This is a genomic window from Paractinoplanes maris (genome assembly GCF_023544465.1).
GTDB lineage: Bacteria > Actinomycetota > Actinomycetes > Mycobacteriales > Micromonosporaceae > Actinoplanes > Actinoplanes maris.
Genome location: NZ_JALPVL010000017.1, coordinates 222,560 through 279,808 on the forward strand (window position 1 = coordinate 222,560; position 57,249 = coordinate 279,808).

Annotated in this window: 49 protein-coding genes (1 of these 49 running past the window's edge); 17 read left to right on the forward strand and 32 right to left on the reverse strand. The window is 71.8% G+C overall.

Annotated elements, in window-relative coordinates; genetic code table 11:
- On the reverse strand, positions 1 to 979 hold the 5' portion of the coding sequence (locus NAG42_RS40490) for an ABC transporter ATP-binding protein (protein WP_284046567.1). Its footprint begins 812 nt before the window's first position; the window shows 979 of its 1,791 coding nt (coding positions 1-979); it begins with the start codon at positions 977 to 979; its stop codon lies off the left edge, out of view.
- A 123-nt stretch (positions 980 to 1,102) separates the two neighbouring features.
- On the opposite strand from NAG42_RS40490, the gene NAG42_RS40495 reads away from it, so the two are divergent.
- Complete coding sequence (locus NAG42_RS40495; RefSeq protein WP_250037820.1) at positions 1,103 to 1,519, forward strand: MarR family winged helix-turn-helix transcriptional regulator; 417 nt, start codon at positions 1,103 to 1,105, stop codon at positions 1,517 to 1,519.
- 173 nt (positions 1,520 to 1,692) lie between these two features.
- On the opposite strand, the gene NAG42_RS45235 is transcribed toward NAG42_RS40495, so the two are convergent.
- The gene (locus tag NAG42_RS45235) at positions 1,693 to 2,526 is read right to left on the reverse strand and encodes a tetratricopeptide repeat protein (RefSeq protein WP_250037821.1); all 834 of its coding nucleotides are present in this window, start codon (positions 2,524 to 2,526) and stop codon (positions 1,693 to 1,695) included.
- Between the two features lie 235 nt (positions 2,527 to 2,761).
- Here NAG42_RS45235 and NAG42_RS40505 point away from each other — a divergent pair, with 235 nt between their 5' ends.
- Positions 2,762 to 2,962 (forward strand): hypothetical protein, encoded by a 201-nt coding sequence (locus NAG42_RS40505; RefSeq protein WP_250037822.1) that lies wholly within the window; start codon positions 2,762 to 2,764, stop codon positions 2,960 to 2,962.
- Positions 2,963 to 2,980: 18 nt separating this feature from the next.
- On the opposite strand, the gene NAG42_RS40510 is transcribed toward NAG42_RS40505, so the two are convergent.
- Positions 2,981 to 3,493, reverse strand: a complete 513-nt coding sequence (locus NAG42_RS40510) for a MarR family winged helix-turn-helix transcriptional regulator (RefSeq protein ID WP_250037823.1) — start codon at positions 3,491 to 3,493, stop codon at positions 2,981 to 2,983.
- Positions 3,494 to 3,566: 73 nt separating this feature from the next.
- Between NAG42_RS40510 and NAG42_RS40515 the strand changes: the two genes are divergently transcribed.
- Positions 3,567 to 5,570, forward strand: coding sequence for an MMPL family transporter (locus NAG42_RS40515; protein ID WP_250037824.1), 2,004 nt, complete (start codon positions 3,567 to 3,569; stop codon positions 5,568 to 5,570).
- 1 nt (position 5,571) lies between these two features.
- Here NAG42_RS40515 and NAG42_RS40520 read toward each other — a convergent pair whose 3' ends face one another.
- Entirely contained in the window at positions 5,572 to 6,735 is a 1,164-nt protein-coding gene (locus NAG42_RS40520; RefSeq protein WP_250037825.1) for an LLM class flavin-dependent oxidoreductase, read from the reverse strand.
- Positions 6,736 to 6,783: 48 nt separating this feature from the next.
- On the opposite strand from NAG42_RS40520, the gene NAG42_RS40525 reads away from it, so the two are divergent.
- Entirely contained in the window at positions 6,784 to 8,004 is a 1,221-nt protein-coding gene (locus NAG42_RS40525; RefSeq protein ID WP_250037826.1) for a sulfite oxidase, read from the forward strand.
- Between the two features lie 37 nt (positions 8,005 to 8,041).
- Here the strand turns inward: NAG42_RS40525 and NAG42_RS40530 are convergent, their stop codons facing one another.
- The 9 genes from NAG42_RS40530 to NAG42_RS40570 form a co-directional block, all read right to left on the reverse strand.
- Positions 8,042 to 8,602 (reverse strand): hypothetical protein, encoded by a 561-nt coding sequence (locus tag NAG42_RS40530; RefSeq protein ID WP_250037827.1) that lies wholly within the window; start codon positions 8,600 to 8,602, stop codon positions 8,042 to 8,044.
- 107 nt (positions 8,603 to 8,709) lie between these two features.
- A complete protein-coding gene (locus NAG42_RS40535; protein ID WP_250037828.1) occupies positions 8,710 to 9,552 on the reverse strand; it encodes a TauD/TfdA dioxygenase family protein in 843 nt (280 codons plus the stop codon).
- Positions 9,549 to 10,331 carry an ABC transporter ATP-binding protein gene (locus tag NAG42_RS40540; RefSeq protein WP_250037829.1) on the reverse strand — a complete coding sequence of 261 codons (783 nt, stop codon included), beginning with the start codon at positions 10,329 to 10,331 and terminating at the stop codon, positions 9,549 to 9,551. Before NAG42_RS40540 ends, NAG42_RS40535 begins: the two co-directional genes overlap by 4 nt.
- Complete coding sequence (locus NAG42_RS40545) at positions 10,318 to 11,364, reverse strand: taurine ABC transporter substrate-binding protein (RefSeq protein WP_250037830.1); 1,047 nt, start codon at positions 11,362 to 11,364, stop codon at positions 10,318 to 10,320. The genes NAG42_RS40540 and NAG42_RS40545 overlap by 14 nt, the downstream gene beginning before the upstream one ends.
- 55 nt (positions 11,365 to 11,419) lie before the next feature.
- Complete coding sequence (locus tag NAG42_RS40550; RefSeq protein ID WP_250037831.1) at positions 11,420 to 12,184, reverse strand: ABC transporter permease; 765 nt, start codon at positions 12,182 to 12,184, stop codon at positions 11,420 to 11,422.
- Between the two features lie 218 nt (positions 12,185 to 12,402).
- Entirely contained in the window at positions 12,403 to 13,101 is a 699-nt protein-coding gene (locus NAG42_RS40555; protein ID WP_250037832.1) for an anti-sigma factor family protein, read from the reverse strand.
- Complete coding sequence (locus tag NAG42_RS40560) at positions 13,098 to 13,643, reverse strand: sigma-70 family RNA polymerase sigma factor (protein ID WP_250037833.1); 546 nt, start codon at positions 13,641 to 13,643, stop codon at positions 13,098 to 13,100. Before NAG42_RS40560 ends, NAG42_RS40555 begins: the two co-directional genes overlap by 4 nt.
- Before the next feature lie 72 nt (positions 13,644 to 13,715).
- Positions 13,716 to 15,362 (reverse strand): beta-propeller fold lactonase family protein, encoded by a 1,647-nt coding sequence (locus NAG42_RS40565; RefSeq protein WP_250037834.1) that lies wholly within the window; start codon positions 15,360 to 15,362, stop codon positions 13,716 to 13,718.
- A 53-nt stretch (positions 15,363 to 15,415) separates the two neighbouring features.
- On the reverse strand, positions 15,416 to 15,637 hold the full coding sequence (locus tag NAG42_RS40570; protein WP_250037835.1) for a hypothetical protein: 222 nt from the start codon (positions 15,635 to 15,637) through the stop codon (positions 15,416 to 15,418).
- A 75-nt stretch (positions 15,638 to 15,712) separates the two neighbouring features.
- On the opposite strand from NAG42_RS40570, the gene NAG42_RS40575 reads away from it, so the two are divergent.
- Entirely contained in the window at positions 15,713 to 16,918 is a 1,206-nt protein-coding gene (locus NAG42_RS40575) for an RNA polymerase sigma factor (protein ID WP_250037836.1), read from the forward strand.
- On the opposite strand, the gene NAG42_RS40580 is transcribed toward NAG42_RS40575, so the two are convergent.
- A complete protein-coding gene (locus tag NAG42_RS40580; protein WP_250037837.1) occupies positions 16,905 to 17,258 on the reverse strand; it encodes a YciI family protein in 354 nt (117 codons plus the stop codon). The two genes, NAG42_RS40575 and NAG42_RS40580, sit on opposite strands and share 14 nt — an antisense overlap.
- 146 nt (positions 17,259 to 17,404) lie before the next feature.
- Here NAG42_RS40580 and NAG42_RS40585 point away from each other — a divergent pair, with 146 nt between their 5' ends.
- Entirely contained in the window at positions 17,405 to 17,959 is a 555-nt protein-coding gene (locus NAG42_RS40585) for an isochorismatase family protein (RefSeq protein WP_250037838.1), read from the forward strand.
- Between the two features lie 3 nt (positions 17,960 to 17,962).
- Here the strand turns inward: NAG42_RS40585 and NAG42_RS40590 are convergent, their stop codons facing one another.
- Positions 17,963 to 19,603, reverse strand: a complete 1,641-nt coding sequence (locus NAG42_RS40590; protein ID WP_250037839.1) for a sulfatase-like hydrolase/transferase — start codon at positions 19,601 to 19,603, stop codon at positions 17,963 to 17,965.
- Between the two features lie 204 nt (positions 19,604 to 19,807).
- Here NAG42_RS40590 and NAG42_RS40595 point away from each other — a divergent pair, with 204 nt between their 5' ends.
- The gene (locus tag NAG42_RS40595; protein ID WP_250037840.1) at positions 19,808 to 22,201 is read left to right on the forward strand and encodes a phosphoketolase family protein; all 2,394 of its coding nucleotides are present in this window, start codon (positions 19,808 to 19,810) and stop codon (positions 22,199 to 22,201) included.
- Between the two features lie 2,814 nt (positions 22,202 to 25,015).
- On the opposite strand, the gene NAG42_RS40600 is transcribed toward NAG42_RS40595, so the two are convergent.
- Complete coding sequence (locus tag NAG42_RS40600) at positions 25,016 to 27,256, reverse strand: putative bifunctional diguanylate cyclase/phosphodiesterase (RefSeq protein ID WP_250037841.1); 2,241 nt, start codon at positions 27,254 to 27,256, stop codon at positions 25,016 to 25,018.
- A gap of 134 nt (positions 27,257 to 27,390) precedes the next feature.
- On the opposite strand from NAG42_RS40600, the gene NAG42_RS40605 reads away from it, so the two are divergent.
- Positions 27,391 to 28,758: a transaminase gene (locus tag NAG42_RS40605; RefSeq protein ID WP_250037842.1), complete on the forward strand. Its 1,368-nt coding sequence runs from the start codon at positions 27,391 to 27,393 to the stop codon at positions 28,756 to 28,758.
- Here the strand turns inward: NAG42_RS40605 and NAG42_RS40610 are convergent.
- Complete coding sequence (locus NAG42_RS40610; RefSeq protein ID WP_250037843.1) at positions 28,748 to 29,503, reverse strand: PASTA domain-containing protein; 756 nt, start codon at positions 29,501 to 29,503, stop codon at positions 28,748 to 28,750. The genes NAG42_RS40605 and NAG42_RS40610 overlap by 11 nt on opposite strands.
- Before the next feature lie 96 nt (positions 29,504 to 29,599).
- Here NAG42_RS40610 and NAG42_RS40615 point away from each other — a divergent pair, with 96 nt between their 5' ends.
- Complete coding sequence (locus tag NAG42_RS40615; RefSeq protein ID WP_250037844.1) at positions 29,600 to 31,117, forward strand: methyl-accepting chemotaxis protein; 1,518 nt, start codon at positions 29,600 to 29,602, stop codon at positions 31,115 to 31,117.
- Between the two features lie 27 nt (positions 31,118 to 31,144).
- On the opposite strand, the gene NAG42_RS40620 is transcribed toward NAG42_RS40615, so the two are convergent.
- Together NAG42_RS40620 and NAG42_RS40625 are read right to left on the reverse strand one after the other, a co-directional pair.
- On the reverse strand, positions 31,145 to 32,725 hold the full coding sequence (locus NAG42_RS40620) for a methyl-accepting chemotaxis protein (RefSeq protein WP_250037845.1): 1,581 nt from the start codon (positions 32,723 to 32,725) through the stop codon (positions 31,145 to 31,147).
- Positions 32,726 to 32,806: 81 nt separating this feature from the next.
- Positions 32,807 to 33,169 (reverse strand): DUF4267 domain-containing protein, encoded by a 363-nt coding sequence (locus tag NAG42_RS40625; protein WP_250037846.1) that lies wholly within the window; start codon positions 33,167 to 33,169, stop codon positions 32,807 to 32,809.
- Between the two features lie 87 nt (positions 33,170 to 33,256).
- Between NAG42_RS40625 and NAG42_RS40630 the strand changes: the two genes are divergently transcribed.
- Together NAG42_RS40630 and NAG42_RS40635 are read left to right on the forward strand one after the other, a co-directional pair.
- Positions 33,257 to 33,832 (forward strand): TetR/AcrR family transcriptional regulator, encoded by a 576-nt coding sequence (locus NAG42_RS40630; RefSeq protein ID WP_250037847.1) that lies wholly within the window; start codon positions 33,257 to 33,259, stop codon positions 33,830 to 33,832.
- Positions 33,833 to 33,841: 9 nt separating this feature from the next.
- Complete coding sequence (locus tag NAG42_RS40635; protein ID WP_250037848.1) at positions 33,842 to 34,987, forward strand: cytochrome P450; 1,146 nt, start codon at positions 33,842 to 33,844, stop codon at positions 34,985 to 34,987.
- Here the strand turns inward: NAG42_RS40635 and NAG42_RS40640 are convergent.
- The 7 genes from NAG42_RS40640 to NAG42_RS40670 form a co-directional block, all read right to left on the reverse strand.
- Positions 34,974 to 36,161, reverse strand: coding sequence for a cytochrome P450 (locus NAG42_RS40640; RefSeq protein ID WP_250037849.1), 1,188 nt, complete (start codon positions 36,159 to 36,161; stop codon positions 34,974 to 34,976). The two genes, NAG42_RS40635 and NAG42_RS40640, sit on opposite strands and share 14 nt — an antisense overlap.
- A 325-nt stretch (positions 36,162 to 36,486) precedes the next feature.
- On the reverse strand, positions 36,487 to 37,281 hold the full coding sequence (locus NAG42_RS40645) for a S1 family peptidase (RefSeq protein ID WP_250037850.1): 795 nt from the start codon (positions 37,279 to 37,281) through the stop codon (positions 36,487 to 36,489).
- Positions 37,282 to 37,459: 178 nt separating this feature from the next.
- Positions 37,460 to 38,233 (reverse strand): phosphotransferase, encoded by a 774-nt coding sequence (locus NAG42_RS40650; protein ID WP_250037851.1) that lies wholly within the window; start codon positions 38,231 to 38,233, stop codon positions 37,460 to 37,462.
- A gap of 9 nt (positions 38,234 to 38,242) precedes the next feature.
- A complete protein-coding gene (locus NAG42_RS40655; RefSeq protein ID WP_250037852.1) occupies positions 38,243 to 39,409 on the reverse strand; it encodes an alpha/beta hydrolase-fold protein in 1,167 nt (388 codons plus the stop codon).
- 115 nt (positions 39,410 to 39,524) lie between these two features.
- Positions 39,525 to 40,916 (reverse strand): NAD(P)(+) transhydrogenase (Re/Si-specific) subunit beta, encoded by a 1,392-nt coding sequence (locus NAG42_RS40660; RefSeq protein WP_250037853.1) that lies wholly within the window; start codon positions 40,914 to 40,916, stop codon positions 39,525 to 39,527.
- Entirely contained in the window at positions 40,913 to 41,197 is a 285-nt protein-coding gene (locus NAG42_RS40665; protein WP_250037854.1) for an NAD(P) transhydrogenase subunit alpha part 2, read from the reverse strand. The genes NAG42_RS40660 and NAG42_RS40665 overlap by 4 nt, the downstream gene beginning before the upstream one ends.
- On the reverse strand, positions 41,194 to 42,312 hold the full coding sequence (locus NAG42_RS40670) for an NAD(P) transhydrogenase subunit alpha (protein WP_250037855.1): 1,119 nt from the start codon (positions 42,310 to 42,312) through the stop codon (positions 41,194 to 41,196). Before NAG42_RS40670 ends, NAG42_RS40665 begins: the two co-directional genes overlap by 4 nt.
- A gap of 65 nt (positions 42,313 to 42,377) precedes the next feature.
- Between NAG42_RS40670 and NAG42_RS40675 the strand changes: the two genes are divergently transcribed.
- On the forward strand, positions 42,378 to 43,091 hold the full coding sequence (locus NAG42_RS40675) for an acetoacetate decarboxylase family protein (RefSeq protein ID WP_250037856.1): 714 nt from the start codon (positions 42,378 to 42,380) through the stop codon (positions 43,089 to 43,091).
- Here the strand turns inward: NAG42_RS40675 and NAG42_RS40680 are convergent.
- Together NAG42_RS40680 and NAG42_RS40685 are read right to left on the reverse strand one after the other, a co-directional pair.
- Positions 43,078 to 43,695, reverse strand: coding sequence for a GNAT family N-acetyltransferase (locus NAG42_RS40680; RefSeq protein ID WP_250037857.1), 618 nt, complete (start codon positions 43,693 to 43,695; stop codon positions 43,078 to 43,080). The genes NAG42_RS40675 and NAG42_RS40680 overlap by 14 nt on opposite strands.
- A 60-nt stretch (positions 43,696 to 43,755) precedes the next feature.
- A complete protein-coding gene (locus NAG42_RS40685; protein WP_250037858.1) occupies positions 43,756 to 45,036 on the reverse strand; it encodes a sensor histidine kinase in 1,281 nt (426 codons plus the stop codon).
- A 76-nt stretch (positions 45,037 to 45,112) separates the two neighbouring features.
- On the opposite strand from NAG42_RS40685, the gene NAG42_RS40690 reads away from it, so the two are divergent.
- From NAG42_RS40690 to NAG42_RS40700, 3 genes are all read left to right on the forward strand, one after another.
- Complete coding sequence (locus NAG42_RS40690) at positions 45,113 to 45,517, forward strand: VOC family protein (protein WP_250037859.1); 405 nt, start codon at positions 45,113 to 45,115, stop codon at positions 45,515 to 45,517.
- A gap of 38 nt (positions 45,518 to 45,555) precedes the next feature.
- Positions 45,556 to 46,482 (forward strand): hypothetical protein, encoded by a 927-nt coding sequence (locus NAG42_RS40695; RefSeq protein WP_250037860.1) that lies wholly within the window; start codon positions 45,556 to 45,558, stop codon positions 46,480 to 46,482.
- Between the two features lie 264 nt (positions 46,483 to 46,746).
- Positions 46,747 to 47,130, forward strand: coding sequence for a nuclear transport factor 2 family protein (locus tag NAG42_RS40700; RefSeq protein ID WP_250037861.1), 384 nt, complete (start codon positions 46,747 to 46,749; stop codon positions 47,128 to 47,130).
- Here NAG42_RS40700 and NAG42_RS40705 read toward each other — a convergent pair.
- Together NAG42_RS40705 and NAG42_RS45240 are read right to left on the reverse strand one after the other, a co-directional pair.
- Positions 47,124 to 48,374: a glycosyltransferase gene (locus NAG42_RS40705; protein ID WP_250037862.1), complete on the reverse strand. Its 1,251-nt coding sequence runs from the start codon at positions 48,372 to 48,374 to the stop codon at positions 47,124 to 47,126. The two genes, NAG42_RS40700 and NAG42_RS40705, sit on opposite strands and share 7 nt — an antisense overlap.
- Before the next feature lie 12 nt (positions 48,375 to 48,386).
- Positions 48,387 to 50,603, reverse strand: coding sequence for a glycoside hydrolase domain-containing protein (locus tag NAG42_RS45240; protein WP_308201251.1), 2,217 nt, complete (start codon positions 50,601 to 50,603; stop codon positions 48,387 to 48,389).
- Between the two features lie 181 nt (positions 50,604 to 50,784).
- On the opposite strand from NAG42_RS45240, the gene NAG42_RS40715 reads away from it, so the two are divergent.
- Positions 50,785 to 53,241, forward strand: coding sequence for an Hsp70 family protein (locus NAG42_RS40715; RefSeq protein WP_250037863.1), 2,457 nt, complete (start codon positions 50,785 to 50,787; stop codon positions 53,239 to 53,241).
- On the opposite strand, the gene NAG42_RS40720 is transcribed toward NAG42_RS40715, so the two are convergent.
- The gene (locus NAG42_RS40720; protein WP_250037864.1) at positions 53,223 to 54,641 is read right to left on the reverse strand and encodes a dynamin family protein; all 1,419 of its coding nucleotides are present in this window, start codon (positions 54,639 to 54,641) and stop codon (positions 53,223 to 53,225) included. The two genes, NAG42_RS40715 and NAG42_RS40720, sit on opposite strands and share 19 nt — an antisense overlap.
- Entirely contained in the window at positions 54,638 to 56,380 is a 1,743-nt protein-coding gene (locus tag NAG42_RS40725; protein ID WP_250037865.1) for a dynamin family protein, read from the reverse strand. The genes NAG42_RS40720 and NAG42_RS40725 overlap by 4 nt, the downstream gene beginning before the upstream one ends.
- Positions 56,381 to 56,490: 110 nt before the next feature.
- Between NAG42_RS40725 and NAG42_RS40730 the strand changes: the two genes are divergently transcribed.
- A complete protein-coding gene (locus NAG42_RS40730) occupies positions 56,491 to 56,985 on the forward strand; it encodes a DinB family protein (RefSeq protein WP_250037866.1) in 495 nt (164 codons plus the stop codon).
- The last annotated feature ends 264 nt before the right edge of the window (positions 56,986 to 57,249 follow it).

Consider the following 57,249-nt stretch of genomic DNA (forward strand, 5'->3'; position numbering starts at 1 on the left):
TGACCGTGACGCCGACGTTCAGCAGCCCCATGAGCGGGCGGAACAGGCCGGTCTGCAGGGCCGTGAAGGCGACGAGCGTTCCGATGCTCATGCCGCCGGAGGTGACCGGCAGGCCCGCCGCCAGGTAGATGACCGCCGGGATGGCGGCGAAGACGATGCTCATCGAGGCCATCCGCCAGCGGCCGGCCAGCTCGGAGCGCAGCTCGAGGTCGATGAGCCGGCTCGACGAGTCGGTGAACCGGCCGACCTGGGCCGGGCCGGTGCCCATGGTCTTGCTCAGCTGGACGCCACCGATGGACAGGCCCTCCTCGATGATCACGTTGAGGTCGGCGAGCTCGCGCTGGCGCTGGGCGGTGATGGCTCGGCGCATGCTCGCGACCCGGCGGGTGAGCCAGATCGAGGGCGGCAGCACGAGCAGCGACACGAGCGAGAGCTGCCAGGAGAGGGCGGCCATGGCGACCGCGGTGGCGATGACCGTGGTCAGGTTCGAGGCGATCGACGTGGCGGTGGACGTGACGACCGATTCCATGCCGCCGATGTCGTTGGTGATGCGCGACTGCACCTCGCCGGTGCGCGTCCGGGTGAAGAAAGCGATCGATTGGCGCTGCAGGTGACGGAAGACGTCCGTCCGCAGCCGGTGCATGACGCGCTGGCCGATCTTGGTGGAGATCCAGGTCTGGACGACGCCGAGCGCGGCGGTGACGGCGGCCACGGCGACCATGCCGATGACGAGCCAGACGAGCAGTCGCACGTCCTGGTCGGGCAGCGCGGAGTCGATGACCTCGCGCAGCAGGAACGGGCTGGCCATGCCGACGATCGACGCGGCCACGATGGTGAGGATCACGACGGCCAGGGGGCCGCGGTGGTCGGTGAACAGGGAGCCGATGCGGCGCAGCGAGACGCTTTTAGCCTGCGCGATCTCGGCCGGGGTGAGCTTCTTCTTGCCGCCGCGGGTGCGGCCTTCAGTCGGGCTTTCCAAGAGCGGACCTTCTTCCGTACGGGATGTTCGCCCGATGCGCGTTCGTGAGCGCAACGAGCGAACCGACATGCTGAGGTTACCTCATCATGAGGGAACAACAGAAGTCCCTGGTACGGTATTCCGGTGGACGACGAGGGTCTGCTCGAGGCGTTCTTCGCGGTGTCCCGGCAGCTGCGGCACCGCACGCGGGAGGCGCTGGAGCCCTGGGCGCTGACGCCGTCACTGGGCCGCGCGATCAGCGTGCTGTCCCATCACGGCGACCTGCGGCCGAGTGCCCTGGCCGAGCATCTGCGGATCGCCCCGCGCTCGGCCACCGAGGTCGTCGACGACCTGCAGGACGCGGGTCTGGCCGAGCGCCATCCGGATCCGGCCGATCGCCGGGCCGTCCTGGTCACGCTGACCGACGAGGGCGTGCGGATCAGCCGCGACATCCGGGCCGCCCGGCAGGCCGCGGGTGAGCAGTTCTTCGCCAAGCTCTCGGCCGGCGACCGCGCCGAGCTCGGCCGCCTCCTGCGCCGGCTCCGCGAGGACGCCGACTGACCACCCGCCGCCGGGCGGGCTTTCCAGCATGTACCGCCGGGCGGGCTTTCCAGCATGTACCGCCGGGCGGGCTTTCCAGCATGTACCGCCGGGCGGGCTTTCCAGCATGTACCGCCGGGCGGGCTTTCCAGCATGTGCCGCCGGGCGGGCGGCGGTTCGGCGAGCGGCCCGGGCTACACGCGGCGGGCGTAGGCGGTCAGGCAGGCGGCCGAGCCGGTGGCGCAGAAGACGGCCACCAGCAGCGGCATCGGGACCTCGACGCCGACGATGCGGATGAGGACGGCCAGCATCAGCAGTGCGGCCAGGCAGACGCCGAGGGCGACGGCGGCGAGGTGCCCGAACGCCGAGCGGGCCGGGTTCGGCCGGCGCACGCCGCCGGCCGGGACGCGCAGGGACTCGGCGAACGCGTCGGCCACACGCACGAGCGAGTCGGCGTCCTGGATGTGGTGCTCGGCCGAGGACAGCCGGCGCAGCTCGGTCAGCGCGCGCGGGTGCCGGGGGTCCAGTCGCAGCGCGCGGGCATACACCTCGCGGGCGCTCAGCGGGCGACCGGCGGCGAACAACGCCATCCCGTACGCCACCTGCACGTCGGCGTCGTAGTGGGCGATCTCGGCCGCGGCGGCCAGCACCGACTCGGCCTCGGCGGTGCGACCGGCCGCCAGCAGCGCCCGTCCGTGCCGCTCGGCCGGGCGGGGGTTGCCGGGGTCCTCGTCGCTCGCGGCGGCCGCGGCGGTGATCGCCAGGTCGTGCCGGCCCAGCGCGGTGTAGGCGGCGCTGACCCAGTACAGCTCCTCGACACCGCGCGGGTTGAGCGTCAGCGCGGTCCGGGCGGCGTAGAGGGCGTCGGCGTAGGTACCGAGCGCCATGCGGGCACGAGCGAGCAGCAGCCAGGCCACGGCGTTCCCGGGCTCGGCGCCGACGACGGGGGTCAGCAGGGTCGCCGCTTGCCCGGCACGCCCGCTGGTCAGCAGGTCACCGGCACGGTCGAGAAGGTTTTCGGTACGCACGACCCTGTGATCGGAATCCACAGGCGCGGTTCGCGGTACGGGCCGGGTGCGTCTCGGTTGTGGAGAACGTGACGCAGCTCATCCACCGGGGCCTTCATGCCGGACGGTGGCGATGCCGATCGAGGACGGTTGCCAACGAGGAGCAGCGCCACCGCCCGGCGAGACCGGGTGGACGCGACGAAGCCCTCCCGGCACGGAGCCGATCCCCCGGCTCCGGAACGAAAGGAAACAAGCGATGAGCCCCCTGACCATCACCGAGACCCGCTGGGCCGCCCACACCAGCCTCGTGCACCTGTACGCCGACGTGCAGCGTCTGCGCTCCGACTTCGTCGCCGGCGCCGACAAGGAGGTGCTCGCGGTCGACCGCGCCGCCGTCCACGACAGCCGCCGGATCCTCAACAGCCACCGCGCCGCCCTGGTCGACGTCACCGTCTGACCGGCGCACCCGCTCTCATCAGCCCGGGCGGGCCTCGTCCACCGGGTCCACGGCTGTGGATCGGCTCGGTGTTCCGGTGCGCAGTTCCTGATGGCGTTCCGTGATCGCTTCGAGCATTCCGCTCATGAAACGCCGCACGGTCTGCAACTCGTCCTCGCTGAACTCGTCCATGACGGCGTGGCTGCGGACACCCAGGGGCCGGAAGAAGGCGACGGCGAGCTCCATGCCCGGCTCCGCGTAGCGCAGGTGCACAACCCGGCGGTCGGCGCTCTCCCGCGTCCGCATCAGGTGCCCGGCCCGCTCCAAGCGGTCGATGACCGCCGTGGTCGCGCCCGACGAGAGCCCCAGCGTCTCGCCCAGCCGTCCCGGTGTGAGCGGCGTCCCGCGCCGCTCCGCGTGCATCACCGCGATCAGCGCCTGCAGGTCGGTGAAGTGCAGCCCCTGCTGGCCGGCGAAGTCATGGGCCACCCGCTGGGCCTCGATGCTGTAAAGGCGCAGCAGGTCCACGACGTCCCGGCGAACATCATCCACGGCGTCAGTGTTGCAGACTTCGCCACCACGAGTAAGAATCTCGATAATCGAGATACTCAACCGTGGAGGGTTCATGCGACGCGCCTGGCTCACTCTCGTGATAGCGGTGCTGCTCGGCGGGGGCGTGCTCGCCTTCGCGGGCCCGCTCGAGACGACGAACGATCCCACCGCCTCGCTGCCCAGCGCGGCCGAGTCGACCCGGGTGGCCGAGCTCGAGCGCCGGCTGCCCTCCGGGCAGGTCAACCCGGCTCTGATCGTCTTCGCCAAGGGCGACGGCACCCCGCTCACGGCGGCCGAGCTCACCACGATCGAGACGTTCGGCACACCGATCGTCGCCCCGGGCAAGGACGCCGCGATCGTCTCCAAGCCCTACCCGGCCGGATATTCGGCTGAGCAGATCGTCGACGCCGTCGGCCAGCTGCGCGCGCAGGTGCGGGCCGAGGTGCCCCCGGGCATCACCGCGCAGGTCACCGGTGGCGCCGGCTTCACCGCCGACCTGGCCGACAGCTTCTCCGGCGCCAACACGCGGCTGCTCATCGTCACCGTCGTCGTGGTGGCCCTGCTGCTGCTGGTGACCTATCGCAGCCCGATCCTGTGGCTGGTCCCGCTGGCCGTCGTCGGCCTGGCCGACCGCCTGAGCGGTTCGGTCGTCGCGATCCTGTCCCGGCACACCGACCTGGCCATCGACGCGTCCACCAACGGCATCATCACGGTGCTCGTCTTCGGCGCCGGCACCAACTACGCACTGCTGATCATCTCGCGCTATCGGGAGGAACTGCACACGTACGAGGATCGGTTCGAGGCCATGCGGCAGGCGCTCAAGGGCGCCGGTCCGGCCGTGCTGGCCAGCTCAGGCACGGTCGTCCTCAGCCTCCTGACGCTGCTGCTGGCCAGCCTGGGCAAGAACCTCGCCCTCGGCGTGGCCGGAGCGGCCGGCATCGCCATCGCCGCGGTGTTCGCCCTGGTCGTTCTGCCACCCGCCCTCCTCGTCTGTGGCCGGAAGCTGTTCTGGCCGTTCATCCCGCACGTCGGCGAGGCCGGGGTGGGCGCCGAGAAGGGGCTGTGGGCCCGCATCGGCCGCGGCGTCTCGCGCCGGCCGGCGATCGTGGCCGTGGCCGCCGTGGTGGTGCTGGCCGCGCTGGGCAGTGGCCTGGTCGGCACCAAGCTGGGTTTCTCGCAGGCCGACCAGTTCCGCGTCGAGGCCGAGGCGGTCGACGGCCTCGAGACGGTCAGCCGCTACTTCCCGGCCGGGGCCACCGACCCGGCCACGATCATGACCACCCCCGACCGTTCCGAGGAGGTGCTCGCCCTGGTCAGCAAGACGCCCGGGGTCGCCTCGGCCCGGATCGGCGAGCGTACGGGCGATCTGGCGAGCATCAGCGCGGTGCTCACGGCCGCGCCCGACACGCCGGAGGCGTACGACACGGTGCGCGCCCTGCGCTCGAACGTGCACAGCGAGGACGCGCTCGTGGGCGGCAGCGTGGCCGCGAGCCTCGACGACCGGGACGCGGCCCGGCGCGACCTCACCGTCATCGTGCCGGCCGTGCTGATAGTGGTGCTGCTCGTTCTCATCGGGTTGTTGCGGGCCCTGGTGGCGCCGGTCCTGCTGCTGGTCACGGTGATCGCCAGTTTCGGGGCCGCGCTCGGTGCCGGCTCCTGGCTGTTCCGGCACGTCCTGGACTATCCGGCGCTCGACACCGGCGTACCGCTGCTGGCGTTCCTGTTCCTGGTGGCACTCGGTGTGGACTACAACATCTTCCTGGTCACCCGCGCGAAGGAGGAGACGCCCCGGCGCGGCACCCGGGACGGCATGGTGCACGCCCTCGCCGTCACCGGTGGCGTCATCACGAGCGCGGGCATCCTGCTGGCGGCCGTGTTCGGCGTGCTCGGTGTGCTGCCGGTCATCACGCTGACCCAGATCGGCGTCATCGTCGGCATCGGCGTGCTGCTGGACACGCTGCTCGTCCGCACGGTGCTGGTGCCCGCGCTGGCCACCATGTGCGGCGACCGCTTCTGGTGGCCGGGCCGGCCGGCGGCACTCCCCCGCCAGGAGACACCGGCCCCGGCCACCACCTGAGTCAGCTCGGGGAAGCGGGGACCGGTTCGGGCTCGATCGGGACGCCGGCGAACGGGATCGCCGACGTCCCGCCCGTGCCGGCTCCCGCGGGGTGCTGCCACACGCCGCGGCGCGACAGCTCGGGCAGGACGCCCTCGCCGAACCAGTACGCCTCCTCGAGGTGGGGATAGCCGCTGAGGATGAACTCGTCGATGCCCAGTGCCGCGTACTCCTGGATCCGGTCGGCGATCTCCTGATGGCTGCCGACCAGCGCGGTGCCGGCCCCGCCGCGCACCAGGCCGACGCCGGCCCACAGGTTCGGCGAGACGACCAGCCCGTCCCGGTTTCCGCCGTGCAGGTCGAGCATCCGCCGCTGCCCCTCGGACTCGCTGCGGTTCAGACCGGCCTGCACCGCGGCGATGTCCGCCTCGCTCACCCCGCGCAACAAACGCTCAGCTTCCGCCCACGCCGCGTCGGCCGTGTCCCGGGCGATCACGTGCAGCCGGATGCCGAACCGCATGTCCGGCTTGAGCGACCGGATCCAGTCGAGCTTCTTCGCCACCTGGGCCGGCGGCTCGCCCCAGGTCAGATAGACGTCGGCGTGCTCGGCGGCGACCGGCCCGGCCGCCTTCGACGAGCCGCCGAAGTAGATCGCCGGCGCCGGGTCGGGCAGCTTCGCGAGCCGCGCCTCCTCGACGCGCAGGTGCTCCCCGTCGAAAGTGACCGTCTCCCCGCGAAAGAGTGAGCGAACGATCGACAGGAACTCGCCCGTCCGCGCATAACGCGCGTCCTTGTCGAGGAAGTCGCCGTACTGCCGCTGCTCGTGCGACTCGCCGCCGGTGACGACGTTGAGCAGCAGCCGCCCACCGGAGAGCCGCTGGAACGTCGACGCCATCTGCGCGGCCAGCGTCGGCGAGATGACGCCGGGCCGGAAGGCCACCAGGAACTTGAGCCGCTCGGTCACCTCGGTCAGCATCGCCGTGGTGAGCCACGCGTCCTCGCACCACGCGCCGGTCGGGGTGAGCGCCCCGACGAAGCCGAGCTGCTCGGCGCTGCGCGCGATCTGGCCGAGGTAGCCGATGGTCAGCGGGCGCACACCGCCGGCCGATCCGACCGGCGTGCCGTGGCCGCCACCCACGATGTCGCGGCTGTCGCCGTTGGTGGGCAGAAACCAGTGAAAGTCCATGCCCGCACCCTACCTACATCTCCTATCAAGTGAATAGAGTGCACAGACATGGATGAGGTTGCCTACGACAAACTCCGCATGCGCCAGTGGCAGGACGGCCGGGCGTACGGCTTCTCCCGCCGTGACCTGCTGAAGCTCACCGCGGTGGCCGGCCTGGCCGGAGCCCTGACCGAGGCCGCGCCCGCGGCGGCGGCGGCCGGCCCGATCGTCAAGCCGCTGCCGCCCGACAAGTTCAAGGTGCTCGGCACGAACGCCGAGACGCTGTGGTCCTCGCTGGCCGGCGTGGGCTATCACGTGCCGATCGACCGCTTCTTCGTGCGCAACCACACCAGCACGCCGCTCATCGACAGCGCGTCCTGGAGCCTCGAAGTGTTCGGCGCCGGCCTGCGGGGCGGCCCCGTCTCATTCTCGCTGCGCGACCTCCAGCGCCTGCCGTCGGTCACCCGATCGGTCACCGTCGAGTGCGCCGGCAACGGCCGCAGCTACTTCACCTCGCAGCAGGGCCAAACCGTTTCCGGTACGGCGTGGGGGCTGGGCGCGGTCGGCGTGGCGCGCTGGCGGGGCGTACGGCTGTCGACCGTCCTGCGCCGGGCCGGGCTCAGCTCCCGGGCGGTCGACGTGCAGGCGTCCGGCCTCGACCCGAACTACGTCACCGGCGATGTCGACCTCGGCCCGGTCCGGCGCCCGCTACCCGTCGGCAAGGCTCTGGACGACGTCATCCTGGCCTACGAGATGAACGGCTCGCCGCTTCCGCCTGATCACGGAGCCCCCGTACGCCTGATCGTGCCGTCCTGGATCGGCATCGCGTCGATCAAGTGGGTCGGTCGCATCGAGGTCTCCGATGTGCCGCTGTTCTCACCCTGGAACACCCAGTTCTATCGCTTCTTCGGCCCCGGCTTCCCGGCCGAGGGACAGCCGTTCGACCGCCAATCGATCAAGAGCGCGTTCGAGCTCGATCCCGGCGCCGTCTTCACGGCGGGCTCGCGGGTCCGCCTGACCGGCCGGTCGTGGTCGGCCGGCGGACGCGTCAAACACGTCCAGGTGAGCACCGACGGTGGCGTCTCCTGGCGTCACGCGCAGCCGGTGGGCCCGTCGGTGGACAACGCGTGGCAGCGCTGGCAGCTCGACTGGCGCCCCACGGCCGGCGCGCACGTCCTCCAGGCCCGAGCCACCGACGTACGGGGCAACAGCCAGCCCGCGGAGGCGCGGTTCAACACCCTCGGCTACCTGTTCGACGCCGTCGTGAAGGTGCCGGTGACCGCCGTCTAGAGAGCCGTGCTGTGCCCGTTCGCACCCGGCGCGAACGTCAGGAACTCGAGATGTCGGGGTCTACGACGTGACCCTTGGCGCGGCTCCAATGCGCTTGAGTCCGGAGGGAGTGACGGCCCCGGCGAGCCTCCGGTGGGTGGCGTTCCGGAAGCTTGTCGGCGGCCCGTATCCCGGTCTCCAGCTGAATCCTGACCACGGGCACTGCCGCCACGATGATCGTGGAGAACGTCATGGTGACAAGGCACACGCCGGCTGCCATTCCCGCTATGTCGCCGTCAGGGGTGCCGGCGAACAGAACCCACGTCGCTGCGATCTCCCCGGTAGCGATCAGTACGAGGACCACGTAGGCGGTCAACAGGAGATTTCGCCGGAACAGCTGCACATCGCTGTCCACGAAGCTCTGGACCCACTGCTCGTACGCCTTCCAGTCCGGACCGTCTTTCTCGATCGCCTTGAACTGCCAGGAGAAAGTACGGCTGACGCGCTGGCGCCGACCGTTGAGCGGGTCCCGCAGAAGGACTCCGACCTCCACGGCGAACGCGATGAGCAGGGCGGGCAGGACTTGAGCGGTCGTCGAGAAGAAGGCTTCGGGCGGCACAGCGCGATCATTGCATCGCAAGTCATCGATGGGTAATCGACCACTGCCCGTGGCGCGCCGCTCTCCCGCCGCAATCGGCGGGAGAGCGGCGGCAGAGCCGCGTGGGGTCAGACGGTGGGGACGCCGACCGGGACGTCACCGCGCAGGGTGATGCGGTGCATGACCCGGCGGTTGTCGCCGTAGTCGCGGTTGGCGTAGTGGGACGTGCTGCGGTTGTCCCACATGGCCACGTCGCCGGGGCGCCAGCGGTGGCGGACGATGTGCTCGGGCTTGGTCAGGTGCGCGTAGAGCAGGTCCAGGATCGCCCGGCTCTCGAACTCGGAGACACCGACGATGTGTGACGTGAAGCCGGGGTTGACGAAAATGCCCCGCCGGCCCGTCTCGGGGTGCACGCGGATCACCGGGTGCTCGATCGGCTCGAGCTTGGTGACGACCTCGCCGTCCCACTCGTTGCCCTGCCCGTTACGCCGCTGGGCCAGGTAGTACCCGAACTCGCGGTTCCCGTCGTGGACGGCGGTCAGCTGCTCGGCGAGGCGCTTCACGGGCTCGGAGAGCGAGTCGAAAGCAAGCTGCCCATCGGCCCAGTTCGTGTCACCGCCGGTCGGCGGCAGCGTGACCGCCCGCAGGATCGAGCCGAGCGGAGGGCGCCGCATGAACGTGACGTCGGTGTGCCACACGTCGGCGAAGCCGTTGTCGGTGCTGTCCAGGGCGTACACCTCGGGGTGTTCCGCGTCCACGCCGCCGACGACCGGATGCGAGGCGGTGAGCTCGCCGATGCGCCGGCCCAGCGCGACCTGCCCGTCGTCGTCGAGCGTCTGATCGCGGAAGAACAGCACCTTGCGCTCCACCAGCGCGGCCCGGAGGTCGGCCACGTCGGCGTCGGACACCTTGGACAGGTCGATCCCGTGGACGATCGCCCCGAAGTGCGGCGACAACTGATCGAAGATCATGCGGATACCTCCGAGGACGAACGGTCACGGACGGCGGCGCCGATCTCGGCGCGCAGGGCGGCGAACTCCGGCCGGCCCCGCAGCTCGTCCGGGGCGAGCCCGGTGCGCGGCAGACCGATCGGCAGGTCGAGGGCGATCCGGCCGGGGCGCGGCGTGAGCACCACGACCCGGCTTCCGAGGAAGACCGCCTCATCGACGGAGTGAGTCACAAATACGCAGGTTCGGTTGGACGAGGCGCTCACCCGCCGCAGATCCTCCTGCAGACGTTCCCGGGTGAGCGCGTCGAGGGCAGCGAAGGGCTCGTCGAGCAGCAGCAGCGGGTTCTCCACCGCCAGAGCGCGCGCGATCGCCACGCGTTGCTGCTGTCCCCCGCTGATCTGCCAGGTGCGCCGGCGGGCGACATCGCGCAGACCGACCCGTTCGAGCAGTTCGTCGACGCGCTCCGGGGTAGCGGGCAACCCGGCGTACTTGAGCGCGAGCGCGACGTTCCCGCCGACGCTGCGCCAGGGGAACAGCCGCGGCTGCTGGAACACCAGCCCCGCGCCGCGTCCCGGCACGGGTGGCTCGCCGGCCGCCCGTACGCTGCCGAACGTCGGCTCCTCGAAACCCGCGATCAGCCGCAGCAGCGTGCTCTTGCCACACCCGGAGGCGCCCACCAGGACGAGGAACTCGCCGGCCGGCACGGTCAGATCGATCGGCCCCACCGCGGTGACGTCCCCGTAGCGGTGCTCGACGTCGGTCAGTCGGATGGCGGCGCGGGCGGGGTCAGCCGAGGACACTGGGCAGGCCCTTCACGTAGACGGCGTTCTGGACGTCGGCGAGGGCGGGCACCGCGTCGATCTTCTGCTGGCCCTTGAGGAACTCGGCCGCGCTGACCAGGTTGACGGCGAGCTGACCGACCTTGCCCTCGGTGCCCAGCCACTCGTCGGTGGCCAGGTCGGCCGGCTTGAGGAAGACGCCCTGGGAGAGCTGCTCCTGCGCCTCGGCCGGGCTGAGATTGAGCTCGGCGCCGACCGCCTTGGACGCGGCGGCCGGGTCGGCGGCGATGATGTCGAGTGCCTGCGCCTCGACCTTGCGCCACGCGTCCACCGCCTCGGGATGCGCGTCGATGAAGGCCGTGGACACGACACCGAGGTCGAGCGTCGGCTTGCCCGCCGTGGCCAGCTGCCGGCTCGAGATGAGCACCTTGCCGGTCTTCTTGATCTCGGCGAGCGACGGCAGCCAGGTGTAGGCCGCGTCGAGGTCCCCGCGCGTCCAGGCGGCCTGGATGTCCTGCGGCTCCAGGTCGACGATGCTGACCTCGTTCTCCTTGACGCCGGCCTGGTCGAGCGCCGCGAGGAGGCTGTAGTGCGCCGTCGAGGCGAACGGCGTGGCCACCTTCTTGCCCTTCAGCGACGCCACGTCGGTCACGCCGCTGCCGTTGCGGGCGACCAGCGCTTCGTTGTCGCCGGCCACGTCCAGAACGAACGCGACCTTGTACGGGATGTTCAGGGGTGCGGACAAGCCACGCGCGACCGGGCTGGAGCCGATGGCCGCGATGTCCACCGCCTTGGCCACGAACGCCGTGTTGATGCTGGCCCCGGAGTCGAACTTGGTCCAGGTGATCCGGTAGTCGGGCAGCGCCTTCTCCAGCAGCCCCTGGTTCTTGACGATCAGGTCCCCGCTCGGGAAGGCCTGATACGCGATCCGGATCGTCTTCTTCTCGCCGTCCGCACCACCGGCTCCACCGGCGGCGCCGTTCCCGCAAGCGGCGGCACCGGCGACCAGAGCGAGGGCGGCGAAACCGGCAAGCCCGGCACGAAGCTTCTTCACTGTGAATGACTCTCTTCCGAAATGGTGTTCGTATCCGCATGGTGGGCGGAGGTGGTCAGAGGCGGCCGCGCCACGGGATCAGGCGGTTCTCGGCCGTGCGGAGCAGGGCGTCGATCAGCAGGCCGGAAAGCCCGATGGCGAACAGGCCGAGCACGACGACGTCGGTCTGGGAGTAGCGCTGGGCGTCGCGCACCATGCCGCCGATGCCGGGCACACCGTTGATGGTCTCGGCGGCCACCACCGAGCTGTACGCGATGCCGACGGCCAGCCGGATGCCGGTGAAGATCTCGGGCAGCGCGTGCGGCAGCGTCACGTCCCGGATCACCGCCCACCGGCCGGCGCCCAGCGCCCGGGCCGCTTCGACCAGCCCGGTCGGCGCCCCCTGCACGGCCGCCGCGGTCGCCACCGCCACCGGCGGCAGGGCCGCGATCGACAGCAGCCACAACTTCGGCGTCTCGTCGATGCCGAACCAGATGATGAACAGGCTGAAGTAGGCGAGCGGGGGCAACGCCCGGACGAACGTGACCACCGGCTCGGTGACCACGCGCAGCCAGCCGACGACACCCATCAGCACACCGAGCACCAGTCCGCCGGCGACACCGATCGCCGACCCGATGAGGATGCGGCGCAGACTCACCCCGAGGTGCTCGATGAGCAGATGCCCGCTGTAGCCCCGGACCCCGTCGTGCACGGTCGAGGTCTGGATCAGCTGATGCCAGACCGCCCCCGGCGACGGGATGAACGTCGGGTTGCGCGTGGTGCGGGCGGCCAGCTCCCACAGTCCATAGAGGATGACGAGCGCCAGCAACCGCAATGCCACCCGGCGCCGCCGGCCACCCTGGGGCGCGAGGGGCGATCGCCGGGGCAGGGCGGGTTCGGTCGATACGACAGGGGGCGCGGACAACGAGGTGGTCACCGCCAATTCCTACCTTGCCTATCGGCTTTTAGGCAAGGCCCTGTCCCGCCAGCTGGACCGCCAGCCGCTGAGCACATGCCGAAGGCCCCGTCCGCATGGACGGGGCCTTCGCATCACCGACGTCAGACGGGCACGTTCACCAGGGGCGCGCCGCCGAACGTCTCGACCTGCACCGATGCCACGTCATCGGGCGCCACCAGGGCCGAGCCGTCGACCGAGCCGCCCTCGGCCGCCGCCTTCTCCGAGACGACCCAGCTGCCGGCCTCCCGGCGGCTCCCGTCCGCGGCGATCACGTAGAGCCGGCACTGCTGCCCGGCCGCGACCCCGCTGACCTCGGCGTGCACCCGCACCCACCCGGCGGCCGGAATCACCGTCGCCGTCATCGTCGCCCCGGTCGAGGCGTTCGTCGCGGTCGCCGTACGCGTACCCGAAGGCAAAGCCGCCGTCGGGCCGGCGGCCGCGGTGGGCCGGGCGTCGGGCGCGGTCTGCCGGCCCAGCACAGCCCCACCGCCCAGCACGGCCACCGCGACCACCGCCGCCGCGGCCAGCCACACCGCCCGCCGCTGCCGGTCACCGCGTGTCCGCTCCCCGCGCACCTGCTTCAACGTGCGCTGCAGCAACAACTCGCCACCCTCGGGCGGCCCGTCGATCAGAGCCTCGGGCGGCAGCTCCCCCAGAGCCGCCTCCATCTCGCGCAGCTCGTCGACGTCGTCGCGGCACTTCGCGCACCCGTCCAGGTGGCTCTGCACCGTGTCCCGCTCGCCGCCGTCGAGCACGCCGAGCACGTACGCCCCGAGCAGTTCCGTCTCGTGAGTGCTCATGCCGCCCCCTCCACCACGACCGGCTGCTCCGCGATGGCTTCCCGCAATCGTCTCAGCGCGTAATAGCTGCGCGACTTGATCGTCCCGGCCGGCACCCCGAGCGACTCCGCCGCTTCGTCGACCGAGCGCCCCTGGAAATAGATCGCCTTGAGCACCTGCTGATGCTCCTCCGACAGCTTCTCCATCGCCTCGAGCACCACCATCGAGTCGACCACCTGATCGGCGTGGTCCCTCTCGACCGGTGTGCTGCTCACCGTCTCGGCCACCTCGGCCGGCCGGGCCTGCCGCGCCCGGTGCCGGTCGATCGCGATGTTCCGGGTGATCGTGAACAGGAAACCGCGTACGGATCCCTTGTCCTCGGTCAGCCGCTCGGGGTTCCGCCAGGCCTTGATCAGGGTCTCCTGCACCACGTCCTCGCCCAGAGCCCGATCGCCCATCAACCGGGTCGCGTACGCCAGAAGGGCCCCGCCGTGCTCGTTGTACAGCTGGCGGACCAGCACCTCATCGGCGCTGAGATCCCGCTTTCGCGACCACGAAACCATTCCCGTCCTCTCCGCCGTGTGTGGCGATCATGCCCAGAGGCGGTTGCACCAGGGCAATCATTCATTCGGGTATCAACCCACCCGCAAAATGGTGATCGTGTCGTCGTCGCCGTTCGAGACGTACGCGTACCGGCCGTCCGGCGCCACCGCGATGACCCGCGGGCTGCGGCCGACCGGGACCGTCGCCGTGACCCGCCCGCTGCCCGGGTCGACGACCGACACCGAGTTGCTGCCCTCGTTCACCGCGTAGGCGTGCCCGCTGTCCGTGGCAAAGGCCGCCGCCTGCGGTTTCGTGCCGACCGGGAACGGGCCGCGGCGTTCGAGCGTCACCGCGTCGATCACGTCCACGGCGTTCGCCTCGAAACAGGCGACCACGACCGTACGCCCATCGGGTGACACCGCGAGGCTGTGCGGCGCCTTGCTCACCGGGATCGAGCGCAGGCGCTTGTCGTTGCGCATGTCGATGACCGACACGGTGCTCGACTCGTGGTCGGGTGTGAAGGCTCGCTGCCCGTCCGTGTCGAAGGCGACCGCGTGCGGGTTCTCGGGCACGAACACCCGCCCACCGAGCTTGCTCGGGTCGGACACCGTCCAGATCTCGACGTTGCGCCCACCGTGGATCGGCACCCACAGCCGCCCGCCCGGATCAACGGCCAGCGCGTACGGCTGCACCCCGGTCCGCAGATTCTCGAGCACCTTCAGGCTCTGCGCGTCGACGACCGCCACACCGCTGCCGCTCAGGTCGTCCTCATACATCGAGACGAAGACCCGCCGGCCGTCCCGCGAGACGGTCACGAACCGCGGCGTGTTGCGCAGCGTCACCGACCGGACGTCACGGGACGCGAGGTCGACCACCGACAGCACGCGCGAGCTCTGGTTGGCGACGTAGAGCGTGCGGCTGTCCGGTGAGACCACCACACCCTCCGGCTCGTCGCCGACCCTGATCGCGCCCTCGACCGTCGGCTTGTCCACGCTGACCAGCCGCGGGGCGACCGATGGCCGGCCGGTCGACGGCTGCGGGGACGGTGCCGACGAGGGCGCGGCCACCGTCGGCGTCTCCGGCTCGCCGGTGAGCGTCACCGCGGCCGCGATGCCGGTCCCGGCGAGCAGCACGAGCGCGGCCGCGGCGGCGATCACCACACCCCGGATGCGCCGAGCCGGCAGCGGCCGGGAGGGCCTGGTCAACGGCGACCGCAGGCTGCCGAGCCGGTTGAGCGCGTCCTGGCGGCCGTCGGTGGGCGGTCCGAACCCGATGTGGCCGGTGACCGGCAGATCGGCCGCGCCGGCCGGACCGTCCAGCGAGACCCGGCCCGACAACGGCCCGGAACCGGGCAGCCAGGCGACCTGCAGATGATCACCGGCGATGCGGGCCCGCAGCCCGGGCCCGGTGACCTTGAGCCGCGAGCTCAGGGCGACCGGGGAGCCCAGGATCGCGACGGTGGCGAGCAGGCGCGGGGTGCCCGGCGCGACCGGTCCGAAGTCGATCCGCGGCGGGTCCAGCGCGATCGAGGTCGCGGCCAGCGCTTCCTCGGCCGCGGTGGACAGCTGCCGGCTGTCGTCGCCGACCAGCCGGACGAGAACCGCCCGGGCCGCCACGGCGGCCTCGTGATCAGTGCCGGCAGCCAGCTCGCGCAGCTCACCGACGGCGGTCAGCCGGGTGTCGAGGTCGGCGGCGTCGAGCCGCTCCCCGAGTCCGGGAGGCAAATTGTCCGAAGTCATGTGTTCACCGCGCCCCATCATGCGGTGGACGGCGGATCGGCGAAACCCCCCGGTCAGTCGACCGGGTTAGGCCGAAGCTCCAGGACCGGAGCGAGATGCCCGGCCGGGAGCGCCGGAGCCTGCTCCGCGCCCAGTTCCTGGCGGAGGCGTCTCGCCGTGCGCCGCCACTGCAGATCGTCGTCGTCGGCCGGGCCCTCGATGAAGGCCTCGGGTGGCAGCGCGGCGAGCGCGGCCAGCAATCGCCCGTCATCCCACATGTGAGGTGGTACGGGCATCGGGACCCTCCCGGTTCAATGGTGTGCTGTCCACACGCCGTCCGGGGGCCATCCGGTTCGGGCAGACTGTGCCGGGTGGACGCACAGGCAGCGGTCGAGCGGACGTGGCGGTCCGACGCCGGCGGCATGCTCGGGGTGCTGACCCGCCGGCTCGGCGACCTCGACCGGGCCGAGGAGGCGCTGCAGGACGCGGTGGCCGAGGCCCTGCGGCGGTGGCCGTCCGAGGGCGTACCGGAAAATCCGCCCGGCTGGCTGGTCACCGCCGCGTGGCGCAAGGCCCTCGATGCGATCAGACGCGAGGTCACCGGCCGGGAGAAGGTCGCGGCCCTGGCCCGTACGCCGCCGGCCGCACCCACCGGCGACGACCGGCTGGCCATGGTCTTCGCCTGCTGTCACCCCGCGCTGCCGGAGCCGGCCCGGATGGCCCTGACCCTCACCGCGGTGGCCGGTCTGCCGGCCGACGCGATCGCCGCGGCGTTCCTCCTGCCGCGCGCCACCATGGCCCAGCGTCTGGTCCGGGCCAAGAAAAACCTTCGCGACCAGGGCGTACGGGTGGAGGTCCCGCCGGCCGAGGAGCTGGGCGCCCGCCTGACGGCCGTCCTGACGGTGATCTACCTGATCTACAACGAGGGCTACCTGGCCGCCTCGGGTGACGTGGCCGAGCGGCGTGACCTGGCCCGCGAGGGTCTCGACCTGGCGCGGCAGCTCGCCGGCCTGATGCCGCGCGAGCCCGAGACGGCCGGTCTGGCCGCGCTGCTGGAGCTGCACGAGGCGCGCGCCGCCACCCGTTTCGACGACCAGGGGCGCCTCGTGCTGCTCGAGGAGCAGGACCGCTCCCGCTGGGACCTCTCCCTGATCCGGCACGCGGCCGGGCGGCTCGGGCGGGCGGCGGCGCTCGACCGGCCGGGGCCGTATCAGTTGCAGGCGGCCATCGCGGCCCAGCACGCCTTGGCGCCGTCGTGGCCGGCGACGAACTGGGCCGCGGTGCGCAAGCTCTACGACCACCTGCAGACGCTGGCGCCGTCGCCGGTGGTCACGCTGAGCCGGGCCGTGGCGACCGGTTTCGTGGCCGGGCCGGCGGTCGCCCTCGGCGAGGTGGACGCCCTCGCGGACCGGTTGTCCGGCTACCGGCTCTGGCACGCGACCCGGGCCGACCTGTTGCTGCGTCTCGGTCGTCCGCCCGAGGCGGCCGACGCCCTGCGGCGGGCCCTCGCGCTGGCCACCAACCCGGCCGAGCGCGAGTTGCTGACCCGCCGCCTGGCCGGGCTCAGCGCTCCATGACCGGGCGCACCTCGACCCGATCGCCCAGCGCGGCGATGCCGGGCCAGGTCGCGGCGACCGCGACCGCGTCGTCCATGTCGTCGGCGACCAGGTGAATGAAGCCGCCCACGACCTCCTTGAGCTCGAGGAACGGCCCGTCGGTCACGGTCGGGCCGCCGTCCGGGCCCCGGCTCACGGTCTTCGCGGTCGACGAGGGCTGCAGCTCGGCGCCGCCGTCCTCCAGCTTGCCCGCCTCCGACCACGTGGCCCACCAGGATGTGACCTGCTCCATCAGGCCGTCGGCGGTCTCCGGGTCGAACCAGGGGGCTTCCTCGCCGGTCAGGATCATGACGTAACGCATGCGGTGGTCTCCTCTGTCGTGGCACTTTGCTCTCGGCTCTCGGCACTTCATGACGATCGAGGCGGCGGCGGAATCGACATCGCGCGGGCGAATTCTTGTCAGGGGGTCCCGATAGCGTGGCAGCAGTCTTCGACCCAGGGGGAAACATGACTGCTCCGACCGACCGTTCCGGCACCGCGCTGCTGGTCATCGACGTGCAGACGGGTGTCGTCGAGCGCGCCCACGAGCGTGCGGCGGTGCTGGCCACCATCGCCGGCCTGGTCGAGCGGGCCCGCGCCGAGCAGGTGCCGGTCGTGTGGGTGCAGCAGACCGACGACAATCTGGCCCACGGCTCCGACCCCTGGCAGGTCGTCCCCGAGCTGCCGCGGGAGGCGTCCGACCCGGCGATCGAAAAGGCGTATGGCGACTCCTTCGAGGCCACCGAGCTCGAGTCGGTGCTCGCCGGCCTCGGCGTGGGCCGCGTGATCGTCACCGGCGCCCAGACCGATGCCTGCGTCCGCTCGACACTGCACGGCGCCTTCGTCCGCGGTTACGACACCACGCTGGTGAGCGACGCCCACACCACTGAGGACCTCACCTCCTACGGCGCTCCCCCGCCGGCCCAGGTCATCGCCCACACCAACCTCTACTGGGCCTACCAGACCGCCCCGGGCCGCACCGCCTCGGTCACCACCGCCGAGGAGCTCGACTTCCAAGCCTGAGGGTCACGGGGCCGGCGTCTGCTTGCCGAACGCGGTGAAGAACTTGTCGCGGAAATCGCTCATCGGCCAGACCGGGGCGTCCGGGCGGGGGCGCAGGCCCTCGGTCCAGCCCCAGCTTGTGATGCGGTCGAGCACCTTCGGGTCCTTGGCCAGCACGGTGATCGGCACGTCGTGGCTGGCCCCGGCGCCGGCCGCGATCGGAGACGGCTGGTGGTCGCCCAGGAAGACCATGACCAGGTTGTCGTCGCCGTAGAGCTTGACCCAGTTGATCAGCGCCGTGAGGGAGTAGACGATCGACTTGCCGTATTCGGCCCGCACCTCGCGCGGCTCGGCCCACAACGCGCTCGGCTTCTTGCCCTCGTCGACCATCTTGCGGTAGATCGAGCCGTCGCCCACCTGCTCCCAGTCGGGCAGGTAATCCGGGATCGGCGCCCACGGCGTGTGACTCGACACCAGCGGCATCTCGACCATCAGCGGGCCGCGGCCGGGCTTCTTGTACTCGATCGTGTTGAGCTGCTTGAGCGTGTACTGGTCGGGCATCGGCGACCAGCTGAACTTCGGCCCCTGGTATCCGAGGTTCCGCGAGTCCCACACCGTGTCGTACCCGTAGAAGTTGCCCTCGGGCCACGCGCGCGTCGCCCCCGGCATGACGCTCACGGTCCGGTAGCTCGCGTTGCGGAACGCCCTGGTCAGCGTGAGCCGGTCGGTGGCGACCAGGTTGCGGTACCGCTGCTCGTTGTTGATCCACAGTCCGGACTCGAACGTGGCGTGGGCCAGCCAGCTGCCACCCCCGAACGTGGGCGACGTGAGCCAGCCGCTGCGGGCGGCGAAACCGGCCCCGGCCAGCTGGGCGGTGCCCCGATCGAGCACCGGCGTGACGGTCGGCGCGAGCGCGATGCCCTCGACGGCGCTGCGGCCGTAGCTCTCGACGAACGTGAAGATGACGTCCTTGCCCTCGAGCCCGGTGAGCATCTGCGGCGGCGGGACGGTCTTGAACGCGTCCCGCTGCACCTCCTGGGCGAACTCGGCCTCATCGCGCAGACCGGCCCGGGCCTGATGGGCACGATCCCAGGCGTACGTGGCCGTGCTGCGCGCCGCGACCGGCACCGCACCCCAGATCGAGACGCCGAGTGTGAAGGTCAGAGCCCAGGCCACCCCGGCGCCGCCGGCCGCGATCGCCGACCGCCGCCGGTGCCGGGCCACCAGAGCGCCCACCCGCAGCACCGACCAGCAGGTCACCGCGAGGACGGCCACGACCAGCAGCACCATCACGGCCACCGCGGCGAGGGCGGCGAACCGGCCGTACGAGTCGACGACGAAGCTGAACGCGTCGTCGAACAGCACCCAGTCGAGCACCGGGTCGAACGGGCGGTTGAGCTCCTCGAAGAAGCCCATGTCCAGGCACTTCTCGATCACCAGAAGGCCGACGACGCTGCCGGCCACGACCGCGAACACCCGGCGGGCCCGGGGCGGCAGCACCACCAGCAGGCCGAGGATCACCGCGCCCTCGATCGGGAGGCGCAGAAACCCCATCGGGGTGAGGCGGGCCAGGATGTTGGGGAAGATGAGAGCCGCGAACAACAGCACGGCGGCCAGGATCGTCAGCGCGAGCTGGACCCTCGGCCGGCGGGCAAACCCGCCCAAACGGGCACGGAGGCGGGCGCGGCGGCTCTCGACGGCTGGCGGGCCGTCCTGGATCTCGGGCACGCCAGGGGACACGGATGAGCGGGGCCCGTCGGTTCAGCGACACGCGAAAGTCACTTCCACCCGGTACCAAAGACTCTGTTGGCCGCTCCCGAGTAGCCATAACGTGACCGTCAACGACCGCGAAGCGAGAGGACAAGCCCTGTGTCCACGGCTGTCTCCGACCTGTTGCCGACGCTCGACGATGCCGACCTGGCCCGGGTCGACGCGTGGTGGCGGGCCAACAACTATCTGACCATCGGTCAGATCTACCTGCAGGCCAACCCGTTGCTGCGCGAGCCCCTGAAAGCCGAGCACATCAAACCCCGGCTGCTCGGCCACTGGGGCACCAGCCCGGGCCTGTCCTTCGTCTACGCGCACGTCTCCCGCCTGATCCGCCACACCGGCCAGGACGCCATCTATCTGACCGGCCCCGGCCACGGCGGCCCCGCGCTGGTCGCCGCCGGCTATCTCGAGGGCACCTACAGCGAGGTCTACCCCGACGTCACCCTGGACGAGCCGGGCCTGCGCAAGCTGTTCCGCCAGTTCTCCAGCCCCGGCGGCATCCCGAGCCACGTCTCGGTGACCACGCCGGGCTCGATCCACGAGGGCGGCGAGCTGGGCTACGTGCTGGTCCACGCGTTCGGGGCGGTCATGGACAACCCCGACCTGCTCGCGATCGCCGTGGTCGGCGACGGCGAGGCCGAGACCGGCCCGCTGGAGGGCTCCTGGAAAGGTGTGTCCTTCCTCAACCCGGCCCGCGACGGCGCCGTCCTGCCGATCCTGCACCTCAACGGGGCCAAGATCTCGGGGCCGACCGTGCTGGGCCGCAAGGACCCGGCCGAGGTCCGCGAGCTGCTCAGCGGTCACGGTTACGACGTCATCGAGGTCGAGGGCGACGACCTGCCCGGCATGCACCACCGGTTCGCCGCCGCGCTGGCCGAGGCCTGGGGCCGCATCCGCACCATCCAGCGCTCGGCCCGCGAGGGTGACTGGGACGGCACCCGCCCGACCTGGCCGCTGATCGTGCTGCGGACGCCGAAGGGCTGGACCGGCCCGGCCGAGGTCGACGGGGTGAAGGTCACCGGCACGTTCCGGGCCCACCAGGTGCCGCTGGCCGGCGTGCGCGACAACCCGGAGCACCTGGCGCTGCTGGAGCAGTGGCTGAAGTCGTACCGGCCGGAGGAGCTCTTCGACGACGACGGCGCCCCCGTCGCCCTGCTGCGCGAGCAGGACCCACAAGGTGACCTGCGGATGAGCGCCAACCCGCACGCCAACGGCGGCCGGATCAGCCGCGACCTCGACCTGCCCGACTTCCGCGACTACGCGATCGACGTGACCGCACCGGCCATCCTGCGGGCCGAGTCGACCCGCAAGCTCGGCGAGTACATGCGCGACATCTACAGCACCAACCCCGACCGGTTCCGGCTCTTCTCCCCCGACGAGACCAACAGCAACCGGCTGGGCGCGGTGTTCGAGGTCTCCGACCGGGCCTTCATGGAGCGCGTCTACCCCGACGACGTCGCGCTCGGCCCCACCGGCCGGGTCATGGAGGTGCTGTCCGAGCACAACTGCCACGGCTGGCTCGAGGGCTACACGCTCACCGGCCGGCACGGCCTGTTCGCCACCTACGAGGCGTTCGCCATGGTCAGCGCCTCCCAGACGATCCAGCACGGCAAGTGGCTCGAGGAGGCCGACCACCTGCCGTGGCGCGCCAAGGTGCCCAGCCTCAACGTGCTGCTCACCTCGACGGCATGGCGCAACGACCACAACGGCTTCAGCCACCAGGGCCCCGGCCTCATCCAAAACGTGCTGACCCAGCGCGGCACGGTCAGCCGGGTCTACCTGCCGCCGGACGCGAACTGCCTGCTCTCGGTGGCCGACCACTGCTTCCGCTCGAAGTCCTACATCAACCTGATCGTCATCGACAAGCAACCGCAACTGCAGTGGCTGACCATGGACGAGGCGATCGAGCACTGCGCCCGCGGCGCCGGCATCTGGAATTGGGCCGGCACCGACGACGGCACGAGCGACCCCGACATCATCCTCGGCTGCGCCGGCGACGTGGTCACCATGGAAACGGTCGCGGCCGCCCAGATCCTGCGCCAGCGCCTCCCCGGCATGCGCGTGCGCGTGGTCAACGTCGTCGACCTGATGACGCTGGTCCGCCCGAAAGACCACCCGCACGGCATGAGCGACACCCTGTTCACCGAGCTCTTCACCGACACCGTCGACGTGGTCTTCGCCTTCCACGGCTACCCCGGCGCCATCCACCAGCTGGTCCACGGCCGCCCCGACGCCGACCGCTTCCGCGTGCGCGGCTTCATCGAGCAGGGCACCACCACAACCCCCTTCGACATGACGGTCCGCAACAAGGCCTCCCGCTACCACCTGGTCATGGACGCCATCAACAACGCCCGCCGCCTGCCCCAGGGAGCCGAGGATCTGAAGAAGTGGTGCGAGTCCCAGCTGGCCCGCCACGAGCGCTACGTGGTCGAGCACCTGGAGGACATGCCCGAGGTCCGCGACTGGTCCCTCGGCGATTGGGCCACCTCCTGACCTGATTGAGGGTGGTGTCGGGCGTCGCGGTCTGACGGTGCGGGTTGCCAGGCCCGGGGGCGTCGTAAGTCCGGGGACTGCTGGCCCGTCGCGGCTCGGCACGGTGTGGTTGCCAGGCCTGCGGCGTCGCGGCGGCGGTCACTGCCGCCCCTCGCGGCTGGGCGGTGGGCGGGGTGCGGATTGCCAGGCCCGGGGCGTCGTGGTTGCGGTCACTGGCGCCCCTCCCGGCCGGGCGATGGGCGGGGTGCGGATTGCCAGGCCCGGGGCGTCGTGGGTGCGGTTCCTGCCGCCGCTCGCGGCTGGCCGGTGGGTGCGGTGGGGATTGCCAGGCCCGAGGCGTCGTGGGTGCGGTCACTGCCGCCCCTCCCGGCCGGGCGATGGGCGGGGTGCGGATTGCCAGGCCCGAGGCGTCGTGGGCGCGGTCACTGCCGCCCCTCCCGGCCGGGCGATGGGCGGGGTGCGGATTGCCAGGCCCGAGGCGTCGTGGGCGCGGTCACTGCCGCCCCTCCCGGCCGGGCGATGGGCGGGGTGCGGATTGCCAGGCCCGAGGCGTCGTGGGTCCGGTCACTGCCGCCCCTCCCCGCTGGGCGATGGGCAGGGCTCGGTCGCCAGGCCCGAGGCGTCGTGGGCGCGGTCACTGCCGCCGCTCGCGGCTCGATGGTGGCCACTGTGCGGGGGGGGCGTCGTAGGTACGGTAGCTGTTGCCTCTCGCGGCTGGGTGCTGGACGCACTGAGGTTGTCGGGCCTGGGCCTCGTGGTGTGGCGAATTCCGCCGTTCCGGATTGACGGTGAGCACAGCCGTGCTGGTCGGGCCCATCCGGTCGTCGGTGCGGCCACCGCCCCGTCGCCGGGGCTAACGGTTGCGCTTTCGACAATGCTGATTCTGGATTGTCGTGATCTTCCGACTGTGCACTAATGCGCGAGTGCGCAAGCACCGCAGTGGGATTAGGCGTTGTCGCATGGACATCAGATTCACGATTAGCGCAACGCCAGTTCAGTGGACTTTGCGCGGCATCCCCACAATGGTCACGGGTTGTTAATTTGAAAGTCAATTGGCCCACTGGCGCCGAGATGACCGCCGGTCGCTTCCGTCGAGCCACTGAGGCGCTAAGCCTGAGTAAGCTACTGTAAATCAACATTCGATCGAAGTCGCTCGGATCTTTGAATAGGCGAAGTTTGGCATGATCGACTCACGTGGGGACGGGCATTTCGCGGTCGACAGGAGGAGAATATATGCATGCGGCAGTTGCAGTTGTTCAGCACAGTGGAGCTGGCGAAAATGCGCGACCGGACCCGAGCCCGAAACTATTCGCCCTCGGGAGACGAGTTCCGCCGCGAGCACGCGCGTCACCGCGCTTGGGGCAAGGCCCAAAGACATGCAGCGCGCCTGAGCCAAATACGCCGCGCTGCGTCCGAGCTTGAGCCAAGCGCCAATCTCGACTCGTCCGCCAGCCCGGCATCGCCTACTAGTCACGCGTCGCTTGTTAAGCCCGCATCGATTGCTGGCACCGCTTCACCCCGCACTCCCGCGCCGCCTGCTAAACCCGCATCGATTGCTGGCACCGCTTCACCCCGCACTCCCGCGCCGCCTGCTAAACCCGCATCGATTGCTGGCACCGCTTCACCCCGCACTCCCGCGCCGCCTGCTAAACCCGCATCGATTGCTGGCACCGCTTCACCCCGCACTCCCGCGCCGCCTGCTAAACCCGCATCGATTGCTGGCACCGTTTCACCCCGCACTCCCGCGTCGCCTGCTATCCCCGCATCCCCCGACAACTCCGCGACCCCTGCCAGCCCTACACCACCCAGGCGCCCCGCATCGCCCGACAACTCGGCGACCCCCGCCAGTTCCAGAACGCATAGCCGCCCCGCATCGCCGGGCAGATCCGCACCGCGCGGCAAGTCCGATCCGATGCCGGCTCCGGCGCCACAGACCCCGCCCGAGCAGGGCCTCAAACCCGGACTGCACCGCGAATCCCAGCTGCGCGCCAAGCTCGAGCCGCATGCCGGCACTGAGATGCGCGCCAGTTCACGGCCAAGATCGCAGCCGGCGCCGAGTAACGGCTCTCCAGTCAACAGCGGAGCACACGAAAGCTCCGATCCTGCGGCGAGCTCCAGCGAAATGCCGACAAATCCGAAACCAGCACCGACAAGCACTCCGCAGCCGTCAACCGCAACCAGCACGATCACTCAGCCAACCGATCCCCCAATGCAGTCGGCCTCACGCCAGCCGCATCTCCACAATCGCCAGCGCCAGCACAAGCACCTCCACCATTGCCGTCCTTGCTCCCGCGAGTTGATCGGCCGCCAGCCACGACTCTCATATGCACAGCCGACTGAAGCGCCCGCCCCGGAACAACACAGACCCATCGCAGGAAGCGACCACCATTGGCGACCACCCGCCTACCGCAACCGGGCGTCGCCACCGACGACCACGACGCCTCGGGCCTGGCGACCGCGCCCGCCCCACCGCCCAGCCGCGACGGGCGGCAGTGACCGCAACCACGACGCCCCGGGCCTGGCAACCCACACCGCGCCCACCACCCAGCCCCAAGCGGCAGCACTCACCACGACCACAACGCCCCAGGCCTGGCAACCGCGCCCCGCCCACCACCCATCTGCGACAGGCGGCGATCACCGCACCTCTTACGCCCCCGGGCCCGGCAACCCGCAGGCGCCCGTAGGCGTCACCGCGACAGCCCGAATATCCCGGTCAACCCACAGATCCGCGCCCACGCCTGAGCGTTTGGCGGCCCGACCCCAGCCACCAAAGCCGAACCGGCTAGCCACCCTGATCGGGACGGGTGAGGCGGCTCAGGCCGGCACCTCGTACGACTGCTCCCCCGCGATCGCCTCGGACAGGGCGAAATCCGGGTCCGCTACCGGCCGGCCGAAGTGGTAGCCCTGCAGGTAGCAGTAGCCGAGGCGGTGCAGGGCTTCGGCCTGGGCCGCTGTCTCGACTCCCTCGGCCACGGCGACCAGGCCCAGACCCGCGCTCACCTGGTGGAGCGCGTCGGCGATGACCGTGTGGCGGCCGGCTTCGGTGACGTTGTCGACGAAGGACTTGTCGACCTTGAGGATGTCTACCGGGACTGTTTGCAGCAGGCCCAGCGACGAGTGGCCGGTACCGAAGTCGTCCAGGGCTATCCGTACGCCGAGGGCGCGCAGTTCGTGCAGGGCCACCACCGCCTGGCCGCCTTCGAAGACCGCCGTCTCGGTGACCTCGACGGCCAGGCACGAGGCGGGCAGGCCGCTGTCGGCCAGTGCGGCGGCCACCGTGGCGGCGAAGTGCGGGCGGGCCAGCTGGCGGGCCGAGACGTTGACGCTCACCCGGTCGGGGGCGGCGGGGCCCAGGGTGGTGCGCCAGGACGCCAGGCGGGCGCAGGCTGTGCGCAGGATCCACTCGCCGAGTTCGACGATCAGGCCGTTGCGTTCGGCGACCGGAATGAAGGCGGCCGGGCTGACCAGGCCGCGGGTCGGGTGTTCCCAGCGGACCAGGGCTTCGACCGCGGCCACCCGGCCCGTGGGCAGTTCGACGATGGGCTGGTAGACCACGCGGAACTGGCCGCTGTCGAGCGCGGTGCGGATCTCGGCGCCGAGGCGGACGAATTCGCCGGCCCGTTCGTCCAGGGCAGGGGTCCAGCGGCGTACGGGTTCGCCGGTCTGCTTGGCCGTGTACATCGCCGTCTCGGCCTGGCGTAGCAGCTCGACGGGGGTGACGCCGGCGCCGCCGGCCAGGCCGATGGCCACCCCGACGTACAGTTCGTGGCCGTCGACCGCGACCGGTGCGCTCAGCGCGTGGGTCAGCGACGCGGCGACCGTGCGGGCCTGGTCGGCGCCGGCCGAGCGCAGCAGCACCGCGAACTCGTCGCCGCCGATCCGTGCGACCAGAGCGTCGCCGGGGGCCGCGGCCGCCAGGCGGGCGGCCAGCGAGTTGAGCACGCGGTCGCCGAGCGGGCGGCCGAGCTCGTCGTTGACGTTCTTGAAGCCGTTCAGGCCCAGCAGGGCGATCTGCGGACGGCTGCCGGCGGTGAGCGACTGGCGCAGCGCGTCCTCGAAGCAGCGGCGGCTGGCCACGCCGGTCAGCGTGTCCTGCATGGCGGCCCGGGTCAGCTCGGCCGACTGCCGGCGCACCTCGAACACGAAGCCCGACATCCGGGCCAGGACCAGCAGGATGAGCGCGCCCGCGCCGATCGCCACGGAGAGCCGGCCGACCGGGTCCGCGCCGATCTGCGGCACGAGCAGCAGGGAAGGCGCGAGCAGGGCGCAGGCGCCGAAGAGCAGCAGCCGGGACGGGCCGACGCGGGCTGCGGTGCGTCCGCCACCGCCGTGTTCGACGGCCATCGACGGGTGCAGCGCGGCGACCGACCACAGGACGTAGGCCAGGAGGAAGACCGGGTCGGCCAGATGGGTCGAGGCCGAGGTGTAAAGCGGGATCACGGCGAACAACGTGTCGGCCGCCAGCATCAGCACAGCCCCGGCCACGAGCAGCCGGGCACTGGCCGTCCGGGCGCCGCCACCGGTGAACAGGCGGGCGAGCAGGGCCAGCACCATCGCGTCGGCCGCGGGGTAGGCGACCGTGGTCACGCGTTCCAGGGTCGAGGTCCCGGAGTCGGCGGCCACCGGATAGAGCACGAAGAGCCAGAAGACCAGGCCGATCCCGGTCGCCACGATCGCGGCGTCGATCAGGTCGCCGGCCTCGCTGCGGTGCCGCCGGACGAGCAGGACCAGACCGGCGAAGAGCATCGGGTACGAGCCGAGGTAGAACACGTCGGCGAACGACGGGTAGGGCGAGCGGTGCAGGACGTTCTCGTAGAACTCGTACGTCAGGTCGCCGAGCACAAAGGTGATCTGCCCGGCGGCGAACCAGCGCCACATCGCCGGTCGCTGCGGCCGGTGCAGGCGCAGCGCGAGCAGGATGCCCACCGCGGTGGCCACGCCGACGACGTCGTAGACGATGCTCGCGACCACGCTGCCCTCGGGCAGCACGTAATGACCGGCGGTCGCAGCCATCCCGGCCACGAGCCACCAGATCCAGAGCCGTCCGTACCTCACGTCCGGTCATCGGACCGCCGCGTCCCGACTTGAGTTCCAGCGATGGACTTCACAACATTCGACCCTCGGACGGCCGGTGCGGAATCGGTCGGCAGGGCTCGCCTCGGGGATCAGAACATTGGTAGCGTGCCGCCATGACGACGGAATCCGGAGTTGATCGCGCCCTCCTGCGGGAGCTCGCCGCCCGCGAGCGCAGCGTCTTCGCCGAGCGGCGGCCCCGCTCGGCGGCCGCGTATCAGCGCGCCGACCACCTGTTCGGCCGGGTGCCGATGACCTGGATGAACAAGACCGCGGCCGGCTTCCCGGTCTATTTCGAGCGGGCGTCGGGCAACCGGATCACCGACGTCGACGGGCACGACTATCTCGACTTCTGCCTGGGTGACACGGGCGCCATGGCGGGGCACTCCCCGGCGCCGGTCGTCGAGGCCGTGCACCACCGGCTGGCCGGCCTCGGCGGCGCCACCACGATGATGCCGACCGAGGACGCGGCGGCCGTGGGGGCCGAGCTCAGCCGGCGCTTCGGCCTCCCGTACTGGAGCTTTGCCCTGACCGCGACCGACGCCAACCGCTGGGCCATCCGGCTGCTGCGCGCGGTCACCGGGCGGCCGAAGATCCTGGTCAATAGCTACTGCTATCACGGCTCGGTCGACGAGTCGCTGATCGTGGTGGGCCCGGACGGGCGGGGCCTGAGCCGGGAGGGCAACGTCGGCGCACCGGTCGAGGTGACCGAGACGAGCCGGGTGGCCGAGTTCAACGACCTGGCCGGCCTGGAGCGCGAGCTGGCCCACCGCGACGTGGCCGCCGTGCTGATGGAGCCGGCGCTGACCAACATCGGGATCGTGCTGCCCGAGCCGGGCTACCTGGCCGGGGTGCGCGAGCTGACCCGCAGGTACGGCACCTATCTGATCAACGATGAGACGCACACCTTCTCGGCCGGGCCGGGCGGGGCCACCGCGGCCTGGGATCTCGCCCCCGACGTGCTGACCATCGGCAAGGCGATCGCGGGCGGGATCCCGATCGGGGCGTACGGGTTGAGCGCCGACCTGGCCGGGGCGATCCTCGGCCGCTCGGATCTCGACCTGGTCGACATGGGCGGTGTCGGCGGCACGCTGGCCGGCAACCCGGTGTCGATGGCGGCCGCGCGCGCCTGCCTCGAGCAGGTGCTCACCGAGCAGGCCTTCGACGGCATGATCGCCACGGCGACGGCCTTCGCCACCGGGCTTCGCAAGATCATTGACGGGTACGCCCTGCCGTGGTCGGTCAGCCAGCTCGGAGCGCGGGTGGAATACCGCTTCGCCGACCCCGCCCCGCGCAACGGCACCGAGTCGGCGGCCGCGGCCGACGCCGAGCTCGAGGACTTCCTGCACGTCTATCTGGCCAACCGCGGTGTGCTGCTCACCCCGTTCCACAACATGGCGCTGATGTCGCCGCAGACCACCACGGCCGACGTCGAGCGCCACCACTCGGTCTTCGCGGACGCGCTGTCGGAGCTCACGGCCTGAGGTCGGGCATCTCGACCGTGCTGATCGCCACCGCGGTGCCGGACGGCACGGTCGCGCCGGGCGGCACCGCCTGGCGGGTCACCAGCGCGTTGTCCGGCACGCCGTCGGGCACCAGCAACGTCACGTTGCTGCGGCTGGCGGCCTGCCGGGCCTCGGCCAGCGTCTGATTGCTCAGGTCGGGCACGGTCTGCCGGTTCTGCCGTTCGGCCTCCTCGAGCAGCTCGCGGACGCGGATGCTGGTCCACAGGTAGTTGAGGATCAGCCCGGCCAGCAGACCGATGATCAGCAGCGAGATGCCGACCACCCCCGCGTACGCCGTGGCGCCGAGCGGGTCGTGCAGGGCCCGCGCCAGGCTGCGCAGGCTGGGCACGACCTTGCCCAGGTTGACCAGGCCGAGACCGATGACGATCGTGGTCAGCCAGTCCGACACCTTGATCAGGTTGGAGTTGGTCAGGTAGAAGGTCGCCGCCCGGCCGTCGTTGGCGGCGGCCTCGCTCGCCTCGGCGGCCCGGGCCCGGGGCAGGCCGAAGAGGAAACCCAGCGCGGCACCGACCGCCGAGGCGGCCACGAAGAGCAGGAACGCGGTCACGCCGGCGCCGCCGTTGCCGCTCGACAGCGCCAGCAGCACCGACACGACGATCATCGAGAACAGCAGTCCCACCACGAAAATGGAGACACCGCGCTGGATCTTGTCGCCGGCCATCCGCGGCGTGCGCCCGGACGAGAACAGATCACGAACACCCATGGGGACGCACCGTATTGGTAACGGCCGATCTGAGCGGGGCCGGGGTCGTTTCCCGATAGTGCCATAAAGAGCGCATAACACTCGTAGCCTGACACCATGGGTCTGTTCGGAAAGCGGGTGGCGGATGAGCCCGCCCCGCCGCGCACGCTGCCACGCGACATCGAAGCGCTCGAAGAGCTGGTCACCAACCTCGAGAGCGCGACCGACGAGGCCAGCAGCTGGCGGGTCTACGCGTCCACCCACCTCGAGTTCTACGACCTCGAATACGTGGCGATCTGGGTCATCGAGGCCGGCAAGCCGCGGCTGGAGTTCGAGTGCGGCCGGCTGGCCGGCGCCCTGGCCGGCTCCGCGCAGCCGAATCTCGTCCAACAGGCCGTCCGCGGTGCGCACCCGGTGTGGGCGAACGAGCGGGCCGCGGCCACGGACCCCCGGCTTGCCGCGGCGTTGCGCGGTGGTGCCCGGGCCGGCATTGCTGTGCCGGTCGTCAAGCAGGGCCGGGCCACCTCTGTGCTCGAGTATTTCACCGCCTCCGACCTCGCTCCCGACGCCGCGCTGCTCAGCAAATGGGGGGCCATCGCGCGGGTGGCGGAGCAGGCCCGGGTGGCCGCGCTGGCCGCCTCCTTCACCCGCCAGGTCGCCGACGACCGGCTCGCCGTCACCAATGTGGTCGCCGCGCTCGGGCACACCACCGACTCCTCCGTCGCGCTGCGGTCGGCCCTGGACGCCGTGCGGACCGCGTTCCATTGGGCCTACGGGTCCTACTGGCAGGTCGACGAGCAGGACAACGTGCTGCGCTTCTGCGTCGAGTCGGGCACCGCCGGCGACGAGTTCAAGAAAGTGACCCTGGCCGCCACCTTCGCCGAGGGCGTCGGGCTGTCGGGCCGGGCCTGGCGGGCTCGCGACCTGGTCTTCGTCCGCGACATCGGCCAGCTCACCGACTGTGTCCGGGCACCGGCGGCGCAACGGGCGGGCGTACGGTCCGGGGTCTGCTTCCCGATCTCGAGCGGCGACCGCATCGTCGGCACGATGGACTTCTTCACCACCGAGTTCGTCGATCTCTCCGACTCGCGGATGGACGCGTTGCGCAACGTGCAGCAGCTCGTGTCGCAGCGGCTCGACGTGGTGCGCGGGGCCGAGACGGCCGCCTCCAACGCGCGCGCGCTGCTCGACACGGTGTCCCGGCTGCGCACGGCCACCTCAGACGCGAGCCGGGTGGCCGACGACGCGGTGAGCCGGGCCTCCGACATGACCGGGGACGTGGCCTCGCTCAACGACGCGTCGGCGGCGATCGGCGACGTCATCCAGATCATCTCGTCGATCGCCGACCAGACCAACCTGCTCGCCCTCAACGCCACCATCGAGGCAGCCCGGGCCGGCGAGATCGGCAAGGGCTTCGCGGTCGTCGCGGGCGAGGTCAAGGAGCTGGCCCGGGAGACGGCCGAGGCCACCAAGAAGGTCTCCGAGCAGATCGCCGCGCTGCAGGCCAGCGCCGGGTCGGTGGCGTCCGGCATCCGGACCACGAGCGACACGATCGCCCAGCTCGATGCCGTGCAGGCCCGGATCGGCGAGGTGCTCGAGGAACAGTCCTCGATGGCTCACGCCTTCGAGCACTGACCCTCGAGCTCCAAACCGGTCAGATCCTCAGTACCGGAAGCGGGACACCAGGCTCTGCAGCTGGCTCGCGGTCGTCGCCAAGGCGTCGGCCGCGTGCCGGGTCTCGCCGACCGAGGCCGTGGTGCGCTGGGTGGCCTCGGACACGCCGCCGATGGTGGCGGCGATGTTGCCGGCGCCCGACGCCGCCTCGGACAGCGTGCGGTTCATCTCCTGGGTGGTGGCGGTCTGCTCCTCCACCGCCGAGGCGATGGTCATCTGGATGCCGTTGATCCGCTCGATGATCGCCGAGATCTCGCCGATCGCGGCGACCGCGCCGCCGGTGTCGCTCTGGATCGCCTGAACGCGGCGGGCGATGTCCTCGGTGGCCTTCGCGGTCTCCTGGGCCAGATCCTTGACCTCGCCCGCCACCACCGCGAAGCCCTTGCCCGACTCGCCGGCCCGGGCCGCCTCGATGGTGGCGTTGAGGGCGAGCAGGTTGGTCTGCTCGGCGATCGCGGTGATGGTCTTGACGACCGAGGCGATCTCGCTGGACGACTCGCCCAGCCGGGCGACGATCGCGTTGGTCGCCGACGCGACCTCGACCGCCTGGACGGCGACCTCGGAGGCCTCGGTGGTGGAGACGCTGATGTCGCGGATCGCCGAGCCCATCTCGTGCGAACCGGCCGAGACGACCTGCAGGTTGTTGGAGACGGCGTCGGCCGCGGAGGCGACCGAGCCGGCCTGGGTCGAGGCGGCGGAGGCGGCCGAGTCGACGGCGCCCGAGACGGCGGTCAGCTGACCGGCCGCGCTGTGCAGTGTGGCGGCGTTGCCGGCCAGCGTCACGACGTCCTCGCGCAGGCGGGCGATGGCCTGGTCGAGCGAGCCCGCCATGAGGCCGACCTCATCACGGACGGTCACCCCCGACGTACGGGTCAGGTCGCCGTCGGCCAGCCCCTCGGCCACCCGGGCGACCTCGCGGACTGTGTTCCGCACGCGGTTGGCGACTCGGAACCCGAGCAGCAGGCTGATCAGCACGCCCAGCCCCAGCAGCACGGCGATCGTCCAGGTGGCGACCTCGGTGTCCGACTCGGCCGTGGCGATGGCGTCCTCGGAGCGGGCCTCGGCCAGCGCGGCGAGCGCGTTCTGGTCCTCGCCCAGGGCGCCGTAGAGCTTGTTGTAGGTCTCCAGGACCTGCTGCAGCTCGGCCGGACTGACCCCGCGCTGGTCGATCTGGATGAACTCCAGGAAGTCGGCCCAGTCAGTGGCGGCCTTCTCGACGGCGGCGGTGCCCGCGGCGTCTCCCGCGAAGGCGGTGCGCAACTGGTCGAGGGCACCCTGGATGGCGGTCTTGTTGGCCGTCAGGCCCTGGGTGATCACGTCCTTGAGCGCCGGATAGAGCCGCAGGGCGGAGGTGTTGCCCCCGAACGCCTCGATGTTCTTGGCGAACGCCCCGGTGGCCGACTCCACGGCGATCGTCGACCGCTGCGCCGCGGCCGCGTCGACGTTCTGCTCGTGCAGGGTGAACAGGGCCACCCCGCCCACGAGCACCCCGGTGAGCGTTCCGGCCAGTACCGCGGCTCCGATCTTTGTCCGCAGCGAGCGGTTGTCGAACGCCCCCACCAGTCCCATATCCCCATGCCTCTCGGTTTCGGTCCGCAAAACCTCAGATCGGCACGAAGGAGTGCCCGGCTGAGCACATTGCCGTCGCTGCTACAAAGCGAACAGCAGGGCGGCGCTCAGCAGGACGGCCACGGCGGTGGCGAAGTGGATGCCGAAGGCAGTGGCCTTGGTGCCGCCGTTCCGCAGGACGATCAGTGTGTCGCCCAGCGGCACGAGCGCGACGACCAGCATGAACCACGCCGCGGCGGACGCCCCGGCGAACGCCAGGAGAGCCAGGCCGATCAGGCCGTAGCTGAGGTCGCGCACGCCCTTGACGCTCAGGTAGGCGTTGGGCCGGGCCGGTACGCCGTAACCGGTCGCGGCCGGCTCCGGAGCCAGCAGGAATCGGGCTCCGATGAAGATGATGAATCCGTTGAGCACGATGGCCAGCCCGTAGGCGAAGAAGCTCAGCATGACGGTCTCTCTTTCTAGCGCTGCTAGGAACTAGATCGACGCTAGCATTGCGCCGACAGAAGCGCTAGTGGCGCTAGAATTCTTGTCATGCCTATTCAGGAGCGTCGGGAGCGCGCACGTCAGGAGCGGGAGCGGTTGATCATCGACGCCGCCCGCGAGATGGCCGAGGCCGAAGGGTGGGATGCCGTCACCACGCGGCGGCTGGCCCAGCGGATCGAATACAGCCAGCCCGTGCTCTACAGCCACTTCAAGGGCAAGGACGCGATCATGACGGCCGTGGCGGTCGAGGGCTTCGCCGAGCTGGCGGCCGAGCTACGCACGGCCCGGACCGGCGCCCCCGACCCGCAAGCCGCGCTGGCCGCGGTGGCCGCGGCCTACACCCGCTTCGCCGAGACCCGGCCGGTCCTGTACGAGGCCATGTTCACCAACGCGGTCGACCTGACCTTCGCGAGCCCGGACACCCCCGCCCCGCTGCACGAGGGTTTCGGCGAGCTGCGGGAAGCCCTGCGCCCCCTGATCGGCGACGACGACCTGGGCGCGTCGACCGAGGTCTTCTGGGCCGGCCTGCACGGGCTGATGACGCTGACCCGGGGCGGCCGTCTGCCCCGCGACGGGCAGGATCAGCGGCTGGCCCTGCTGCTCCAGCACTTCGGGCCGCGTTAGATGGGACGCGTGCCGCTCGACTTCACCGATCCCGCGTTCATCCAGGACCCCTACCCCGCCCTGGCCCGGCTGCGGGACCAGGGCGCGGTCACCTGGCACGAGCCGACCGGGCAGTTCCTGGCGGCCACCCACGCGGCCGCCGGCGCGGTGTTGCGCGATCGGCAGCTGGGCCGGTTCTGGCACGACCGGGAGCCGGCCGAGGTGTACGAGCCGTTCAACCTGCTGCACCGCAACCAGATGATGGAGAACGAGCCGCCCGTGCACACGCGGCTGCGCTCGCAGGTGGCCCGGGCGTTCGCCCGCGGGCACGTCGCCCGGCTGCGGCCGGCCGTGGCGGCGACGGCCGTGACCCTCGTACGGGAAGCGGGGTCGACCTTCGATCTGCTGGCCGACGTGGCCGAGCCGCTGGCAGTCACGGTGATCGCCGAGCTGCTGGGTGTGCCGGAGTCCGACCGGCCGCGGTTGCGCCCGTGGTCGGCGGCCATCGTGCGGATGTACGAGGTCTCCCGTACGCCGGCGGTCGAGGCCGCCGCGCTCGACGCCTGCCGGGAGTTCGCCGCCTACCTGCGACGGCTGGCCGCGCGGCGGACCGCCGAGCCGGCCGACGACCTGATCAGCCACCTCGTGCCGGTGCTGTCGGCCGACGAGGTTGTCGCGACGGCGATCCTGCTGCTCAACGCGGGCCACGAGGCGTCGGTCAACGCCCTCGGCGGCGGCCTGGTGGCGTTGCTGCGGCATCCGGCCGAGCTGGCCCGGCTGCGCGCCGACCGGTCGCTGCTGCCGGCCGCGGCTGAGGAGATGATCCGGTACGACTCCCCGCTGCACCTGTTCGCCCGGACCACCGCCTCGGACGTGACTGTGGCCGGCGTACGGGTTCCGGCCGGCACCCCGATCGCGGCGCTGCTCGGCGCGGCCAACCGGGATCCGGCCGTGTTCACCGCGCCGGACAGCTTCGACGTGGGCCGCGACCCCAACCCGCACCTGGGTTTCGGCGCGGGACGGCACTTCTGTCTCGGCGCCCCCCTGGCCCGGATCGAGTTGCGGGCCGCGCTGGAGGCCCTGCTGGCGTACGACCTCGACCTGGCCGCCGAGCCGGTCAACCGGCCCACGTTCGTGTTGCGCGGCTACCGCGAGGTGCGGCTCACCCGGACGTGACCGGCAGCGAGGCGAACCCGCGCAGGGTCAGCCGGTCGCGGCGCTCGGGCTCGCCGGTCAGGGCCAGCCGGGGCAGCATCGTGAGCAGCAGCGGCAACGCGACCTGGGCTTCGAGGCGGGCCAGCGGGGCACCGAGGCAGTAGTGGGCGCCGCCGCCGAACGAGACCGGCTGGACGTTCGCCCGGTCGGGGTCGAAGCGGTTCGGGTCGTCGTAGCGGGCCGGGTCACGGTTGGCCGCACCGAGCAACATGGTCAGCCCGGCGCCGGCCGGCACGTCGACGCCGTCACCGAGCTCGACCGGCCGGGTGGTGAACCGGGACGTCAGCTGGACCGGTGAGTCGTACCGGAGAATCTCCTCGACGAAGGCGGGCGCCAGCTCGGCGTCGGCCCGCAGCCGCCCGGCCTGATCGGGGTGCCCGAGCAGCAGGTGCAGGCCCAGGCCGAGCAGGTTGGCAGTGGTCTCGAAGCCGGCCACGAGCAGCAGCACCAGGTTGGCCAGCAGCTCCTCGCCGGTGAGCGTGTCCCCCGCGGCGATCAGGGCACTGGTCAGATCGTCCTGCGGGTTGCGCTGCCGCTCGGCGATCAGGCCGACGAAGTAGTCCTCGAGGTCGCGCCCGGCCGCGTCGGCCAGTTCCATCTCCTCGACCGTGCTGATCGGCTCGAGCACCACGGTCAGGTCGGCGGCGCGCTCGCGGAACCAGACGCGGTCGGTGGCCGGGACGCCGAGCAGGGCGCAGATGACACCGATGGGTAGCGGGTAGGCGAACGCGGTCATGAAGTCCGCGGCCGGCGGCATTGCCTTGATCAGCTCCTCGGCCTGCCCGGCGATGACCTCGCGCATGCCGCCGATGCGCTTCGGCGTGAACGTGGCCGCGGCAGCCCGGCGGACCCGGGTGTGGTCGGGCGGGTTGCTCTGCAACATCGACAGCACCACCGAGGCGACACCCCGGTTCTGCCGCCACTCGGGCCAGAACTGGTCGTAGTCGCCGGCGTCGGCCAGGCGCACGCTCGGGTCGCGCAGCAACCGGTTGGTCAGGGCGTGCGTGGTGACATACCAGCGTTCGTCGGGTGCCAGGAAAGCCGGGGCGTGTGCCCGGAGGACGTCGTAGGCCGGGTACGGGTCGTGGCGTCCCTCGGGGGTGAACAGCGAACCGAGCGCGGTCGGAAAATCCATGCGTCTCATCATCCGCGTTCGCTCGCCCCGGCCGCAGCCCCGGGCCGCGGTCGGGCCGTTGGTGGGCGGGCCGCCGCCCCGGCTGCCCGCCCACCCCGGCACGTGACCACCGCCTCGCGCCTGGACGAGCGTTCCCCCGGCGGCGGTCACCCCGGCCGGCCGGCCGCGTCCCCGGTTCCCGATGGGGGCGTCCGGCTCTCAGCAAGCTGAAGGTGCCTCGTTCACGCTATGGAGCCCGCGGGTAGCAGCGGAATCGGCCGTACCATCAGGCCACCCCCTCGGCTGGGGGGTCCGGCGCGGACTGTTCCGCCGACCCCGGGCGGGTTCAGCCGACCGGCACATGCGCGGTGATGAAGCCCCAGGCCGCGCTGGCCCGGTCGACCCGGTTGTAGATGCCGACCCAGGACTGCGGGTGTCCCTTGAGGTCCGGCGCCTCGCAGGTGACCCGGTCGGCCGCGCCGGCGGTGACGGTCTGCAGCTCCAGCCGGTCGCCGCGCCGCACGAACATCGGGCCGCCGCTGTCGCCCCGCGTCGAGCCGCCCTCGACGGACGTCACAAAGGTCATCGACGACCGGGGTGAGTCCGGGAACAGGCACGGCCCGGTGTTCACCGAGGCCAGGCTGGTCACCCGGACCTGACCGGCGTGCTGGGCGGGCCGGCCGGCAAAACCCAGGACCTCGGCCCGCGTCCCGGCCGGAGCCGCCCGCGAGGCGATCCCGGCCGGCGTGACGGAGGTGACGGGCTCTGCCAGCTCGAGCAGGGCCACGTCGTTGGCCAAGGTCTGGTCGTCGTAGCCGCCCATCCGCCAGACGGCGACGACCGGCCACCGGGCGGTGCCCGGGGCAGCCGGGCGGACCACCATGTCGCGGGCGCGGTAGGCCCGGCCCGGCTGACGGTCCCGATTGGTGCAGTGCTGAGCGGTGATCACCCAGCGCGGCGCGATCAGGGTGCCCGTGCAGGCCAGCCCGTCGTCGAGCAGCCCGCGGTCGGCCTCCACCCGGACGACGGCCGGGTTGCGCTCAGCACCGATCTCGGCGGCCTCGGCTTTCGAGCTCACGAGGGCCGAGGCCTGCCCGGTCATGGCCCAGGCCACAAAGGCGGCCAGGCCGACCGAGGCCATTCGTCCCCATTGATGACGAGTCACCACCCCGGACCCCTTCGTAGCGTTCCGCCATGACCCCCTCACGTTACGAACAGAACAGGCTCCAAGGGAATCCCCCGACCCCACCGGACCCGATATCCGATCCGTTTACCTCAAAAGAGGAACCCACCGACGCACAACCGCGGGCTGGTCGAGCTCACTGGTCGAGCAGGTGGCTCTCGAACGTGGGGCGGTGGGCGAGGATGTAGTCGGCGTCGGTGAGGTAGAGCAGGTGGTGGCCGTCGGCCAGGTGGCCGGCGAAGGCCTCGTGGCCGGCCGCGGCCGCTGTGCGCATCAGGGTGACCAGGGCGTGCAGGCCGACGGCGACCGCGTCGACGAGGGCGGTGCGGCCGGCGCGGTCCAGGCCGTAGGAGTCGCAGAACGTGCGGAGGCGCGCTGCCTGGTCGTCGGTGGTGCCGAAGCCGTCGGTGTTGCCGGGGGCGGTCAGTGGCACCCAGCGATAGACGGCGTAGGCGACGTCCCACAGGCGGGGGCCGGGGTGCGCGAAGTCGAAGTCGAACATGCCGGCCACCCGGGTGCCGTCGAGCACGCAGTTGTACGGCGCGAAGTCGCCGTGACAGAGGACCTCGACCGGGTCGAGCGCGGGGGCCTGCCAGCCCTCGCGCGGGGCCGTGGCGGCGAAGGTGGCCGTCGCGTCGTGATAGGAGCGCAGCAGCGCGGCGGCCGTGGTCAGCGCGGGAGCCGACATCGCCGCGGCCAGGGGTGGATAGTTCGAGACGTCGCCGGGCAGGAACGACAAATACTCGTACCCGTCGGAGATCTCCCGCCGGACGCGGGGCACACCGGCGAAGCCGGCCGCCTCCAGGTGGCGCAGCAGCTCGTGGACGTGGGGCGACCACGGCCCGGCCGGGCGGCGCACGGTGTCACCGATGCGGACGATCTCGTTGATGCCGCCGGGAAGGATCTCCATGGGGCAACCCTAGGAGGCGTGGACTCCGGCCACCGCTATCAGGCCGTCGGCGAAGGTGCGGCGCCAGTTGATGTAGTCGTGGCCGCCGGTGTATTCGGCGTAGGAGACCGAGTAGCCGCGGGCCCGCAGCGCGTCGCGCATGGCCCGGTTCACGTCGATCTGGGTCGGGCCGTCACCGGGCGGCGCGGGATGGGTCTCGAAGATGCCGACGTCGAGGTAGAAGCGGATGTCGGCCGGGGGCCGCCGGGCCACCTCGCGGATGAGCCGGCCGGGGTCGTCACCGGGCCACCAGAAGCTGCCCGACTGTGAGATCACCGCGCCGAACGACTCCGGCGAGCTCAGCGCCAGGGCCGCCGCGGCCAGTCCGCCCCGGGACACGCCCGCGATCATGTTGGCCCGCCCGTCGGCGCCGGCGCCGAGCTCGGTGCGCGCCCACGGCAGCAGTGTCCCGGTCACGAAGCCGGCCATCGCGGAGCCGGGGGTCAGCTCGTCGTCGCGGGTGGCCGCGTAGTTGCTGACGAAGAGGGCGACCAGCGGCGGGATCTCGCCGGCGGCGATCAGATTGTCGAGGATGGTGGGGATCCGCTGCGCGGTGCGGGCGATCCAGCCGTCGAAGACCACGAGCACGGGCAGCCCCTCGGTCGGCGTCCCGGCCGGGCGGTAGACGGAGACCGGCGGTGACAGTGGAGCGTCGACCAAAGTTCCGGCCGGCACCCCCGGCCGCGGCTCGAGCCAGGGCTCGGCGGGCGCGTCGGGCAGCGAGAGCACCGACAACCACGCGTCGGAATCGTCCGGGTCGCCGGGTTCGCCCTCGAAATACTGCCGCAGCGGGTTGAAGGCGTCGACGTGACACGGCCCCTGCCCGGAAGGGTCGGCCGGGAGCCCGTCGGCCGCGTCGTGGGCGAAGCAGTAGATCGTGCGCAGGTCGGACGGCAGCACCCGGGTGGCATACCAGAGGTCGGTGCCGGGCAGCTGCTCGAGCGCGATGTCGAGCCCCCACCACACCCGCGTGCTGCGGGCCGCGCCCCGCCACAGGAACGTGACCAGCCGCGAGTCGTCGCGCCAGTCCTCGATCAGTGGGGTGCCCGAGGCCGTGACCCGTCGCCAGAACTCGTCGAGCGAAGCCGGTTCGTCGAGCAGCGCGTCGAGCAAGGCGTCGAGCTGTGGACTCTGCACAGGGCACTCCCGGGCAAGGCGGAGGGTGAGCGATCCGCCACTGAGAGTTTCAATCGGATCTTTCAATGTCAAGAAGACGATCTTCCCGACGCCCGGGCACCCCCGCGATCCCGCGCTATCTGGCGTACGTGGACAGTCCGGCCAGCAGGGCGCCGAGTCCCGCCTTCGCATCCGCGAACAACATCGCCGTCCGCGGGTCGGAGTACAGCTCGTTGTCGATGCCCGCGTAGCCGTGCCCGAGCGACCGCTTGATCACGATAACGCTCTTGGCCCGGTCGACCTCGAGGATCGGCATGCCCGACACCGGGTTGCCGGGCCGGCGCGCCGCCGGGTTGGTCACGTCGTTGGCCCCCACGACCAGCACCACATCGGTGCGCGGGAAGCCGGGATTGCTCTCGTCGAGGTCGGCCAGCTGCTCGTAGGGCGCGTTGGCCTCGGCGAGCAGCACGTTCATGTGGCCCGGCATGCGCCCGGCCACCGGATGGATCGCATACTCCACCTCGACGCCGCGCTCGGTCAGGGCCTGGGCCAGCGCCACCGCCTCGTGCTGGGCCTGGGCCGCGGCCAGCCCGTAGCCGGGGACGATCACCACCCGGCCCGCGTAGGCGAGTTGGATCGCCGCGTCGTCGGCCGTGATCTCGCGGACGGACGAGGACCCGGACCCACCGGCCACCGCGACCGCGTCGCCCGTGCCGAAACCACCCGCGATGATCGCGCCGATCGGCCTGTTCATGGCGTCGGCCATCAGCTTGGTCAGGATCGCCCCGGCCGCCCCGACCAGCGCCCCCGCGATGATCAGCGGCGTGCTCCCGAGCACGAACCCGGCCATCGCCACGGCGGTGCCGGTGCAGGCGTTGAGCAGCGAGATCACGACCGGCATGTCGGCCCCGCCGATCGGCAGGGTGAGCAGCACGCCGGCGGCCAGCGCGGCCGCGGCCGCACCCCACAGCGCGGGCGTGCCGCCGTCGAAGCCGACGACCAGCACCGCCGTCACGGCCGCGACGACCGCGAGCCCGATCGAGATCAGCCGGCCGTAGGGCACGACGATCGGCCGCCCGGGGACGCGCCCGGCCAGCTTGCCCGAGGCGATCAGCGAGCCGCTGAACGTGAGCGCGCCGATCAGCACGTCGAGCACGCCGGTCACCTCGGCCTGGGTCGTCGCCGGGTGCTCGCCCAGCGCGATCAGGGCCGCCGCGCCGCCGCCGACCGCGTTGAACAGGCTCACCAGCTGGGGCATCGCCGTCATCCGGACCACCCGCGCGGCCACCAGCCCGGCCACCGCGCCGGCGGCCGTGCCGACGCCGAGCGCCCAGGCCGCCCACGTGTCGATCTGCCGGCCCTCGATCAGCACGGCCACCGTGGTCAGGATGGCCAGCCCCATGCCCGCGGCCGACACCTGGTTGCCGCGCCGGGCGGTGGCGGGCGCGTTCATCAGGTGCAGGCCGGCGACGAACGCGGTCGCGCAGACCAGGTAGATCAGGTGGACGATCGTGTCGAAGGCGCTCATCCCCGGCTCCGGAACATGGCCAGCATGCGGTCGGTGACGACGTATCCCCCGGCGACATTCATGGCGGCGAAGAAGGCGGCCACCGCGAGCAGGGCGTAGCCGGCCGGGGTGGAGATCGTGGCGGCCAGCAGCATGACGCCGACCAGCACGACCCCGTGGATGGCGTTGGCGCCGGACATCAACGGCGTGTGCAGGGTGGCCGGCACCTTGCTGATCACCTCGAAGCCGACGAGCAGGCCGAGCGTGAAGACGGTCAGATCGGCCAGGAGCAGCGGGCTCATCGGGTCTCCTTCTGATAGTCACGCAGCCTCGGGTGCACAACCTCGCCGCCATGGGTCACCAGCACCGCCGCGAGGAGCTCGTCGGTGCCGTCGAGGGAGAGGATTCCCTCCGGCATCAGATTCTGGACCAGGGCTACGACATTTCTCGCGTACGCCGTGGAGGCCGCGACCGGCACGGTGGACGCCAGGTTGGGCGCGCCGATGACGGTCACGCCGTGGTCGGTGATCGTCCGCGTGTCGGCCGTCGCACCGGCCACGTTGCCGCCCAGGTCGATCACCACCGAGCCCGGGCGCATCACGGCCAGCGCCTCCTGCGAGACCAGCAACGGGGAGCGGCCGCCGGGCACCTTGGCCGTCGTGATCACCACGTCGAAGCGGGGCACGGCCTCGGTCAGGGCGGCCAGTTGCCGGGTGGCGGCCTCCCCGGCCAGCTCTCGCGCGTACCCGTCGGCGGTCTGCTGTCCCGACGCCAGCTCCAGCACGGCGGCACCGGTCGAGGCGATGTCGGCCCGCGCCGCCTCGCGCACGTCGTAGCCGGTGACCAGCGCCCCCAGCCGCCGCGCGGTGGCCAGCGCCTGCAACCCGGCCACGCCCGCGCCGAGCACCAGCACCTGGGCCGGCCGGGTGGTGCCGGCCGCCGTCACCAGCATCGGGAAGAACCCGCCGTAGGCCTCGGCGGCCAGCAGCGCGGACTTGTAGCCGGCCACGTTGGCCTGTGAGGTGAGCGCGTCCATCGGCTGGGCCCGGCTCAGCGTCCGCGGCAGCAGGTCGAGACTGATCGCCGTGACACCCTGGGCCGCCAGCATCTCGGCCGGCGCGGGATCACCGAGCGGGTCGAGCAGCCCGATCAGGATCCGGCCGGCGGCCAGCGCGGCGAGGTCGTCGGGAGGCCGCACCACCAGCAGCACACCGCTCTCGTCGTACACCTGTTGTCTCGACCCGACCTCGGCCCCCGCCTCGGCGTACGCCTGATCGTCGAACCAGGCCGGGCGCCCGGCACCGGCCTCGACGAGCACCCGGAGGTTGCCGCGGCGCAGGAGCGCGACTCCGTCCGGGGTCAGCGCCACCCGGCGTTCGCGGCCGGCGGTCTCGCGCAGGACTCCCACTGTCGTCATCGACATATCGAAGCCCTATCACTTCCCGCTCGGCCCGGCCACCCGCCGGACGGTAGGGTCGCCGCATGGCGGAACGGGTCGGCGAGGGCGTCTGGTCACTGCAGGGCGAAACGATCACCCTTCCGGTGGAGATCACCTCGGCCCGGTTGACTGCCGCGGTCTTCACGACCCGGGCCTCCTCGGCCCGCTCGGTGCTGGGCGAGACCCCCCTGCGCCCGTTCTCCGTGTTCGGCCGGGCCCTCGGCATGATCATGTGTGTCCACTACGACGAGTGGGCGCTCAAGTCCTACGACGAGGTCGGCGTGGGCCTGCTGGTCCGCGGCCCGTCCGGCCCGCCGGGGCTGCACCTGGTCGATCTGCCGGTGACCGGCGCCTTCACCCGCGAGGCGGGCCAGGACTTCTGGGCCCTGCCGAAATGGCTGATGGACGCGGACCTGCGCTTCTCCAAGATGGAGACCGATGTGGTGGTGCGCGACCGCACCACCGAGGTCGTGCGGGCCTCGTTCCGGCACGGCCGCCTGCGGCTGCCGTTCGCCGTGCGGGCGACGCTGCCCTCCTGGTCCTATCTGGACCGTGGCGCGCAGGCGGGCCGCGTGCTGCGAGGCCGGGTCCCGATGCGCCTGTCCGGCGTGCGTCTGGGTCGAGGTGCGTTCCGCGTACGGCTGGGAGACCACCCGATGGCGGCCCGGATGACCGCCCTGGGCATGACCGGCAAGCCCCTCCTGACCGTCCACGCCGCCCGTCTGCATGGCCCCCTCGACGAGTTCACCGAAGTCTGACGTCGCCCCCGGCACGGTGCTGCCACATCTCGCGCGTCATCTCGTACTCCACCTCACCCAGCTGCGATCCGGGCAGGGGATCGTCCCAGGCCGGGTAGTAGGTGCGCACGTACCGCAGGCCGACGGCCTCCATGACGCCCCGCGAACCGGCGTTCACCGCCATCGTCTGCGCGATGACCCGGCTCAGCCCGACCGTGCCGAAGGCGTGCCGCAGCAGGGCGCGGGACGCCTCACTGGCCAGCCCCTGCCGCCAGGAACGGCGCACCAGGCGGTAACCGAGCTCGCCGACCGACGGGTCGTCGGGCTGGTCGGGCCCGTGGGCCGGCGGCAGCATCATCAGCCCGACGAAGCTGTCGTCCGGCGGCGGCGAACCCGGCCCGGACCCATCGGATGCGAAGGCCATCCAATAGCCCAGCCCGTCGACCTTCGCGCCCAGAGCCATCCGCTCGGCATGGCTGGCGACCACCTCGGGCCGCGACCGGGCTCGTCCCCAGAGATACCGCAGCACCTCGGGATCGGCGTCGAGCCGCACCTCCAGCTCGAGGTGCCGATCGGCCAGCGGAACCATCACCAGACGAGCGGTACGCAGAATCGGTTGTGGCACCCGGCGACGATCACACAGGAACCGCCGTCGCGCGAGGAGGTTTCGTCGATCGCGACCCGATCACCGACAGCCGCCGGCCGGGATCGCCGGCACGGAGGCCGAGATGGCCGTGCCGCCGCCCGGCTCCGACTCGATGTCGAGGCGGCCGGCCAGTCGCTGGACCCGCCGGCGCATGCCGGCGAGGCCGAAACCACCGTCGGCGGAGGCCGGCGAACGCCGGGCGCCGGGCTGGAAGCCCACCCCGTCGTCGCGGACGTCCAGGGTCACCTGGTCGTCCATGTACGACAGGGTCAGGCCGACCCGGCTGGCCTTGGCGTGTTTGGCCACGTTGGCCAGCGCCTCCTGCGCGGCCCGCAGCAACGCCACCTCGACCTCGGCGTGCATCGGGCGCGGGTCGCCGGTCGTGGTCAGCACCGCCTCGATCTCGTGGACCTCCGACCAGCGCCGCACGACGTCGTCGATCGCCTCCGGGAGCCGGGCCTCGGCCAGTACGTGCGGCTCCACCGCGTGGACCGTCCGGCGAGCCTCGGTGAGGCTCTCGCGGGCCAGGCTGACCGCGTTCGTGACGTGCCGGCGCGACGCCGGCGGCCCCTCCATCGTCTGCTGGGCGGCCTGGAGCTGGGCCAGGATGCCGGCCAGGCCCTGGGCCAGGGTGTCGTGGATCTCCCGCGCCATCCGTTCCCGCTCGTCGTGCACCCCGGCCTCGCGGGCCTGGACCAGCAGCCGGGCGTGCAGGCCGGCGTTCTCGGCCAGCGCCGCCTCGATCCTGGTGTTGGCCTCGTGCAACTCCGCGAGCGCCTGCTTCTGCCGCCGGTCGCGCTGATCCCCCATGTCGATGAGGTAGGACGAGCCCCAGGCCAGCACCGTACTGATCAGACTGATGGCGAGCCACGCCCACCAGAAGCCGCCGCTGATGGTGGCGATCCCGCCGAGATAGGACACTGCCATGATCATGGAGGTGGCGGCGGCACCGGCGTATCTCCACCGGCCTCGCAGGTAGTGGAACGCCTGGGGATAGCCGGCGAAGGCGAACAGGCCATACCAGGGCGCGGTGGCCACCAAGGCGGCCGCCAGCAGCATGAGTACCGCGTAATAGGCGCCCATCAGCCGGGAGTTGCGGTGCCAGGCCGGGTGCAGGACGTGGAACCACAGCAGCCAGAGCGCGGCCACGACCGAGAGAGCGAGTGTCGCCGGCTGGTGCGGCGCCTCGCCCCGGAGCGGCAGCAGCAGGGCGATGACAGTGCACACGGCCAGAAGCAGATGTGGGAGGACCCGCAAGGCGGCCGTCTCCTGGCGCTCCCAGCGCTCGAGATCCGCCCGCAACTCGGCTTCGATGCTCACGACCTGCTCCAGCGGAAGTCACATATCCTTGGCGTCCCGCCATGATGGCACGGGCGCGGAGGCGTAGCGTGCGGGTGTGACTGTCATTTCGCTGATGCTCGGAGTGCCGGATGCCGCGGCGGCGTCGGCCTGGTATCAGCGCGCTCTGGGGGCCACCGAGCTGTGGAGCGTCGGGTCGGTGGCCGGGCTGCGGATCCAGGGGGCGCCGTTCTTCGTGGCCGAGCCTTCGAGTCAATGGGCCAGCCCGGTCGCGGCCGGGACCACCACCGTACGGGTGGAGGTGTTCGTCGAGGACCCGGACGCGTTCGCCGAGCGGGCCGCCGCCGCCGGGGCGAACTATCACGATCCGGTGCGCGACCACGAGGCGCCGTGGGGCACGCACCGGCAGGGCGGGTTCTTCGACCCCTTCGGGCATTTCTGGCTGGTGGGCGACAAGTCACCGCTGAACCCCCCGGGCGAGGGAGACGGTCCCCCTCGCTGAGGGATCCGCGCCGGCGGGCTTCCGGCCAGGCTCAGTGCATGCAGACAACAACGACGACGACCGGCCCGGGCATCACCTCCGCGGTGGTCGGCTGGGCGGTGGCCTACGGCGGGGTCCGGCTGGTCTGGGCGGTCGGCGGGGCGCCGGCGTTCGAGCCGTTCGGGTCGGATCTGCTCGGCTTCACCGGGTGGTGGGCGGTCGCGTTGTGTGCGGCGGCCGGGGTGCTGGCCGTCGTGCTGCACCGGACGACGACCTGGCGGCCGGCCCTGGCCGGGGCGGCCTGGGCGGTCGCCGGGCTGCTGGTGGCGGCCGCGGGCATCCTGCTGCCCGAGCTCGTGGGATTCCTGCTGCTCAGCGTCGGGCCGTATTTCGACCCGCTCGCCTTCGCCAGCCGTCTCGGGTGTGCGGGCGGCGCGGTCCTGCTCGGTCTGGCGATCGCCGGATATCAGCGGCGCACCCGGGGCGACTGTCCCGCGTGCTGCCGGACCGGCCGGCCGGGCGGGCGATCACCGGCACCGGCCGGGTGGGCGCGCCTCGCCGCGTACGCCGCGGTGGCCGGTCTGACCGCCCGGTTCGTCGCCCAGGCCGTGGTCGGGTTCGACGGGCTCACCACCAACACCCCGGTGATCGCGCTGGAGGTGGGGATGCTGCTGGCCGGCATCCTGCTGCCGATGGCACTGGTGCACGGCTGGGGCCGGATCTGGCCGCGCTGGGTGCCGCTGCTGGCCGGCCGTACGATCCCCCGCCTCATCCTGTTGATCCCGGGGTTCGGTCTGGGCGTCGGTCTGGTGGCCTACTTCGGCATGGGCCTGGTGCAGCTGGCGTCGGGCTCGGTCAGCCAGTTCTCCGACACGTTCCTGCTGGTGGCGATGTCGGCCTACTGCGTCTGGGGTCTCGGCCTGGTCGTCGCGTCCACCGACTATCACCTGCGGACCCGGCGCGAGTGCGCTCGCTGCGGCCGCTGACCGGCCCGTCGAAGGCCGACGGCAGCACGCTCGCGGATCTCCGACCCGTCCGGCATCGTCAGACTCCGTATCTCGTTGTCGAGACGAACGCCGGCGACGCGCCCGGGGAGCAGACGCCGGTGAACGTGGCCGACGTCGGCCACCGCCTCCCACACCCGCTGCGCCGGTGAGTCGATCACCGCTTCGACGCGGACCGTGGCCATCGTGGAATTCCCCTGAGCCGGTGGAGCGACGTTGTCGGGGGCACACGGTAGCGTCCGCCGCATGGATGAGACCGCGGCGACCCGGCAGGCAGCGATGGACTATGTGGAGAGTCTCGACCGCCGCGACTGGCCCCGGCTGACGACGCTGCTCGCACCGGACGTGGTCTACGAGATGCCACAGACCCGCGAGCGGATCCGCGGCCGGGCGGCCTTCCTGCGGTTCAACGCGGACTATCCGGGTGACTGGCACCTGCGGGCGCGCCGGGTCGTGGCCGACGGCCGGGCCGCCGCCCTGGTGCTGGACGTGCGGGTCGGGGCCGACGGGCTCGACGCCTGCGTCTGGGTCGAGGTCGGCGACCACGGCCGGATCAGCCGGATCACCGATTACTGGCCCGAGGCGTACGATCCGCCGGCCGGCCGGGAACACCTGGTGGAGCGCTACTGAGGGAGCAGGGAGTCGAAGACGGCCTCGCGGTCGAAGGTCATCGCCTTCTCCAGTGCCCGGGCGGCCATCTCGGCCTTGTCGGCGTCGGTCATCTCCAGGACGGCGTGGTCGAGCGCGTCGGCCAGGGCGTTGATGTCGCCCGGCTCGACCACGATCGCCGTGTCGCCCACCGCCTCGCCGGTGCCGCCGGTCAGCGTGGTGATCACCGGGCCGCCGCCGGCCAGCATCTTCTCGGCCAGGGCGATGCCGAAGGTCTCGACGAAGTCGGGCTCGGGCTTGGTCGGCAGGGCGTAGGCCGCGCAGCCGCGCATCAGCAACGGCTTCTCCTCGTCGTCGACGTCGGTCAGGAAGACGATCCGGTCGTCCTCCTTGGCCATCGCCCGCACGTGTTCCAGCGCCGGGCCGTTGCCGGCGATCACCAGCTTCACGTCGTCCCGGCTGCGCATCTGGCCGTACGCGATGACCAGGTCGTAGATGCCCTTGGCCCGGGCCACCCGGGAGAGGAAGAGGATGTAGCCGTCCCGCTTCAGGCCGCGCCGGGCGAGGGCGTCGTCGACCGCCTCCGGCTTCAGGTCGAGGTAGGCCGAGGAGTCGATCGGCGGATAGCTGACCGTGACCCGGGCCCGGCACTGCTCGGCGAACGACGTCCCGCACGAGGCGTCGACCTCGAGGGCCGACGCGATGATCTCGTCCTTCGTGTACTCCGAGACCGCGACCACCTCGTCGTTGGCCAGGAACGTGGTGAACAGGACGGTGGCCGCGCCGAAACGGCCCTCACGCAGGCACTGCTTGATGACGTTGGTGACGTCGGAGCCGACCGCCTTGGCGATCGTGCGCACCTGCGGGGTGAAGCCGGCCGCGCGGGCCGCGTTCACCGCGTCGACCACGACCGTCTGGTGCGGCACCAGATACATCGACAGGCAGACGGTCGGCACCGGGTCGGCCAGCAGCTCGACCAGGCGGCCGGTGAGCCCGGCCAGATGCCGGCCGTCCGGCACCCGGTAGTCGCCGACCGCCTCGGGCCGCTCGACGGTGATGCCCTCGCTGTAGGGCAGGAGCCGGTCGAGCGGCTTGAGCGGCAGCCCGGCGGCCTGCAGCACCGCGATGGGCCAGGTCAGCAGGCGGACGTCCGTGAAGCCCCGGGTGAGCGCGACCTCGGCGAGGTTGCGGGCCTCGCCGGAGTGGCCGCAGATCACCGGGTCGGCGCGGACCACGATGACGAGACGACGGTCAGGCTTGTTCAACGAGGGTCCTCCTCAGGGATCGGACAACGACGGCGGCCGGTTTGCTCTCCCCCAGTCCGACGGCTCGGGGCCCAGCCGCAGGTGCAGCCGGCCGCCGCGATGGACGTCGGCCGCGCTCAGGTGCGTGGCGGGCAGGGGTTCGCCGTTCAGGGTCGCCTCCTGCACATACAGCGGCGGGGGCTCGTGGTCGAGGCCGTCGACGCCGATCGGGGTCTCGCGGTGGCCGCTGGTCTCGATCACGAAGTCGCCGCCCGGGGCCTGGATCGTGGCGTGGGCGAAGGCGGGCGCGTTGATCAGGAACAGGTTCTGGCCGGCCACCGGGAACAGGCCGAGCGACGCCCAGACGTACCAGGAACTCAGCCCGCCGGAATCGTCGTTGCCCGGCAGGCCACCCGGGCCCGTGCCGAACTGCCAGGTCAGCGCGGAGTGCACGATCTCGGCGGTGCGGTCGGGGCGACCGGCGTAGTGGTAGGCCCACGGCGCTTCCATGTCGGGCTCGTTGTTCAGGCCCTCGAAGCGCTTGAGCGCGTAGCCGGCGGCCATCTCGGCCGCGGTCGGGCGCCGGCCGGGCTGCTTGACCGCCTCGGCGCCCAAGCCGAAGAACCGGTCGAGCTTCTTGAGGAAGCGGGCGTCGCCGCCGGCCAGCTCGATGCGGGCGCGCATGTCGTGCAGCAGGCGGAACGAGTAGTTCCACTTGCCGCCCTCGTAGAACTCGGAGTTCCTGAGCAGGCCGCTGTCCGGGTCGAAGGCGTTGACCCAGCCCCGGCTGCGCTCCTCGAGGTCGGCGGCCAGCCGGTGGTCGCCGAGCGCGCGGGCCACCCCGGCCGTGCAGTGGTAGCCGATGGCCAGGTCGAGCGTGTGCGTGATCGGATGCACGACGCCGTGTTCGTAGAAGTCCTCGCCGTACATCCGGCGCAGGTCGTCGGCCATGTGCACGAGCGCCCAGGCCCAGTCGATGCGCGAGCTGCCCAGCGCGTGCGCGTCGGCCAGGGCGGTGTGCGCGAGCGCGCTGGCCTGCCGGAAGAACCGGTCGGCGCCGCGGGCCATCCGGTAGCCGATCGGGAAGTTGCCCTCCTCCTCGCAGACCCGGATGAGCGACTCGAGCAGGTCGGCCGCCCGGTCGGGCACGAGCACGGAGAGCAGCGGGATCTGCGTCTTGTAGATGTCCCACATCGTGCAGACGTCGAACGCGTACGGCCCGGAGTCGGGCCAGAACGGGCTCTCGTCGTCGGCGAAGCACGGCTTGATGAGCGAGTGGTAGAGCGCGGTCGACAGCACCGTCCGCCGGGCCGGGGTGCCTCCTTCGACCTGCACTTTCCCGAGATGCTCGCGCCACTTCGCCCTCGTTCTCGCGCGTACGGCGGTGAAGGCCGGGCTGTCCGTGCCGCACTCCCGGTGCAGGTTGTCGCGGGCCTGGTCGCCGCCCCGCAGCGAGAAGCCCAGCCGCACCTCGATCGTCTGCCCGGCCCGGGCCGAGCCCATGAAGAGCAGACCGAACGGGCGCAGGTTGGTGTGCCGGATGCTGTCGAAATCGAGCCGGGTGCCGCCGTCGATCAACCGCCGGTCGTACCAGAGCATCTGGCGCCAGCCGGGGCTGTCGACCTCGACGTGGACCGAGAGCGGCACACCCTCCATGACCACGGTGCCCTGGGCCCGGCCGTGCCCCATGCTCTCGATCTGGGCGCGCAGCGGCACCGTGCGGCCGAGCTCGGAGGCCAGGCCGCCACCGGACAGGTCGATCACGACGCGGGCGCTGCTGTGCGCCGGGAACGTGTATCGGTGCACCGCGACCTTGTCGCCGACGGTGATCTCGCTGCGGATGCCGGTGCCCAGGGTGGCCGCGTAGTAGCCGGGCGAGGCCTCCTCGTCGTGCAGCGGCCACGACTGCCCCAGCTCGTCGAGCGGCTGCACCATCGGGGTCACCCGGACGTAGTTGTAGTACTTGCGGATGGCGCCGGTGCCGGACTGCTGGAAGTGGGTGAACCCGGACGCCTGCATCCGGTCGAACATCGGCTCGGGCACGCCCTCGGTGTTCTTGGTGTAGAGCCCGTAGCCGGTCGGGTAGGCGCCGGAGTAGGCGCAGGCCGACACCATGCCCAGCGGGGCCGTGGCGCCCGGGTGGGTGTTGCCGACCTGGGGTTTCGGGAACCACCACGTGGCGGCGAGACCGCGGGCGGGAGGCAGATCCGTCGCCGCGGTGCCGATGAAGGGGTCAACGTTGTCGAGAATGGCCGGACTCTATCCAGCGAAAAGCGGCGGGTGGTTTCGGCAAGGTGAACTCCCCAGTCAGATTTGATCTTGGATAGGACTGCCTCGTGATCCAGTCTGTCGGACATCCGGCTGAACGCACCGTTCAGATACCCATTCGGGCAGCGTCGCGGACGGGAGGACGTCTGGGACGATCTGGTGCGTGAAAGGGACCTATCGGCTCGGCATCGACCTGGGCACGACACAGACGGCGGCGGCCGTGCGCGACGACGCGGGCCGGGTGGAGGTCGTCCGGCTCGGGGGGCGCCGCGCCGAGATCCCGTCGCTGGTGTTCGTCAAGGACGACGGCGGGCTGCTGATCGGCGAGGCGGCCGAGCGGCGGGGGCTGGCCGAGCCGGCCCGGCTGGCCCGCGAGTTCAAGCGGCGCATCGGCGACCCGGTGCCGATCCTGGTCGGTGGCGCGCCGTTCTCGGCCCACGCGCTGACCGCCAAGCTGCTGCGGCACGTGCTCGACGAGGTCACCCGGCTGCAGGACGGGCCGCCCGCGGCGGTCACGCTGACGCATCCGGCCAACTGGGGACCGTACAAGAGGGAGCAGTTCGCCCAGGCCGTGCGGCTGGCCGACGCCGGTGAGGTCGAGCTGATCACCGAGCCCGAGGCGGCGGCCCGGCAGCACGCGACGGCGCGGCGGATCGCCGCCGGCGAGACCGTTCTGGTGTACGACCTGGGTGGTGGCACCTTCGACGTGGCGCTGCTGCGACGCGACGGGGACGGGTTCGCGCTGGTCGGCGAGCCCGAGGGGATCGAGCAGCTGGGCGGGGCGGATTTCGACGAGGCGGTGTTCTCGCATGTCGTGGCGGCCCTGGGCAGCACGGCGCAGGAGCTCGACCCGGACGACCCGGCGGTGCTGGCCGCGCTGACCCGGCTGCGGCGCGACTGCGTCGAGGCCAAGGAGGCGCTCTCGTTCGACACCGAGACCGACATCCCGGTGGCGTTGCCCGGGTTGCACACGCGGGTGCGGCTCAACCGGTCCGAGCTCGAGTCGATGATCGCGCCCGCGCTGGAGGACACGATCGCCGCGACCCGGCGGGCGCTGCGCGGGGCCGGGGCGCAGGTGGGACAGGTCAGCGCGGTCCTGCTCGCGGGCGGGTCGTCCCGGATCCCGCTGGTCGCTCAATTGCTGTCCGAGGAGTTCGGGCGGCCGGTGGTGGCCGACCCGCATCCGGAGCACAGCATCGCCCTGGGCGCGGCCGTAGCCACCAGCGCACCGGCGTCACCGGCACCAGCCACGGCGGCACCAGCCCCGGCACCAGCGATCCCCGCCGCACCGGCCTCTCCGCCGAGCAGCGAGGACATCCGGCAGAGCGTGCCGACCGATCCGTGGGCCGACCCCGCTCCCGCGCCGACGCGGACGATGCCCACCCAGCCCGGTCCGCCTCAGCGCATGCCCGTCGCCTTCATGCCGGGCGCCGCCGCGGTGCCCGGCGCCTTCCCGGACCCCGGAACCGCCCCGCTGACCGGCACTGCGTCGTTGAACAACACGGCTTCGGCACCCCCGACGCCGGCGGCCACGCGTTCCTTTCGCGCGCCACAGCCGGGGGCACCGGGCGAGGCTGCGCTGTCGAACCCGTACAAGATCGGACCGATCAAGCCGGAGCCGCCTCGCCCGCGCCCGGCCCGACGGCGCCTCGCGGTCGCCGGCGCGGCAGGCGCCGTGCTCATCGCCGCCACCGCCGCGACCCTGGTGGTGCTCAACCGAGACAACGGCCAGGACGAAGCCGTCGATAACCCGGTCTCAGCGCCGTCCCCGGCCGGAACCCCGATCCCCGGCATGACGACCGACGCGAGACTGGTCGTCCGGGTCGACACCGGCCCGGTCTCGATGACCGACCGGATCTCCACGGTCGCCCTCGTCAAGCCGGGCCTCGGCACGGCCCGCGAGCAACTGCCCGGGACGGTCGACGGCGACACGCTGCCCCGATGGTCGCACGACCGCAAGCAGATCGTGCTGACCCACCTCAACCCCGGTTCGACCAGCGACATCATGGTGATGGACGCCGACGGCAGCAACCGCCGCAAGCTGGCCGGCGGCGCCACCAACGGCCGGGCCTCGTGGTCGGGCGACGACACGCAGATCGTCTTCGTCAGAAAGGTCGGCCCGGTCAACCAATTCTTCACGATCCCGGCCGCGGGCGGCGAGGCCAAGCAGCTGACCACGTCGGACGACCCCAAGGACGACCCGGTCTGGACCTCGAACAACGACGCCATCGTCTTCTGGCAGGAGCGTGACGGGTCCCGCTTGCTCTACGCGCGGCACGTCGTGCGGGGTGTGGAACGCCGCATCACCGACCCGGGCATGGGCCCGGCCGTCGACCCGGCGCTCGACCCGGACGACCACTTCATCGTGTTCACCAAGCAGATCGGGAAGAACGACTCCGACATCTACATCGTGGCCAAGGACGGCACCTCACCGCCGCGCCGGCTGACCGACTCCCCCGAGCGCGAGATGGACCCGACCTTCTCCCCCGACGGCAAGTGGATCGCCTTCGTGCGCGGCACCTACGAGGAGCCCACGATCGTGGTCATGAAGCCGGACGGCACGGGCGAGACCGTGCTGACCAAGCCGGGCGACCGTGAAGGTCACCCCTGCTGGTTCTGACCGGCCAGGATCCCCTCGCAGGTGCGGGCGGCGGCGCGCGCCGCCGTTCGCAGGTCACGGGCTGAGAGCGGATGCTCGGCGAGGCGCTGCCAGCGCGCCTGAGCCGACTTCGCGGCGTCCGCGATCTCCTCGGCGGGCGCGCCGGCGGCCAGGCCGAGGCGGTCGCGGGGTGTGCCACCGACGCCGCCGAGCAGGCGGTCCAGCTCGGCGCGGCGGTCGTCGGCCACCGGCAGGCGGCCCGAGCGCAGCTGGTGCAGCAGGCGCAGCTCGACGAACTCGTGGGCGCCGGCCCGGATGCGCTCGGCCCCCGCGACCAGCGGCGAGCCGGGCGGCAGGCACTCGTCGAGGGCGGCCAGGGCGCTGCGGGCCTTGAGCACCTCGGCCCGGCCCTCCAGATGGGTGGTCAGGACCTGGCGGAGCTCGGTGATGCCGCTGCGCTCGGTCAGGGCCGCGGCCAGGCCGGCCGCGTCGCTCACGTCACCCTCGTGGATCAGGCGCACCCCGAGGCGTACGCCGAAAAGGCCCAGCCGGGTCAGCAGCCGCCGCCGATCGTCGCCGCCGGCGGCGAACCGGTCGGCGGTGAGCAGCAGCTCGAGGATGTCGTCCAGGGGCAGCGCGGCGACCTGGGCCAGCACCCGGAACTCACCCTCGCGCAGGGTCGCCCCGGCCGCGCCGAGCAGACCTGCCACCGGCACGACGACCGGGCACAGCTTGCGCAGCCGCTCGTCGGTGGCGTAGCGGGCGGCCACCCGGCCGGCGGCGGTCATCGCGTCGAGCCGGCAGCCGCCGATCTCGTCGGCCCGGGACAGCACCCCGACCGCGTTGACCGGCGTCCCCGCCCCGTCGTCGCCGTGGAACGCCTCCAGGAAGCGCACGTCCCCGCCGTGCAGGTGCCGCAGCAGATAGATCACCGCGTCGGTCCGGGTGGCCCGTTCTCCTTCCGCCTCCAGGAAGGCGGTCGTGCGGGCCGACACGTCGGCCGACAGCGACTCGATGCCGGGCGTGTCGATCAGCGTGTGCCGGCGCAGACGGGCGCTGGGCACCCGCACCTCCAGCCGTTCGACCTGATCGGCGGGCCGGCCGAGGTCGATCCGGACCGCGCCGTCGCGCCGGGTGAACGGTCTCGCCTCGGCGTTGCCGTCCTTGAGGTACGAGGTGACGGTGTAACCGGGCCCGTCGGCATACCAGGTGACGACCCGGGTGCACTCGCCCGCGTCGGTCGGCGCCAGCTCCTCGCCGATCAGCGCGTTGAGCAGCGTCGACTTGCCGGCCTTGAGCTTGCCCGCGATGGCCACCCGCAGCGGCTCGTCGAGGCGCCCGCGGGCCCGGGCCAGGCGGGCGTCCCGGGTCTCGGCGACCGCCCGGTCGAGCAGCGCCCTGGTCTCGTCGAGCAGGCTCACCCGGACAACCTCTCCAGGCGGCGGCGCTGCTGCTCGACGCCGGCCGCCCGCCGGCGGCGCTGGTCGTCGGGCAGCGCGGCGACCTCGCGGACGGCGGCCTCGGCCGAGGCGGCGGACCGGCTCAGCTCACGGGCCCGGGCCGCGAACTCGTCCCGCAGGTGGCGCTGGGTGCGCCGGACCGCCTCCCGGCTGTCGCGGCCGACGTGGAAGCCGACTTCGTCGACGTACCGCCGAAGCTCTTGACCGGTCTGGTGCCGCCGCTGCTGGACCTGGCGCTCCTTCTCGGCCTTGACCAGGCGGCGGCCGAACGCGACACCGGCCAGCAGCCCGAGCGGGGCGGCCCAGGCCACGCCGACCAGGGCGCCGACCCCGCCGAGGAGGAAGAAGCCGCCGTACGCGACGCGGGCCGCGGTGAAAGCGCCGAGGAACTGCTGCATGGTGGACCGCTGGAAGTCGAGCTGGAAGTCGCGCGCGTGGACGGCGGGCCGGGTCACGGGCAGGGTCGCGCTGACGTCGTGCGCCTCCAGACCGAAGCGCTCGGCCACGTCGGACGCCAGCTGCTCGGCCCGGGTGACCAGCAGCATCAAATTGTCGGCGGCGGCCCGGGCGGCCTCCCGGGCAGCCCAGGCCTGGAAGTCGCGCCAGGTGTCCCGCGGATCCGACTCGGCCAGCAGGGCCTCGCCCCGGTTGATGATGAGGCGGAGGCGTTCGCGCAGGTCGTGGTCGACGTCGGCCGCCAGGTCCTGGATGCCGTCGCCCAGCACGGTCTGCCAGGTGCCGGTCTCGAGCCGGGCGCTGCGCCGGGCGCGCTCGGCGTAGCGGTCGAGCTGACCCGGGTCGGCCTCGGCGTCGAGCCGGTCGCGGAGCTGGGCAACGACGTAGGCCAGCTCGGCGCGGGCGGCGGCGGCCCGCCCCGCGGTCTCCTCGTCGGCGATCGCGCGCAACAGCCCGACCAGCCGCGGGAAACCGGACTCCTCGTTGAGGGCGACATCGCCGCGGGCCTGGGCGCGCACCCGCAGGAACGACGAGACCCCGATGACCGGCACGGCCAGGCCGGCCCGGGCCAGGTGACCCTCGTTGATCGCCGCGATGCGGCGCCACTCGACGTGCAGGTCGGTCTTGGTGAGTACGAGATGGGTCCGGGGGCAGCGTTCCACCGTACGCCGGAGGAAGTCGACCTCGGGCGCGGTGAGCTCCTGCGCCGCGTCGGTGACGAACAGGGCCGCGCCGGCCGACGTCACCGTGGCCAGCGTGAGGTTGCCCTGGGCCGAGTCGAGACCACCCACTCCCGGCGTGTCGAGCACGGCGAGGCCCGCGCCGAGCAGCCGCCGGTCGATCCGGATCTCGACCGCCCGCGGCGGCGGATCGGCGTCGCTCCCGGCGATGTGCCGCCCCGCCGCCTGGAGATCGATCGGCTCGGGCTGGTCGTCGGCGCCGATCAGGTAGGCGGCGGGCGGACGTCCGAATCGGAGGATCGTCGGCAGCGCGGTGACCACGTCGGCGTCGACCGGGCAGACGTCGGTGTGCAGCAGCGCATTGATCAACGAGCTCTTGCCCTGCTTGAACTCGCCGACCACCGCCACGGCCAGCGCCTCCGGCCGCTCCAGCCCCGCCGCGGCCCGCTCGAGCCGCCCGGCGAGGTCGGCCCGCCCCGCACCCACGGCGAACTCCCGAGCCTCGGCCAGCTGGGCGAGCACCCCGGCCGCCGTCGCGCTCAACCGCTCCCCCTCCGCTCGCAACGCCCGACCATAACCCCCGCACCCGCCGTCGCCCCTCGGTCCCCCCGGCAGATTTCCGACACGTCCAGCCGTCGCCTTCCGAAAGGTCCGGCAGCCGATACCGTGCGATCATGACCGAGACTCAGCGCAAACCCGTCCCCCGCAACGACGACGGCGAACTCGACACCGCGCTGGCCTTCCTGGATTTCGCCCGCGAGTCGGTGCTCAAGAAGACCGACGACCTGACCGACGACCAGCTGCGCCGCGTCCTGGTCGACTCCGGCACCAACCTGATCGGCCTGATCGCCCACCTGACCGACGGCGAGCGCTATTGGTTCGGCCACCACGTGGCCGGCGTCGGCCCGGCCGACGCCTACGACTTCGAGATGACCGTCCCCACCGACGTGCCCACCGCCGACGTCTTGGCCGGCTACCGCGCCGCCATCGAGGACAGCAACCGCATCATCCGAGCCGCGGCCGACCCCACCACCCCGGTCGCCCACCCCGTCGACGGCAAACAGTTGACCCTGCGCTGGGTCCTGGCCCACATGACCAGCGAGACCGCCCGCCACGCGGGCCACGCCGACATCCTCCGCGAACAACTCGACGGCATCACCGGGCGCTAGGCAGGCCTCATGGGGACTAAGTCGTCCTGCAGTGACACTGTGCCGGCGGCGCCGGAGCCGGACAAGCGCCTCGAGATCGTTCTCGCCGAGGCGCTGCTCGCACATCAGCAGTCGCTGCTCGACAACCTGAGGTCACGGGGGACTGTAAGAAAAACGGTGTAACTCCTGATCAAGGAGACACCTGATGACCGTGACGACAGACGCCGTGAATACTTCGGCGGTGGCCAAGAAGAAGACTCCGGCGACCAAGCCGGAGGGTGTGGA

What these genes read in the sequence shown, in the direction of transcription:
- NAG42_RS40695 (WP_250037860.1), top strand. Translation starts at nt 45,556, where the DNA reads ATGCAGACAACAACGACGACGACCGGCCCGGGCATCACCTCCGCGGTG.
- NAG42_RS40630 (WP_250037847.1), top strand. Translation starts at nt 33,257, where the DNA reads ATGCCTATTCAGGAGCGTCGGGAGCGCGCACGTCAGGAGCGGGAGCGG.
- NAG42_RS40570 (WP_250037835.1), bottom strand. Translation starts at nt 15,637, where the DNA reads ATGCCCGTACCACCTCACATGTGGGATGACGGGCGATTGCTGGCCGCG.
- NAG42_RS40675 (WP_250037856.1), top strand. Translation starts at nt 42,378, where the DNA reads ATGGCGGAACGGGTCGGCGAGGGCGTCTGGTCACTGCAGGGCGAAACG.
- NAG42_RS40515 (WP_250037824.1), top strand. Translation starts at nt 3,567, where the DNA reads ATGCGACGCGCCTGGCTCACTCTCGTGATAGCGGTGCTGCTCGGCGGG.
- NAG42_RS40700 (WP_250037861.1), top strand. Translation starts at nt 46,747, where the DNA reads ATGGATGAGACCGCGGCGACCCGGCAGGCAGCGATGGACTATGTGGAG.
- NAG42_RS40640 (WP_250037849.1), bottom strand. Translation starts at nt 36,161, where the DNA reads ATGGATTTTCCGACCGCGCTCGGTTCGCTGTTCACCCCCGAGGGACGC.
- NAG42_RS40505 (WP_250037822.1), top strand. Translation starts at nt 2,762, where the DNA reads ATGAGCCCCCTGACCATCACCGAGACCCGCTGGGCCGCCCACACCAGC.
- NAG42_RS40645 (WP_250037850.1), bottom strand. Translation starts at nt 37,281, where the DNA reads ATGGCCTCGGTCGGCCTGGCCGCCTTTGTGGCCTGGGCCATGACCGGG.
- NAG42_RS40670 (WP_250037855.1), bottom strand. Translation starts at nt 42,312, where the DNA reads ATGACGACAGTGGGAGTCCTGCGCGAGACCGCCGGCCGCGAACGCCGG.
- NAG42_RS40560 (WP_250037833.1), bottom strand. Translation starts at nt 13,643, where the DNA reads ATGGTTTCGTGGTCGCGAAAGCGGGATCTCAGCGCCGATGAGGTGCTG.
- NAG42_RS40610 (WP_250037843.1), bottom strand. Translation starts at nt 29,503, where the DNA reads ATGGGTGTTCGTGATCTGTTCTCGTCCGGGCGCACGCCGCGGATGGCC.
- NAG42_RS40525 (WP_250037826.1), top strand. Translation starts at nt 6,784, where the DNA reads ATGGATGAGGTTGCCTACGACAAACTCCGCATGCGCCAGTGGCAGGAC.
- NAG42_RS40665 (WP_250037854.1), bottom strand. Translation starts at nt 41,197, where the DNA reads ATGAGCCCGCTGCTCCTGGCCGATCTGACCGTCTTCACGCTCGGCCTG.
- NAG42_RS40535 (WP_250037828.1), bottom strand. Translation starts at nt 9,552, where the DNA reads ATGATCTTCGATCAGTTGTCGCCGCACTTCGGGGCGATCGTCCACGGG.
- NAG42_RS40615 (WP_250037844.1), top strand. Translation starts at nt 29,600, where the DNA reads ATGGGTCTGTTCGGAAAGCGGGTGGCGGATGAGCCCGCCCCGCCGCGC.
- NAG42_RS40605 (WP_250037842.1), top strand. Translation starts at nt 27,391, where the DNA reads ATGACGACGGAATCCGGAGTTGATCGCGCCCTCCTGCGGGAGCTCGCC.
- NAG42_RS40580 (WP_250037837.1), bottom strand. Translation starts at nt 17,258, where the DNA reads ATGCGTTACGTCATGATCCTGACCGGCGAGGAAGCCCCCTGGTTCGAC.
- NAG42_RS40660 (WP_250037853.1), bottom strand. Translation starts at nt 40,916, where the DNA reads ATGAGCGCCTTCGACACGATCGTCCACCTGATCTACCTGGTCTGCGCG.
- NAG42_RS40585 (WP_250037838.1), top strand. Translation starts at nt 17,405, where the DNA reads ATGACTGCTCCGACCGACCGTTCCGGCACCGCGCTGCTGGTCATCGAC.
- NAG42_RS40620 (WP_250037845.1), bottom strand. Translation starts at nt 32,725, where the DNA reads ATGGGACTGGTGGGGGCGTTCGACAACCGCTCGCTGCGGACAAAGATC.
- NAG42_RS40565 (WP_250037834.1), bottom strand. Translation starts at nt 15,362, where the DNA reads ATGACTTCGGACAATTTGCCTCCCGGACTCGGGGAGCGGCTCGACGCC.
- NAG42_RS40730 (WP_250037866.1), top strand. Translation starts at nt 56,491, where the DNA reads ATGACCGAGACTCAGCGCAAACCCGTCCCCCGCAACGACGACGGCGAA.
- NAG42_RS40625 (WP_250037846.1), bottom strand. Translation starts at nt 33,169, where the DNA reads ATGCTGAGCTTCTTCGCCTACGGGCTGGCCATCGTGCTCAACGGATTC.
- NAG42_RS40555 (WP_250037832.1), bottom strand. Translation starts at nt 13,101, where the DNA reads ATGAGCACTCACGAGACGGAACTGCTCGGGGCGTACGTGCTCGGCGTG.
- NAG42_RS40650 (WP_250037851.1), bottom strand. Translation starts at nt 38,233, where the DNA reads ATGGAGATCCTTCCCGGCGGCATCAACGAGATCGTCCGCATCGGTGAC.
- NAG42_RS40520 (WP_250037825.1), bottom strand. Translation starts at nt 6,735, where the DNA reads ATGGACTTTCACTGGTTTCTGCCCACCAACGGCGACAGCCGCGACATC.